Genomic DNA, 40,936 nt, shown 5'->3' on the forward strand with positions numbered 1-40,936 from the left:
TGGGTGGAGGTAGCCGTGGTGCCGTTGGGCAGGTGGCGTACGTAGGTGAAGTCCGCCGGGACCGGGCAGGCCTTGGCGGTGGCCGACTTGCGCAGGATCTTCTCGACCTTGGCGGGCGAGAGGGTCTTGCCGGAGCGGTCGTGCTTGCCGTACTTGCCGACGATCAGCGCGGCCACACCAGCGGCGTGCGGGGAGGCCATCGAGGTGCCCTGCAGGTACTGGTAGTAGGAGCACTCGCCGCTGGAGCAGTCCGAGACCGCCCACGGCACCAGGACCTCGCCGGTCGCCGGGTCGATCGCGCCCTCGGCCACGGCCAGGTCGTAGGGGTAGGCAGCCAGGACGGCGGCACCGAGGTCGCGTGTCCCGTCCGCGGTGTCGTACGCGTCGCCACCAGGCGCCGCGACGTCGACGAAGCCGTCGCCGTAGCTGGAGTAGTAGGACTTGCGCTCGGACGGACCGGTGGAGCTCACGGCGATGACGCCGTTGCCCTCGGTCGGCATCGAGGTGCACGACTCCGGGTCGAGCATCTCCCGGACGTACGCGGCCTCGCCGGGCTCGCTGGCGAAGTCGGGGCTGCTCGCGTCGGTCTGCGGCTTGGTGTAGTCGATCGCCTGGTTGCCCGCGGCCGCGACGAGGGTGACGCCGTGGGAGCGGGCGTAGTCGAGACCACGCTGCATCGCGGTGATGATCGTGAGCTGCTCGGCGCGGTCCTCGGCGGAGTCGGCCGGGTGGCTGGTGCAGTTGAACAGCCACGGGTCGACGTAGTAGCTCATGTTGACGACGTCGATGCCGTTGCTGCCGGCGTAGGTCAGCGCGTCGACCGACGGCTGCAGGAAGAAGTAGCCGGAGTCCTGTCCGACGCGAAGGTTGACGATGTCGGCCTGCGGGGCGACGCCGGTGACGCCGACGCCGTTGACCGGAGAGGCGATGGTCGAGGCGACGTGGGTTCCGTGACCGTTCTCGTCGACGTCGGCCGCGTCCTCACAGGAGGCGTCCGCCTCCTCCTCGCACGGGCCGTCGACCGCGTCGCCGTTGGCGTCGACCGGGATGTCGGTGGTGAAGTTGCGGCTCAGCTCCGCGTCGAAGTTGGGCGCGATGTCGGGGTGTGACCCGTCGACACCGGTGTCCATGATGCCGACGCGGACGCCCTTGCCGCGCTCGCTCTTGTTGGCCGCCGCGGCGTCGATCTGCTCCATGTCCCACTGCAGACCCGAGAGCGGCTCACCGGGTCCCTTGGGCTTCGGCTTCTTGGGTGCGGTGCCCTTGGCGCCGCTGCGGAACTCGGTCTCGACCTTCGAGACCTCCTGCTTGCGGGCCTTGCTCGCCGCGTCGGGGGTGGTGGCGCCCACGGCCCGGTCCTGGGCGGCGCCGACGAGCGCGCTCGAGGCGTTGGCCGCCTTGGCGAACCCCTCGCCCGCGGTGACCGTCGCGACGCCGATTGCACTGTTCTCCGAGACGATCTCGCCCCCGGCGGCCTTCACCGCGGCACGAGCGTCGGCGGCCGAGGATCCCTCGGCATATGCCACGACATAGCGGACCTCCTGGTCAGAGGTGGCGTTGCCTGAGCTCGCCATGACGAGGGTGCCGGTGACCCCTAGCGCGACCGCGGCCGCGCTTGTCAACAACCTACGCATGCTTTCTCCATTCCGGATTCGGTGATCGAGATTGTCGGATCACCGCTGCCCTGGCCCGAGTCGGCCCGACAGTGCGCCCCAGCATGCCTTAGTCGGCATCTGGCGAACAGGGTTTTGGAAGCAGGCTTCACCCAGTAATCGAGTTGTGAGTGAGTGCTCACTCATTTAGGCTCGTCGGTGTGGACGAACGACGTACGCGGGCCAAGCCGATTCCCGCAGCCGACCGGCGGGCCGAGATCATCGCGGTGACCGAGACGCTGCTGATCGAGCACGGCTCGGCGACCACCACCAGACTGATCGCCGAGGCGGCAGGAGTCGCCGAAGGCACGATCTTCAGGCACTTCCGCGACAAGCGGGAGCTCTACCGAGCAGTGGCCGAGAACGTCTTCGACCCCGTCCGGGCTGCGGAGTCCATCGCCGAGGGCGTGAGCGACAAGACCGACATCGAGGACAAGCTTCGTGCGGTCATCGACCTGATGGCGGCGGGTTCGCAGCGCGGCGTCCTCGTCATGATGGCGGTGCGCTCGGCCCTGGTCGAGGAGCCGGACCGTGACGGCACGCGTCCGATGGGGCCGCCCCAGTTCGTCGTCGAGGGCAACAAGGCTCTCATCGACAACCTGGCGCGGCTCGTCTTCGAGCCGCACGTGAACGAGCTGCGGCTGCCGCCGCGAAAGGCCGCGCTGGTGCTGCGCAGCCTCACGATCGGGGCCTGGCTCCCCGCTCTCAACCGACCGAACCAGCCGTTGAGCAGCGAGGACGTCATCGACGTGCTGCTCGGCGGCATCTTGACCAGAGAGACCCCCTGAATGCTTCTCCGACTGCTTCGGGACTACCTGCTCCCGTACAAGAGGTTCCTGGTCGTCATCGCGATCCTGCAGCTTCTCTCGACCTCGGCGTTCATGCTGCTGCCCAGCCTGAACGCGGACATCATCGACAAGGGTGTGGCCGAGGGAGACACCGACTACATCATCCGCACCGGAGCGATCATGCTCGGTGTGGCGCTGGTGCAGATCCTGTGCTCGATCGTCAGCGTCTACTTCGCCGCACGCAGCTCGATGAGCTTCGGCCGCGACCTGCGGGCGGCGATCTTCGCCAGGGTCGGCTCCTTCAGTGCCCGCGAGGTCGGCCGCTTCGGCGCCCCGTCGCTGATCACCCGGACCACGAACGACGTCCAGCAGGTCCAGATGCTCGCCGTGCTCACCTGCACGCTCGCGGTGATGGTGCCGATGATGATGGTCGGCGGCGTCGTGATGGCCATCCATGTGGACGCCGGGCTCTCCTGGCTGCTGGCCGTGGTGATCCCCGCGCTGCTCATCTCCATGGCCGTGGTGGTCCGCGGCATGGTGCCCAACTTCCGGAAGGTGCAGGAGCGCATCGACGCGGTCAACCGCATCCTGCGCGAGCAGATCACCGGCATCCGGGTGATCCGTGCCTTCGTGCGTGAGCCGCAGGAGACCGAGCGCTTCGCGAAGGCCAACGACGAGCTCACCGACGTCGCGCTGCGGGCCGGACGCTGGATGTCGACGATGTTCCCGCTGATGATGCTGGTCATCAACGTCGCCAGCGTCGCGGTGATCTGGTTCGGCGGCATCCGGGTCGACAACGGCGTGATGCAGGTCGGTCCGCTGACGGCCTTCCTGCAGTATCTGATGCAGATCCTGATGTCGATCATGATGGGCACCTTCATGCTCATGCAGGTCCCGCGCGCCTCGGTCTGCGCCGACCGCATCGCCGAGGTCCTCGACACCGAGAGCAGCGTGGTGCCGCCGGCCGCAGGCGTCACCGAGATCTCCCGGCGCGGGCACGTCGACATGGTCGGAGCCGGCTTCACCTACCCCGGCGCTGACCATCCCGTCCTCCACGACCTCACCTTCGAGGCCAGGCCCGGGCAGACCGTCGCGATCATCGGCTCCACCGGAGCCGGCAAGACGACGCTCCTGGGCCTCGTGCCACGGCTCTTCGACGCCACGGCCGGCGTCGTTCGTGTCGGTGGGATCGACGTACGCGACCTCGACCCGGCCACTCTGCGCAGCAGCCTCGGGCTGGTGCCCCAGAAGGCCTTCCTCTTCACCGGCACGGTCCGGTCCAACCTGCTTCATGGCAAGCCGGACGCCACCGACGAGGAGCTCTGGCACGCCCTCGAGGTCGCCCAGGCGCGCGACTTCGTGGAGCGGATGGCGCCCGAGGGCGGCACCGGTCTCGACGCCGAGATCGACCAGGGTGGCACCAACGTCTCCGGCGGTCAGCGACAGCGCCTCGCGATCGCTCGCGCGCTGGTGCGGAGACCCGACGTCTACCTCTTCGACGACTCGTTCTCGGCGCTCGACGTCGCCACCGATGCCCGGCTTCGCGCCGCGCTCGCCCCGGAGACCCGCAACGCCACCGTCATCCTCGTGGCCCAGCGTGTCTCCACCATCCGCGACGCCGACAAGATCCTCGTGCTCGAGGACGGCGCGATCGTCGGGGAGGGCACCCACGAGGAGCTGCTCGCCGCCAACGAGACCTACCAGGAGATCGTCTCCTCCCAGCTCAGTGCAGAGGAGGCCGCCGCATGAGCGACCAGAAGGCCGACGAGACCGGCCAGATGAAGCAGACCGAGCGAATCGTACGTCCGCAGGGCGGCCCCGGACCGATGGGCGGTGGCGGCGCGGTGGGGGACAAGGCGATGACCTTCGTGCCCTCGGCCAAGCGCCTGCTGCGCCGGATGGCGCCCTACAAGCTCCACGCCGTCGCCACCATCGCCCTGGCCGCGATCAGCGTCACGCTGATGTCGCTGGGCCCGTGGCTGCTGGGCAGGGCGACCGACATCATCTTCGGTGGCGTCTTCTCCCGGGAACTGCCGGCCGGCGTCACCCAGGAGGAGGCGGTCGAGGGGCTGCGTGCCCAGGGCGACGACAAGGTCGCCGACATGCTCTCCGGGATGGACTACGTCACGCCGGGGCAGGGCGTCGACTTCGACGCGCTGCGCAGCGCGCTGCTCGTGGTGCTCGTCGTCTACCTCGTCGCCTCCCTGCTCTCCTTCGCGCAGGGCTGGATCCTCAACTCAGTTGTCCAAGGCACCGTGAAGGGGCTGCGCGAGGACGTCGAGAAGAAGGTCCACAACGTCCCGCTGTCCTACTTCGACAAGCAGCCGCGCGGCGAGCTGCTCAGTCGGGTCACCAACGACATCGACAACATCAGCCAGACGCTGCAGCAGACCTTCAGCCAGGTGCTGACCGCGCTGTTCACGCTGGTCACGGTCTTGTTCATGATGTTCTGGATCAGCCCGATGCTGGCCCTGATCGCGCTGCTCGCGGTGCCGGTCTCGCTGGTGGTGACAAGCGCGGTGATGAAGCGGTCGCAGGGCCAGTTCGTGGCCCAGTGGCGCCACACCGGCAAGCTCAACGGTCACATCGAGGAGACCTTCTCCGGGCACGACCAGGTCTTGGTCTTCGGTCGTCAGGAAGAGGTCGAGAAGACCTTCGCCGAGGAGAACGACAAGCTCTTCGCCGCGTCGTTCAAGGCCCAGTTCATCAGCGGGATCCTGATGCCGCTGATGATGTTCGTCGGCAACCTGATGTTCGTGGTGGTCTGCGTGGTCGGGTCGCTGCGCGTCGCCAGTGGTTCGCTGAGCCTCGGCGAGCTGCAGGCCTTCATCCAGTACTCGCGCCAGTTCACCCAGCCGATCACCACGCTCGCCTCGATGATGAACCTGCTCCAGTCGGGCGTCGCCTCGGCCGAGCGTGTCTTCGAGCTCCTCGACGCCGAGGAGCAGTCCCCCGAGGTCGGGGCTCCGCGGACCGGTCCCGGGGCCGGCGAGGTCCGGTTCGAGCAGGTGAGTTTCTCCTACGACAAGGACAAGCCGCTGATCGAGGACCTGTCCCTGGTGGCTCGCCCCGGGCAGACCGTCGCGATCGTCGGTCCCACCGGCGCCGGCAAGACCACCCTGGTCAACCTGATCATGCGCTTCTACGAGCTCGACGCCGGCCGGATCACCCTCGACGGCGCCGACATCGCCTCGATCCCCAGATCCGACCTGCGCGAACGCACCGGCATGGTCCTCCAGGACACCTGGCTCTTCGAGGGCACGATCCGCGACAACATCCGCTACGGCAGGCCGTCCGCGACCGACGAGGAGCTTCTCGAGGCGGCCCGGGCGACGTACGTCGACCGGTTCGTGCACTCGCTCCCCGACGGCTACGACACCCTGGTCACCGACCAGGGCGGCAACCTCTCGGCGGGGGAGCGGCAGCTCGTCACCATCGCACGGGCCTTCCTCGCCGAGCCGTCGCTGCTGATCCTCGACGAGGCGACCTCCTCGGTCGACACCCGCACCGAGCTGCTCCTGCAGCACGCCATGGCCGCGCTCCGCTCGGACCGTACGTCCTTCGTGATCGCCCACCGGCTGTCCACGATCCGCGACGCGGATCTGATCCTGGTCATGCGCGACGGTGCGATCGTCGAGCAGGGCAATCACGTCGAGCTGCTCGAGGCCAAGGGTGCGTACGCCGACCTCTACCAGTCGCAGTTCAGCCACCCGCTCGTCGACGAGCCGGCCTGAGAAATAAACCCTTTGATCGCGGTGAGGCCCGGCGCCTACCGTTGAATCACACGGGAAAGGAGGTGATCCGATCAGATGAAGAACGATTGGATGCGTGAGGTGGCTGCTCGCTAGCAGCTTCCCCAACTATGGATGGGGGCTGGCAATTCATCAGCAGCCACCCGACCCGCAGACGTACCGGACTCATCCACCGGGTTGGCCTCTTGGCCCGTCTGCGGGTCGCCCCGTTTTGGGTCCCGGTGGTCGAGCTTGTCGAGACCTTGTCCCGCCCCGTCGGTCGAGCCGCCGGAGCCGCTAGGCGGAGGCGTGTCGAGACCAACGCATTCGCTTCGGTGGTCGAGCCTGTCGAGACCCCCCCACCCCCGGTGGTCGAGCCTGTCGAGACCCTGCCCCGGTGGTCGAGCCGCCGGAGCCGCTAGGCGGAGGCGTGTCGAGACCAACACAGTTCCCTGCCGAAACGTCCCACCCCGAGGCCGGTGTGGGCCGCCGACCCGGCTTCGAGGGTCTTCTCGAGGAACCCCGGAGTAAAGGACGGCCTTCGGCCGCCGGCTACGCCGGCCGCTTCGCGGTCCTTGACACCGGGCTCCCTCGAGAAAAAAAGTGGCTGGCTATCGGGGCGGCGGCCCGGGTGTGGCGCAGCGCATTCTTACTTGGGAACGGTGATGTTCGTGGGGTGGAAGGGTGGCCCTTCGGCCACTTAGCGTTCACAGGTCTGAAGTCGTTCTCTCACTGCAAAAAGGTTGCTTGACCTGCACAGATAGGTGTTCAAGAAGGCTTGGTCGGAGTAGAATCGGAGGCATTACGACACACCTTTGAGGGAGGTGACAGCCATGAGCATCGACCACTGGGGCACCAGTCCTGGAGACCTCGTCTCGTCGGCTCTTGCTGCCATCGAAACCTCCCTCGAAGAGCTCCTCGCGATGGACCCGGCCTACTGGCGCACCAGCCAGAAGAAGGAGTACCTGGCCCGGGTGGAGAAACTCCAAGCCCAGCAGGCCGCGTTGACGCTGCGGGTCCTCGCTGCCTCCGGTGACATCGCCGCCGAAGCCGGCGACAAGGACGCCTCCGCCTGGATGCGTGCCGAGCTACTGGTCGACAAAGGCACCGCACGGACGCAGATCAAGTTCGCCACTGCTGTGGCGAAGTACGAGCTGGTCTCTGCCGGCCTCGCTGCCGGTGTCCTCTCCGAGGCGAAGGCCATCGTGATCACCAAAGCCCTGGACACGATCCACGCGGACCCCGTCGCCACCGGCGAGGATCTGGTCCTGGCTGAGAAGCTGCTGGTCGACTACGCCATCCTCGCCACGGCCAACGAACTACAGATCGCCGGCAAGCGGGTCCTGGCCAAGATCGACCCCGCCCGGTTCGAAGAAGCCGAAGCCAAAGCCCTCCTCGCCGAGGAAGAACGAGCCCAGCAGAAGACCGCGCTGCGGGTGTGGGGCAACCACGATGGAACCGTCGGGTTCGATGGTGTGCTGCCTGTGTCGATCGGGATGAGGTTCAAGAAGCAGGTCGAGGCCTGGGCCCAACCCCGCAAGCAGCAGCTGGTCGACAAAGGCGCTCCGTTGCCGCCGTGGGAGCGGATGATGGGCCAGGGCTTCGCGCGGCTGATCGAGACCATCGACCCGAATGCGCTGCCCAGGCACGGCGGTGACGCGACCGTGGTCAACGTCGTGATCTCCCTCGAGGAGCTCCGCAAAGAGCTCGGCACCGCCACCTTGGGCTACGACGAGACCAACGGGACCACGATCACCGCAGCCGAGGCCCGCCGGATGGCGTGCAACGCCACCATCATCCCCTGGGTCCTCGGCGGCGACAGCGAGGTTCTCGACGCCGGCCGGGCCAGCAGGGTCTTCCTGCCGATCCAGCGCAAAGCACTCCGGTTGCAGCAGAAGTGCTGCCAGGCCGAGGGGTGTGACATGCCACCGGAATGGTGCGATGCCCACCATTTCAAAGCCTGGGCCGCCGGCGGAAGAACGGACCTGAAGGACGGGGTCTTGCTATGTCCGCATCACCATCGTCTGGCGCACAACCCTGCCTACGTTCACCAGCGGCTACCCGACGGCACCGTCCGGTTCACCCGCCGGCCCTAAACCGGCAAGCCGAGACCACCCCTGCCACGGCCATCGCGCCAAGACCCCGCCTACGCGCGGGCACCTACGCCTGCCCCGGGCCAGGGCGGCTCCGCATACGCCATCGATGTGGACCTGGGTGGCATCGCGTCAACGGTCCGGATCTCGTCGACCCGCGATTCGCAGGAGCGGAAAGGACTCTCGCGCCCTTCTGCCATCGACCACCGCGGCGACGACTCCTCGGACCCTGACCGCCCGTCGGGCCAGGTGTTCCCTCCGCGCGGCGGAGCTTCCCCACGCGTGCAGGCCGTTCCCCACTCCAACGCAGCTTCTCCACGCTCCGGAGGGTGGGGAATGGTGTGGAGGAGTGGGAACTCTCGTCCCCGCGAGTTGTCGCCGGTTCGGGCGGCCTTGTGATCGATTCACAAGGTCTCGCCCACTGGCGTAGGCACCGACGACCCGGCGCCTGCCCGCGGCAGCTCGCCGGCCACGACCCCAAGCCCGTGCTGAACTGAATCCGCTGCGCCAAACCCCGCCCCCGACCCGCCCCGCGTACGACTCGGCCTGACAGCACCCACAAGTTGGTTTTAGCAACTAAATCGAAGTACATTGGTTGCCGATGTTCAACCAAAGTGAGTGAAAGTCGAGCCAGCCCTTGTCAGAGTCCCAGCGTTCTTCGCAGGCTATCGCTGCGCCGGAGATGACCCATCGCCAGATCATGGAGGTCCTCTCGGGCCTGCTGATGGCGCTCTTCGTCGCCATGCTGTCCAGTACGTCGGTCGCCAATGCCCTGCCTCGGATCGTCACCGACCTCGGTGGCACGCAGAGCGGCTACACCTGGATCGTCGTCTCGAGCATGCTGGCTATGACTGCGTCGACGCCGATCTGGGGGAAGCTCGCCGACCTCTACAACAAGAAGATGCTGGTCCAGGTCGCGCTCGGCCTGTTCATCGTCGGCTCGGCGATCTGTGGTCTGGCGCCGTCGATGCCGGTGATCATCACCGGCCGCGTCATCGCGGGTCTCGGCATGGGTGGCATCGTCGCGCTGATCCAGGTGATCATCGCGATGATCGCCTCCCCGCGTGAGCGCGGTCGCTACTCCGGTTACATCGGCGCGGTCTTCGCCCTGGCCACGGTCATCGGCCCGCTCGTCGGCGGCGTGATCGTCGACTCCTCGTTCGGCTGGCCCGGCGTCTTCTACGTCGGTGTGCCGTTCGCGGTGATCGCCTTCATCCTGCTCCAGAAGACTCTGCACCTCCCGCACGTACGCCGCGAGGTCAGCATCGACTACCTCGGTGCCTTCCTGCTGGTCGCCGGCGTTTCGGCCCTGCTGATCTGGGTCACGCTGGGTGGTGCGTCCTTCGCGTGGACCTCGCTGGCGTCGTACGCCCTGGTCGGAGGAAGCGTCGTCCTGCTCGCCCTCGCGATCCTGGTCGAGGGTCGGTTCGCGAAGGAGCCGATCATCCCGCTGCGGCTCTTCCGTGACCGGACGATGGTGCTCGCCACGATCGCCTCGTTCTTCGTCGGCGCCGGAATGTTCGGGGCGACGGTCTATCTGCAGCAGTACTTCCAGACCGCTCGCGGGATGACGCCGACCCACGCCGGCCTGATGTCGATCTGCATGGTGCTCGGGCTCTCCTCGGCGGGGATGGTCACCGGGCGGCTGATCAGCTCCACCGGTCGCTGGAAGCGCTACCTGCTCTTCGGCGGCATCATGCTTCCGATCGGCCTCTACCTGCTCAGCACGATCGATGAGCACACCAACCTGGCCCTGGTCGGCGCGTTCATGGCCGTGGTCGGCCTCGGGGTCGGCGCCACCAACCAGAACCTCGTGCTCGCGGTGCAGAACAACCTCGAAAACCGGGACATGGGTGCCGGCTCATCGGTCGTCGCCTTCTTCCGCTCGATGGGTGGCTCGATCGGCATCGCCGCGCTCGGCGCCGTGCTCTCCCACCGGGTCGAGGACGTCATCACCGACGGGATCCCCGAGCTGGTGGCCAGCGGAAGGGTCACTCCCGAGGAGCTGCAGAACCTGCAGGGCGGCGGCCTCGCCGATCCGGCGAGCATGCCGGTTGCGGTGCAGGCGCTCTACGAGCACGCCTTCGCCGTCGCCACGGCCGACCTCTTCCTGGTGGCCATCCCGTGCGCACTGCTCGCCCTGGTCGCTATCGTGGGCATCAGGGAGGTCCCGCTGAAGACGACCGTGGACGACCTCTCCGACGAGCCCGACGAGAAGGCCCTCGCTGAGGCCGAGACTGAGGTCGAGGGAGCTGTACGGAGATGACCGCTGCTGACGAGCCCGTCGATGACGATCACATCGACGCCACCCGGATCGAGGCGCTGGTGCGCCTCGAGTCCGAGCTCGGCGTGTTCCTGCGCCGGGGGAAGCGGGCGATGAGTGCCCGCGGACGGATGCTTCACCCCGACCTGCCCCCGGGCGGCTACATGCTGCTGACCTGGCTGGCCGAGCACGGACCGGTGCGCGCATCTGCGCTCGTCGACGGCCTCGGCATCGACAAGGGCGCGGTCAGCCGGATGGTGCAGACGATCATCGACCTCGGCCTGCTCGAGCGCCATCCTGATCCGGAGGACGGCCGGGCCAGCCTGGTCTCGGTGACCGCCAAGGCACGCGAGGGGCTCGACCGGGTGGCGCGGGAGCGCCGCGTACGTTTCAACGACCGGCTGGCCGACTGGAGTCCCGACGACATCGACCAACTCAGCGGTATGCTGTCTCGATACAACGAAGCCCTAGAGCGCCAGGGCTCCTAAGGCGCTCGACCAGGGTCTCTGCTGCAGGTCGACGTCGTTCGGGACACACCCTGCTAGGTTCGGTTTTTCTGACTGATTCAAGGATGTAGGCTTAACCCGTGAGCGAGCGTCAGCGAGTGAACCATCCAGACAACATGCGGCCATGTCCGTATCATGGCGCTTGCGCTACGGAGGTGGCCGCATGAGCGATCTCATCGACACCACCGAGATGTACCTTCGCACCATCTATGAGCTGGTCGAAGAGGGGATCGTTCCGCTGCGCGCCCGCATCGCCGAGCGACTGCACCAGTCCGGCCCCACGGTCTCTCAGACCGTCGCCCGGATGGAGCGGGACGGCCTGCTCACCGTCGAGGGCGACCGCCACCTGCAGCTCACCGACGAGGGCCTTCGCCTGGCCACTCGGGTGATGCGCAAGCACCGGCTCGCCGAGCGGCTCCTCACCGACGTCATCGGTCTCGACTGGGAGCTCGTCCACGAGGAGGCGTGCCGCTGGGAGCACGTCATGTCGGAGACCGTCGAGAGGCGACTGCTCGACCTGCTCGGTGACCCGACCGAGTCGCCCTACGGCAACCCGATCCCCGGTCTCGACGAGCTCGGGGGCAAGCCCGCCGACGAGGACTTCATGGCCGGCGTTCAGTCGCTCACTGCCGCGGCGAGCACCGAGCGCGCCACCGTCCTGGTGCGACGCATCTCCGAGGAGATGCAGAAGGACGAATCGCTGATGAGCGCCCTTCGCCGGGTCGGCGCGACCCCCGACCAGACCGTGGCGATCAAGGCGACCCCGGACGGGGTCCTGCTCGGCTCCGGTGGGGAGACCGCAGAGATCATCCCCGAGGCCGCGGACCACATCTTCGTCAAGGCCCTCTGAACCCTTCTGCTTCTGCAACGCAGGGTGAAATTCTCTTGACGTCAGCAGAATCTGGCACGTGACCCTGGACCGATTAGGTCCTAGATGCTTATGTTTGATGTGCAGGGCCTGCTGTTGGCCAGCTCATCGAGATGGGCAGCAGCGGTTGTCATGTCGAGACTTGCGGGGGTCTCCGGAGGGGAGAGCTCTATGGAGGTCGTTCATCTGTCCGCTCGCGGTCGCGAGCTGGACGAGACGTTCCGCCCAGTCGCCGTCCACCACACCGACACCGGCCTGACCCGTCACCTCGAACGGGGCGAGGAGATCGTGCTCACCGATCTCGGCGGTGACTTCCACAGCGCCAAGGTCCTGTTGATCGACGAGGGCCCGGTCTACCACTTCTTCATCGGAGCCAGGCTGTCCGTCGATGAGGCAGCCGGCCGGATGGGCAGTCTGCCGTTCCAGTCACGCTCGGCCTGAGCCGCTGGCTCTGCGCTGCGCCAAGGTGGTGAGGAACTCGCTCGTTCCGACCTCCAGCTTGTACGCAGCCTCCCCATCGCCCCTGGTGGCGCCGCGGTTGACGATGACGACCGGGATCCCGGCCTTCGCCGCCCGGCGTACGAACCGGTAGCCACTCATCACCGCCAGGCTCGATCCTGCGACGAGCAGCACGCCTTCCCCCGCGAGCGCGTCGACGGCCTCCATGCACCTGGCGACCCGGTCCTTCGGGACGTTCTCCCCGAAGAAGACGACGTCGGGCTTGAGGATGCCGCCGCAGATCTCACAGTCGGGCACGACGAAGTCCTGGGTCTCCTCGAGCGCGACGTCGCCGTCCGGTCGGGACTCCACATCCGCGTGCGCCTCCGCCCAACCCGCGTTGAACGCCTCCATCCGCTCCTGGAGGTCGCGGCGCGGGCTCACCGTGCGGCAGGACAGGCAGATCACGTCGGCCACCCGGCCGTGCAGCGTCACGAGCCGGCCGCTCCCGGCCAGCTCCGGTGAGGCCTGCTCGTGCAGTCCGTCGACGTTCTGGGTGATCAGCAGCTCGGGGTCGATCCGGGTCAGAACCCGGTGGCCGGCATTCGGCACCGCGCTGCCCATCCGCCGCCAACCGAGGTGGCTGCGCGCCCAGTAGCGCTGCCGCTCCTGCGGTCCCGAGATGAACTGCTGGTAGGTCATCGGCTGCCGCGCCGGACTGCCCGGGCTGCGATAGTCGGGGATGCCCGAGTCGGTCGAGACTCCCGCCCCTGTCAGCACCACGAGCGGGCGGTCCTGGAGGAGGGCCAGCGCTGCAGCGTACGAATCCTGCGTGGTCGCCCCGAGGGCGAGAGTCACGAGGCGTACCTGCCCTCGGCGCGAGCCTTGCGCTTCGCGGCCTCGACCTCACGGTTCTTCTTGGGGGCGTTGGTGACCAGGTCGTCGAGGAGATGCCGGGTGATGTGGGCGATCTCGGCGACGGCGTGGTCGAACGCCTCCTGGTTGGCGGCAGAAGGCTTGGTGGTGCCGCTCACCTTGCGTACGAACTGCAGGGCGGCAGCGGCGACCTCGTCGTTGGTGGCGGGCGGCTCGAAGTTGTGGAGCGGGCGGATGTTGCGGCACATGCCATCCACGGTACCTGGATCGCGGCGACGATCAGCGGGTTCGGCCGGGGGTCCGGGAAGAGGACGGGCCGCGAGGATGCGGGGGCATCGGCCCGCCGTTCGGTCCCGCGGCCTTGGGCTGCCTCACGTCATCGGCAGGTGGCGCCGGTCGCGGCACGACCCCGTCCTCGAGCAGCTGGCTCGCCATCAGCGCAGCCTGGGTGCGGTGGCTGACGCCGAGCTTGGCGAGGAGCCCGGTGATGTGGTTCTTCACGGTCTTCTCCGCCAGCACCAGGCGATCGGCGATCTGCCGGTTGGAGATGCCCTCGGCGAGCAGGACCAGGATCCGCCGCTGCTGCGGGGTCAGCTCGGCGACCACCTCGTGCATCCGGCGGCGCTCCTCGACGTTGTGCACCACCTTGGCTGCCGCCTCGGGGTCGAAGAGGGTGTGGCCGCTGGCCACCAGACGTACGCCCGAGACCAGGCTCGACCCCTCGATCTGCTTGAGCACATAACCGGCCGCGCCCGCCATGATCGCCTGGCTCATCACCTCGTCGTCGGCATCGGTGGCCAGGATCAGGCAACGGATGTCGCTCTTGATCGCCAGCGCCTCGCGGCACAGCGCCACGCCGGAGGAGTCGGGCAGGTAGGAGTCGAGGATGAGTACGTCGGGGCGGAGCGTCGCGATCAGCGGCCGTGCCTCGGCTGCGGTGTGGGCCTCGCCGACGACCTTGATGCCGGATTCGGGCTGCAGGACCGTACGCACGCCGACACGCACGACGTCGTGACCGTCGGCCAGTAGAACGCTGATCACCGCGTCACCCACAGGCTCGTCTCGCTCATCTCGTGGTCGGGGATGGTGCCTGGTCGTTCGTTTCAATGTTCATCCACAAAAGAAACCGCCTAAGCGTATCCCTCTTGATGCAACATTTGATCACTCACAGACCCGTGCCGTCTCGGATTTCGTTGCTTCTGGAAAGGTAGCGGTTATGACGAACCCTCGCGATCTCGACATCGTCCTGTTCGGCGCGACCGGATTCACGGGCGGGTTGGTGGCCGAATATCTCGCCGAGCACGCGCCCCAGGACCTGCGGTGGGCGCTCGCAGGCCGCTCCCTGTCGCGGCTCGAGGCCGTTCGGGACTCGCTCGGTTCCGCCGACGTCGAGCTGATCCAGGCTGACGTGAACGACTCCTCCTCGCTGGTCGCGCTGGCGGCTCGTGCGCGGGTCGTGATCACCACGGTCGGGCCCTACCTGGAGTTCGGTGAGCCCTTGGTCAAGGCCTGTGCGGAGGCCGGCACCGACTACGTCGACCTGACCGGAGAGCCGGAGTTCGTCGACCGGATGTTCGTGAACTACGACGCCGTCGCCCGCGCCAACGGCGCCCGGATCGTGCACGCCTGCGGGTTCGACTCGATCCCGCACGACCTCGGCGCCTTCTACACGGTGCGTGAGCTGGCCGCCGGCGGCGAGATCACCGACCCGCTGACGATGAAGGGCGTCGTACGCTCCAACGCCACCTTCTCCGGCGGCACCTTCCACTCGGCGCTGGGGCAGATGTCGCGGCCGCGGCAGATGGCAGCGGCGTCGCGCGAGCGTCGGGCGCTCGAGGAGCGGCCGGTGGGGCGCAGGTCTCGGGCTGCCAAGCCGTCGCTCGGCCGCGACAGCGAACTTGGGTACTGGCTGCTGCCGCTGCCGACCATCGACCCGTTCATCGTCGCCCGCTCCGGGGCGGCGCTGGAGGCGTACGGCCCCGCGTTCACCTACTCGCACTTCGCCGGCACCAAGACGTTGAGGTTCGCCGTCGGCGGCGCCGTCGGTGCCGGTGGCCTCGCGCTCGCGATGCAGGTGCCGCCGCTGCGGGCCAAGCTCGGCGAGCGGGTCAAGCAGGGCACCGGACCCTCCGAGGGTCGACGCGAGAAGTCGTGGTTCACCGTCGACTTCGTCGCCGAGTCCGGCGACCGGAAGATCCACACCAAGGTCGCCGGCGGTGACCCGGGCTACACCGAGACCGCGAAGATGCTCGCCGAGTCGGCGCTGTGCCTCGCCTTCGACACGCTCCCCGAGACCTCCGGATCGGTGACCACGGCGGTCGCGATGGGGGATGCGCTGCTCGCGCGTCTGCAGGCCGCTGGGATCCGGTTCGAGGTCGTCGACGCGTCGTAGGGCCCGGTGTTGCAGGGAAATATCTGGAATTGGTGCCCCAGGCAAGAGTCGAACTTGCGACCTTTCGCTTAGGAGGCGGCTGCTCTATCCACTGAGCTACTGGGGCGTTCGCGGATATCTTGCCATGATGACGAGTCATACTACGGTTTGGGGTTCGAAGCGGTCTCAGGTCAAACTTGGGATTCTCGCGTAGGTTGAGTCACCGTCGACTCAACCCGAATCCCCCCATAACAAGCGACGAGTGACGGTGATCTATGCCCAGCCCCTCCATGCCTCCCCGCCGTGGGGGTGAGGACGCTGGCTCGGGCGTGTCCGGATTCGAGTGGATGTACGGCGCCGACGAGGCTGCGAGCGAGGAGTCCGAAGGGACTCGGCCCGGCCGCGGCGCTCGGGCCGCCGACGTACCGATCGACCAGCCGTCTGCCGAGCCCGGTGGTGGACGACGGGCCGCACGTCCGCCGTCCGAGTTCGTGTCGCCACCGCCTCCTGCTCCGGCATCGTCCGGCGGTGGTCGCCGGGCTGCGCGCCCGGTCCGGCAGGAGCCGACTCAGGCCGAGACCCCTGCCGCTCGGCCGCCGCGCCCTGAACCGGTCCGCCCCGAGCCTGCGCGCCCCGAACCACCGCGCGCTGAGCCGGCGCGGCGGGAGCCGGCTCAACGAGAGGTGCCCCGGGCCGAGCGCTACCAGGCGATGGGCCGCGGGGGCTCGCGGGCCACACCGACGCCCGCCCCGCCTGCCCCGCCCGCCGCTGAGGAGTGGAACGACCCCGACGCGACGATGGTGGCCCCGCCGCTGCGGGAGACCCCGCGCCGCGCGCGTCACGTACCTCCGGCGCCGGCTCCCGTCCCCCCGGTTCCTTCCGTCGAGGAGACCGCGGTCGCGCCCGCGCAGGAGTGGTATCGCCAAGATCCCCAGCCGGCTCCGCCGACGCCCAAGGCCCCCGATCAGCAGCTCGCCCCGCCGGCTGCCCGCGAGTTCGACTGGAACGACCCCGGCGCGACCGCCGTCGCGCCGCGCCCGGCCCCGGTCGAGCACCCCCAGGGGCGCACGACCTCACGCGACGAGCTGCACGAGGCCCGCCACGAGCCCTACCCCGCGCCCGGACGCCGGGATGCAACGTACGCAGAGGGTTATGACGACGAGCCCTACGACGATTATCCGCCCCAGGATGGCTACGCGGAGCCGTACGCTCCCTATCCGGCCGACGAGCACGACGACCACGACAAGCCGCGGGTCAGCGTGTGGCAGGTGCTCAGCGCGACCTTGCTCGTGGTGGCGCTGGTCGTCGGGCTGTTCGCCGTCTACACCTACCGCGACCTGCGGTCGAACATCAGCACCGTCAGTCTCGGCGAAGCTGCCGCTGACGTCGGGCCCAAGGAACCGATCAACATCCTGGTGATGGGTTCGGACAGCCGTGACTGCAAGGGCTGTGGCCTGGACGGCGAGAGCGGTGGCGGCTCGGACACCAACATCCTGCTGCACCTCTCGGCCAACCGGGAGTTCGCCTACGGCGTCTCCATCCCGCGCGACACGATGGTGGACCGGCCCGCCTGCAAGACCGAAGACGGCGACGAGACCTCGCCTGCCGAGTATGTGCGGTGGAACGAGGCGTACGCGACGGCCGGTCCGACCTGCACGATCGATCAGCTGGAGTCTGTCGCCAGCGAGATGTGTGGCAAGAAGTGCGACATCACGGTCAACCATGTCGTTGTGGTGGACTTCGCAAGCTTCAAGGGCATGGTCGATGCGATCGACGGGGTCGACGTCTGCCTTCCTGAAGAGGTTGACGACAAGTTCACCGGCGCTCACTTCGACGCTGGAAAGCAGACGCTGACCGGCAAGCAGGCGCTCAACTACGTGCGGCTGCGGCATGGCCTTGGCGATGGCGGCGACCTCGATCGGTCCAAACGCCAGCAGGCTTTCATCGGGTCGATGGCGGCTAAGTTGCTCTCCGGCGACACCCTGTCCAGTCCTACAAAGGTGCTCAGCTTCCTGAATGCTGCGACCAAGGGTCTGACGATGGACGAGGCCCTCAAGGACAACCTCGACACGATGGCCCAGATCGGGGTCGGCTTCCAGAGCATCGGGATGGAGAACATCAAGTTCCTTACCATTCCGGTCGTCGCGGATCCCCAGAACCCCAAGGCAACTGTTGTCCTCGATGACGAGAAGGCGAAGAACGTCTTCAGGGCGATCGCCAACGACAAACCGCTGACCAAGAAGATCGCCGCTGGCGCCATGGATGCAGGCGAGGCCTCTGGCAAGAAGAGCAAGAAGTCGGACGACGCAGCGGCGGGTGACAACGCAACTGACGGCGCGACCGACGGCGAGACGGCCGGATCGGCGCCCAGTGACGAGCCCGATTCCACTGATTCGGCGGGCTCGGCTTCCGGCAGTGAGAGCGGTGGCGCCTCCGAGGAGGAGCTCGCTCAGATCGCCGAGGATGCGAAGGCGGCCCGCGAGCGAGCTGGGCTGTGCTGATGTCCGAACCCGTTGAGCCGACGGAGCAGAAGGAACCGGAGTGGAAGCGCAAGCAGCGGCTGGCGCGGATCTTCGGTGACGTACTCCCCGAGACGACCAAGGACGAGCGCGAGCCGTCGGCGGAGTCGGGGGAGTTGGCGTCGGACCGATGGCTGAAATCGCAGGTGCCGCCTCACCACGGTGGGTGAGACGGCACGTGCCGAAGCGGAGCCCGAGGCGATCCGTTCTGGTGCGAAGAGGTCAGCGTTCGCTGAGGCGGTCGCGGATCTGCTTGAGGATGTCGATCTCGGTCTCGCCCGGCTCGGGCTCCGGGAAGAAGCGCTCCTTGGCGTGGGTGTAGGGCTTCACGATCATGAAGTAGACCACCGCCGCCATGATGACGAAGGACGTCACCGCGGTGAACCAGGCGCCGAGGTGAATGCCATAGGGCGTCCAGTCGGAAAAGTCCGGCGTGCCGCCGATTCTTCCGATCAGGTCCATGATCACCGTGACGGTAGCCGTCACGACAGTGGCGAACGCGCCGCCCATGATGAACGCAACCGCTAGTTTGATCAGGTCGCCCTGGAGCAGGAACTTCTTGAAACCGGTCATGTCTTGCATTCTCCTGTTGCTCATTGTGTGAGGTGAAGGAGACCCCCGGATGTGGCGTGCTGCGGACGTCAGTACGCGAAGGTGAGGTAACCACCCACCCCTGCGGACGTGACGTCCTCGACGCTGTTCGCGGCGACTCCGACGATGACCAGACGCCCCGCCGAAGCGTTCGTGACGCCAAACCCGTCGGTCTTTCCCTGTGCTGAAGAATCATCGCGGGTCGCTTCGGCGGCTCGAGGGAGGCTGAGGATCAGCGTGTCGGTGGTGACCCGGGCGGTCTCGGCGGTGGCGGGATCGGTGGCGTAGAGGTCGACGGTGTCACCGACATGGAGCAGCCCGGCCATCTCGGCGTCGGGGAGCCGGACGGGCACGGCGACCAGGTCAGGCCGGCCTTCAGTCAACGACGGACCGACGAGGCGTACGTCGGTGACGGGCTCGCCTCGCCGCAGCGGGGCCGCGAGCCGCTCACCGAGCGGGGCTTCGGCCAGGTCTGCGGGCACGCTGCCGGGGTCGGTCGCGACGTCGGTCAGGTCGGCGGCGGTGAGAACCGTGCCGACCGGAAGATCTCGGGAGGCGACCGCCATCGTCGAGGTGTCGGGTGGGTCCGGTCGGGTGGCCGACAACCCGATCGCGACCGCCGAGGCGGTCAGCAGGAACGCCAGCAGGCGGCGATGAGCGAGGACCCCGCGGCGTACGCGGCGGGAGACGGACGTGATTCGAGTGAACATGCGGGCACGCTAAGTCGCCCCCGCGGTTCCCGCATCCCACTATCCACAGCCACAAGCTCCCTGTGAACAACCCTGTGGATAACCACTCGCCGAGACGTCACTTACGTCGTTCGAGGTGGCATCGCGGTGCCACCTCGGCCGACGCGCGTGACGCTTCGGCGTCAGTCGGAGGAGCTGGAGGCCGCGGCGGGCGCGGGCGAGGACGTCGACGAAGAGCTCGAGTCCGAGGAGTTCGAGTTCGTCGAGCCCGAGCGGGAGTCGGTGCGGTAGAAGCCGGAGCCCTTGAAGACGACCCCGGCGGCACTGAAGACCTTGCGCAGCTTGCCGCTGCACTCGGGGCACTCGGTCAGCGAAGCCTCGCTGAAGCTCTGGAACTGGTCGAAGGCGTGGCCGCACTCGGTGCAGGCGTACTGATAGGTGGGCACGTTTCTCCTAGAACAGAATCTGGCACTCGACAGGCGCGACTGCCAATATTAGCGAACGCCTAGGAGAAGCGCTGCATTCCCTCCGCGCTCGCGGCCGCTCCCACGGCCTGGTCGTGCGGTTCCACGGGCACCGAGACACCGATCTCCCACGGATAGAGGAGTACGCAGGTGAGCGTCCCGGCCGGCACCCGAGCGAGGATGCGGTCGTAGGAGCCGCCGCCCCGTCCCATCCGATGGCCCTGCGGGTCGACGGCCAGACCCGGGACCAGGACGACGTCGGCGCCGGTGATCGCGGAGACGCCCAACCGCTCTCCGCCGGGCTCCAGCAGCCCGCGAGGCGCCCGGACCAGCTCGCCGTCGTACGCGGCCCAGTCCAGGTCGTTGTCCGGCAGCAGGCAGGGGAGCAGGACACGTTTCCCGGCATCATCGAGCTCGTCGAGAAGCGGCCCGGTGCCCGGTTCGGTGCCGATCGAGACGTAGAGCGCGACGGTTGCGGCCCGGCGTACCTCTGGAATTTCGATGACCACCTGCGACAGCGAACGCGCGAGCGAACCGAGCCCGGGGAGCCCGATACGGCCCCGGGTGGTGAGCAGCTGGTCACGTAAGGCAGTCTTGCGCCCCATGAAGTCAGCGGGGGCTGGACCGTCAGAACCCGGAGGGGTGTGTGAACCCGACACAACGACAGCCTAGGCTTTCCTCTATGGGTAGCCCAGGTTTGGCCAAGGCAATGGCGAAGATGCGCGATGCCGGCGTGGAAGACGTCGCCGTGCAGACATTCGCACATTACTACCGCCAGCTCGAGCACGGCGAGACCGGCATGATCCCAGAGGATGCGATCGAGCCGGTCGACATCCCGTCGATCAGCGACGCCGAGGTCAGCGACGAGGAGGCGCACGCCGCCATCTCGACCACCGCGGTGATCAAGCTCAACGGCGGCCTCGGCACCTCGATGGGCATGGACCGCGCGAAGTCGCTGCTGTGCGTCCGCAAGGGCCTGAGCTTCCTGGACGTGATCGCCCGCCAGATCCTGCACATGCGCGAGAAGTACGACGTCCGTCTCCCGCTGCTGCTGATGAACTCCTTCCGCACCTCCGAGGACAGCCTGGCAGCGCTGGAGCGTTACCAGGACCTGCCGGTCGAGGGTCTGCCGCTGGAGTTTCTGCAGAACCGCGAGCCGCGGCTGCTCGTCGACGACCTGTCCCCGGTCGAGTGGCCCAAGGACCCCGAGCTCGAGTGGTGCCCGCCGGGCCACGGCGACATCTACACCGCGCTGCTCGACACCGGTCTCCTCGACCTGCTCATCGAGCAGGGCTACGAGCGGGTCTTCGTCTCCAACTCCGACAACCTCGGCGCCGTCCCCGACGAGAAGGTCGCCGGCTGGTTCGCGAAGAGCGGAGCGCCCTTCGCGATCGAGGCCGTACGCCGCACCCCGAGCGACCGCAAGGGCGGTCACTTCGCTCGCCGCAAGGCCGACGGCCGGCTCATCCTGCGTGAGACCGCGCAGACGCGCGACGAGGACAAGGTGGCGCTGCAGGACCTCAGTCGCCACAAGTACTGCTCGACCAACAACATCTGGTTCGACCTCAAGGCGCTCAAGAAGGTCCTGACCGAGCGTGACGGCATCCTCGGCCTGCCACTGATCCGCAACGAGAAGACCGTCGACCCCGCCGACCCGAAGACCCCGAAGGTCGTCCAGATCGAGACCGCCATGGGGGCCGCGATCGAGGTCTTCGAGGGCTCGCAGCTGATCGAGGTCACGCGCGACCGGTTCGTGCCGGTCAAGACGACCAACGACCTGCTCGTCCTCCGCTCCGACGTCTACGACATCGGCGACGACTTCGTGCTCGACCAGGTTGCCGACATGGTGCCGTTCATCGACCTGGACGGCGACTACTACAAATACGTCGCGAACTTCGACGAGCGCTTCCCCGAGGGCGCTCCGTCGCTGCGCAAGGCCGCCTCGCTGACCATCAACGGCGACTGGACCTTCGGCAAGGGCGTCCAGGTGATCGGCGCGGTCTCGCTCGACGGGGCCAACGCCGAACGGGTCGCGCCCGCCACAGTTCTCTCCGACTAGTGTTGGCGGGGTGACCCCCGCCGAGTACCGCGAGCGAATCCTGGCCGACCTCGAGCCGATGCCGGCCTACCCGCAGTCCCTGATGGACTGCCTCGGACTGGCGGTGGCCGAGGACATCCACGCCGAGGTCGCCCTGCCGAGCTTCGACAACTCCTCGATGGACGGCTACGCGGTCCGGTACGCGGATGTCGCGACGGCCTCGGCCGAGACCCCGGTGCGGTTGCCGGTGCTCGGCGAGATCGGTGCCGGACAGGCCTCACTGCTGGCGCTCCCACCCCGTGCGGCGGCGAAGATCATGACCGGCGCCCCGCTGCCGACGGGTGCCGACACGGTCGTGCCCTACGAGTGGACCGACCGTGGCGTCACCACGGTCGAGATCCGGCAGGCGCCGAAGCAGACCCAGCACGTCCGCTACGCGGGGGAGGACGTCGCCAAGGGTGACCTGCTCGTCTCCGCGGGCACGGTGCTCGGCCCGCGTCATCTGGGGTTGATCGCCTCCGTCGGCCGCGCCCAGGTGGCGGTGCGTCCTAGACCTCGCGTCGTCGTGCTCTCGACCGGCACCGAGCTGCGCGAGCCCGGCGAGACGCTGGGTCACGACTCGATCTACGACGGCAACTCCTTCCTTCTGGCGGGCGCGGCTCGCCGGGCCGGTGCGATCGCCTACCGCGTCGGGATCGTGCCGGACGAGCCGCGGGCGTTCATGACCGCGCTTTCCGACCAGCTCGTCCGCGCCGACCTCGTGGTCACCTCCGGTGGTGTCTCGATGGGCGACTACGACGTGGTCAAGGAGGCGCTGGCGCCGGAAGGTGTCTGGTTCGGCCCGGTCGACATGCAGCCGGGCAAGCCCCAGGGATTCGGCCGGATCGGTGACGAGCGCGTGCCGGTCATGTGCCTCCCTGGCAACCCGGTCTCCTCGTTCGTCTCCTTCGAGCTCTTCGTGCTTCCGGCGATCCGCCGACTGATGGGCATGACCCCCGAGGCCAGACCGTTACGCCGCGCCACCCTGACCCACGAGGTGCGCTCCCCGAAGGGCAAGGAGCAGTATCGCCGGGGTTGGTACGACGCCTCCAGCGCAACCGCCTCGCCCATCGGCGGACCGGGATCTCACCTGATCGGTGACCTCGCCGGCGCGAACTGCCTGATCGTCGTCCCGCCGGAGACGACCTCCCTGGACAAGGCCGCCGAGGTCGACGTGATCGAGCTGGACGTGGAGTTCTGATGGCTGACAGGTTGACCCACGTCGACGAGACCGGCGCCGCGCGGATGGTCGACGTCTCCGAGAAGGCGGTCACCGCCCGCGCCGCCACCGCGTCCGGACGTGTTCTGGTCTCGCCTGAGGTGATCGAGCTGCTCCGCGGCGACGGCGTACCCAAGGGTGACGCGCTCGCCGTCGCCCGCATCGCCGGCATCATGGGCGCCAAGAAGACCCCCGACCTGATCCCGCTGTGCCACCCGTTGGCGGTCTCGGGCGTCAAGGTCGAGCTGAGCGTCGCCGTCGACGCCGTCGAGATCACCGCGACCGTGAAGACCACCGACCGCACCGGTGTCGAGATGGAGGCGATGACCGCCGTCGCCGTCGCCGGACTGACCGTGGTCGACATGATCAAGGCCGTCGACAAACGAGCGGTCATCACCGATATCCGGGTCGAGACCAAGACCGGCGGAAAGTCAGGAACCTTCCAGCGATGAGCGAGCGTCAGCGAGCGAACATTGGCTCGATGAGCCTCAGCGCGACCGTCGTCGTCGCCTCCAACCGCGCCTCGGCCGGTGTCTACGAGGACACCACCGGACCCCTTCTGGTCGCCTTCCTGGAAGAGCTCGGCTTCGAGGTCGGCCCACCCGAGGTCGTACGCGACGGCGACCCGGTCGGCGAGGCGATCGCCCGCGCCGCTGAGGCGGGGGCCCGGGTCGTCCTCACCACCGGCGGCACCGGGCTGACCCCCACCGACCGCACCCCCGAAGTCACCCGTCCGCTGCTCGACCGCGAGATCCCCGGCATCGCCGAGGGCATCAGAGCGGCCGGAGTGGCCAAGGGGATCCCGACGGCGCTACTGTCCCGCGGTCTGGCCGGTCAGATCGGAGCGTGCGTGGTGGTGAACCTTCCCGGGTCCAGGGGCGGCGTGAAGGACGCGATCGACGTGCTGCGTCCGGTGCTGCCCCACGCCGTGGAGCAGTCGGTCGGCAGCGACCACTGATCGGCACCATCGATGAGCGAGCGTCAGCGAGCGAGCCATGGATCTTTCATCGGGCCAGATCCGTATTCTGGCGCTTGCGCTACGGAGGTGGCCCGATGACTGATTCCGGCTGGCCCGCCGTACTCTCCCACGGTGCGGTGACCGTACGCCCGCTCGATCGGACCGACGCCAAGGCGTGGACCGATGCGCGCCGCCGCTCGGCCGCCTGGCTGCACCAGTGGGACGCGACCGTGCCGCCGGGATCGACTGCTCGGCCGACGACCTTCGCGAGCCTCGTACGTCGTCTTCGGCGGCAGGCCAAGCGCGGGGTGACCTACCCGTTCGCGATCGAGGTAGACGGTGTTTTCGCTGGTCAGGTCACGGTCAACAACATCGTGCGCGGCTCGGCGCAGTTCGCCTCGATCGGCTACTGGATCGACCAGGACTTCGCCGGGCGAGGGGTGATGCCGCTGTCAGTGGCGCTGGTCATCGACCACTGTTTCACCACCGCCAAGCTGCACCGGATCGAGATCTGCATCCGGCCGGAGAACACCAACTCATTGCGCGTCGTGGAGAAGCTGGGCATCAACGAGATCGGCTATGCGCCTCGATTTCTGCATATCGACGGCGCCTGGAGAGATCACCGTATCTTCGCGATAACGGTTGAAGAATGTCACCAAGGAATGCTGGCCAGACTAGGTTTGTCACCTGAATGAGGCATTGACTTCGGCGTGTCCTGCTGAAATCACACAAGTCACACGCGACACACCACAGCACGTCCGCCTACGGGCTGGTAATGGCTCCTACGCTTCTTGACGTGGACCCGAGCGCACTCATCTTCGTCGCCCTCGCCGTGGCGTGGGCGGTGTACTTGGTGCCGAAAGCGCTCGAGCAGAACGCGACGGCCGAGGATGGGACCAAGAGCCGGGCGAGCGTCGCGATCTCCAAGTCCCGCAGGATCCTCGCACGCCGAGAGGCCACCAGCAAGGACTCCACCGACCTGGTGACCGAGAAGTCGTCGAAGAAGTCCGAGCCGGAGGTCGAGGCGGAGGTCGAGGTCGATGAGGCCGAGGAGCGCGCTCCGCGGCCCGTCCCGATGGCCGTACGCCGCCGCGCGGCTCGCGCCGCGGCCAAGCGCCGCAGCATCGTGCTCGGTGTGCTCGGCTTCGGTCTGGTCCTGGTCAGCGCTCTCGCCGGCTTCGGTGTCTTCGGGCCGGCGTGGATCACGATCCCGGCCGCGCTGGTCGCCGCCTGGCTGGTCACCTGCCGGGTCAGCGTCCGCCACCAGCGGGAGGTCTGGGCGCGGATCCCGTTCCCCGAGGACGTCCCCGAGCCGGGGCCGGCCGCCCCGCCTCGGGTCACCTTCGACATCGACCAGGACACCGGCGACCTGGTCGCCGTCGTCGAGCACGACGACACCGGCGAGCAGCTCCCGGCGGGCTCCTGGAAGCCGGTGGAGACACCGCTGCCGACGTACGTCTCCAAGGAGGCAGCACCGCGCCGCACCGTGCGCACCATCGACCTGGACGCCACCGGCGTGTGGAGCTCGGGTCGCAACGCCGCCGACTCCGAGCTCGTCCGCCAGGCCGAGGAGGCCGAGCGTGCCGCAGCCGAGGCAGCCGAGGCGGCGCGCGCCCGCGCCACCGGCACCTGAAGCCATCCTGATTCGGTAACACCCGCGACGAGGTGCTAACGTTTCTCATCGCTTGGGGCTGTGGCGCAGTTGGTAGCGCGTCTCGTTCGCAATGAGAAGGCCAGGGGTTCGAATCCCCTCAGCTCCACCAAGAAATACCAGGTCAGAGCGGGCATCCGGCATCCAGAACCAAGGATGAACAGATGCCCGCTCCGCGTTTACTCCGCGAATTCAGCCAAACCACCGCTCAGCTCGAGACGACATGGTCGAGGTGCCTCGGGCCGTCTCGGCCACTCGCGGCAGGCTCGGTGCCTTGGGGTGCATGGACACCAACCACAACGCCCACGACAACCCCGACGCCTACGACGCCCACGCCGCGACTGCGCCGTTCGGAGACGTGCTCACCCTCTCCGAACTCTGCGCCCACCTCCACGTCCCCATCCAGACCCTCTACGACCTGCGCTCCCAGGGCCGCGGGCCGCGGGGATTCCGAGTCGGCCGCGAACTTCGGTTCCGGGCGGGCGAGATCGAGGCTTGGCTGGCCAGCCTGGAGGAGGAGGACGCCCAACGTCATCGTCCCGACGCGGAGGCCGGCTGACGGGGGTGAGCGGTGATGACTCGACCGCGCATCGACATCGGCACCTACGGCACGATCACCACTCGCCGTAAGGGTGAGAAGACGATCGCTGAGACCCGGGTGCGCGATGCCGACGGCAGGGTCCGGCAGGTTCGGGTCAGCCGAGAGACAGCACCGCAGGCACGGCGTGAACTCAAGAAGCGACTGCTACGCCGCCCCGGATTCGGTCACGCCGGCGACCTGCGCCCCGACGCGCCGTTCACCACCCTCGTCGAACGCTGGGACGCTGACCTGGAGACCAAGGAGCTGGCCGACGGCACCAAGGACCACTACCGCGACCAAGTCCGCCTGTACATCATGCCCGCGTTCGAGCACTTCACCCTCGCCGAACTCACCACAGGCCGAGTGGAGGCGCTACTCAATGCCCAGGAGGCCGACTCGCCCTCCCGCGCCCGCAAGACCCGCACTGTGCTCAACCTGCTCTTCGGCTACGCACTGCGCCACGACGCGATCAACCGCAACCCCGTCCAGGGCACCTCACGGCTGCGAGCGGTGAAGAACAAGCCGAAGGCGCTCACCCTCGAACAGGTCAGCAAGATCCGCGAGGCCGCCGCCAACTGGCGCACCCAGCCCGGGCTGCCGGGCCCGAAACCCGACGGCCAGGTCCGAGACATCATCGAGATCCTGCTCGGCACCGCGATGCGCCCGGGCGAGGTGCTGGCCCTGCGCCCCTGCGACATCACCGACGGCCCGGCCGGGATGATCGCCGCGGTCACAGGCACCGTGGTGCAGCGTAAGAAGAAAGGCACCTTCCGCCAGGAACGCCCCAAGACCGACTCCTCGAACCGGCTCGTCCCGGTCCCGGAGTTCGCTGCTGCGGTGATCCGCCGCCGGCTGCGCGGCGTCCCAACTGAGCGCACCATCTTCGCCGGCCGCACCGGTGGCCCGCTGGTCCCGCCCAACGTACGCCGCACCTTCCGCGAGTTTCTGGTCGACGCGGGCTTGGGTGACTCCGGGATCAGCCTGCGCTGGTACCGCCGCACCGGAGCAACTGTCATCGCCCGTGGCATGGACAGTGATGCGGCAGCCACGTTCCTGGGCCACACCTCATCGGCGATCACCGAAGGCTTCTACATCGAGGTCGACACCACCATCGACCGGACCCCAGCCTCCCACATGGAGCGCACCTTCCGCTGGGAGAGCCCCGACGGCACCCTGCTCACCCTCCCGCCCGCCCCCGGGGAGGACGACGTCATCGCGCGGGTCGAGCAGGAGGTTGATGACGGTGACGCCGCCGCGTGATGCTGTTCGGGCGTGTCGACGCCGGTGGTGATGGCCGGGCCCGTCACCAGTGCCGCATCAGCGCTCGGATCTGATCGGGGTCCAACCCGTATTCGGCCAGCCGCCGGAACACCCGCAGCCTCTTCGCGCGGGTCGCGGTTCGGCGTCGGTAGTCCTGCCCCCATGCCTGAGCGTCGGCGAGGATCAGCTCCTCGATGGCTTGATCCTTGGTCCAGCCGATCAACGGCCACCACGCCTCGCAAATCTCCGGAGGCAGGCCGTCAACCAGATCGGGCCATACGTCGACCAGAAGTGCAGCGTCGAGGTGCTCGAAGAGCTGCGTTTCGTCGCCGTAGCGCAACAGCCAGGCATAACCAGCAGCCCGCTTGTCGCGGTCACCCAGGGAGAACACCTTGTGATCGCGACCGTGCCATACCCATAGCGGCGCGAAGCACCGCTCGGGCGACAACCGCCACAGCCGGTTCGGCACCAGGGCCGTGGATCGCCCGGGCCCAGCGACCTCGATCTGGTGGAAGATGATCCGCTCGTTTAGAGCGAGCTCGAAGTCGAGGCAGCGCAAGATCCGCTCCAGGACCGCCAGGGTGGGCGACTTCGTGCCACGTTCGTAGGCCGACAGCGATGGCTGTGACGTTCCGCTTCGGCGCGCGAGCGTCTCTTGGGTCAGCCCGCGAGCAACGCGAGCGGCCTTCAACAGCGAGCCCTCGTGGCCGATGGCCATACCAAAACATAACTCTTCGGATCTGGCACGCTCAAGAGGCGTCTTTGTGCGGTGCACCTACCTGGTGACAACCAGGAATGGGGGACTCGATGAGCGTTGCAGACCAGTTTGGACTCGACGATCCAGCGTCACCGCTGCTCGCCGAAGCGCGAGAAGGATGGGAACGATGGTGCGCCGTCGACCCGCGCCTGGCCGTGGTCGATGACCTCGCGGACCTCAGAGAATGGACCCGCAAGGCCGATGTCGCGGACAAGACGGCGGTGTTACGGACTCTGGCGACTCTCACCGCCAGCGACCGGTCAGCAGTCGCAGCCCTGGTGTGGCTCCTGATCCCTGGAGCGTGCAGGGTCGCAGAAGGGCTGAGCGACCTGTCGCTCGACATCGATGCACTGGTCGCCTCCGAGCTGTGGGTGCAGGCCTGTCAGGCGCATCGGTTACGAACGCCGTGGCTGGCCCGGGCACTCCTGAACGCGACCCGACGCGAGGTCACAGCCTCCCTCGGTGTCGGCAGCCGTGCCGACCGCCACTGGAAGCATGTGCTGCTCACTGACGAGCTTGCCATGCTCGCGAGCTTCGCCAACGATCGCGCAGACCTGGAGGGGGAGGTCGCGCCGGAGGTGGAGTTGTGTGAGTTCCTCGACCAGGCAATCCGCGACCACGCTGTCGAGGAGGAGGATGTGCGCCTACTCCACGAGCTCGCCGCCGCCGCCGAGACCGTTAGCGCACCGCCACGTCGCGGACGACTCGGCTTGACCACACCTGCGGCCGTCGAGCTGGTAGCCCGCGACCACCCACAGGCGGCCCGTACGCTGCGGCGACGCGCTGCGCGTTCGTTGGACCGGCTGAAGATCTATGCCGCGGTGTGGACCGACGACACCAGCTGGGAGCGTGGGTGTTCAGAGCAGAAGGGCCGGGAGATCGGTGCAGCCTGACCCGGCAGGTCGTGATGACACGATCCTGTGGAGTCTGCATGAGGTTTGGCGCCTGGCAGCGGTTCGATTCTCACCAGCGGCGGTTCGGCCGGCGTTGTCGGGAGTGCCAGTAGATCCAGTCTCGCTCTTCTTTGCCGAGATCTGGCGGCGGCAAGCTTCCCCGTTGCTTGAAGTGCCACATGACCGACCGTGCGCCGAGGGTCGTCATGCCGTCAGCCAGGAGTGCCTTGAAGGCGTCGAGTGATGCTCGGGTGACCCGGTAGTGGGTCTGGCCTGGGGCGTAGAAGCGCCTGTCGAGGCACCAGCAGATCTCGTTGGCCTTCCAGATGGGGACGTCCAACTCCTCTGCAACCCGTCGGGCCGATACGAGCAGTTTGGGCGGGTCGGGCGGCTCCCAGTGCTCGGGCCGCATCTTCACCACCAGCCTTTCCTGGACTCTCGCGGCATCGAGTTCACCCAGGCGAGCAGCGATCCGTACACGATCCGATAGTTCCTCGCGCCCTCGCCGATGAAGACGCGGTCAAGATCACCGAGCGAGACTGCCTGACGGATCGCATGCTCAGGGAGACTGAGCATCCACGCGGCCTCCTTGACAGTGATGAGGATCTTCTCATCGTACGGATCGCTCACGTCGCCAGAAAACAGCGCGTCTCCTGCTGGCCGGCCTCCTCGGCGTCGCTTACCGGCTGGCGAGTCGATGGTGAGGTCGACCTCGGGTTTGGCCTCCTTCTTCTTCCCAGGCCGCTCGCGTGCCGGTGTTGTTGCAGGCGCCTTGGACACCGGATCGGGTTGCGACCAGAAGTGGCCGGGCGGGTATGCCCCATGCTCGAGGTAATGGAGGCCGGCGGTTGTGAGCGTTGCATGCCATCGGGGTCCACGGCCCCTGATCTTGACGAGCCTTCGCCTCTCCAGAGCGCGTGCGGTCAGCCGCTGCGGGTTCGTCGCTTCGCCGGCACCGGGATCCCTCGCAAGCCAGTTGAGCACCGCCAACTGGGTGTCATTGAGTCGTGCTGTCACGTGCCCTGAGCCTAGGGCGATGATTCGGGGACCATCGAGCAGAACCGCGGGTAGACCGGCTCCGGGCGCGATCCGACTGCGAGGCCGCGAACGCAGGACTTCTGCACCGCACGCAGCGGATGCTGCTGCCGAGACAGCGTCGTCAAGACCTTCACCGTGGCGAGGGACCTGTGGGGAATCGGCAGACTTCCCAGAAGACGAGGCTCTCTTGGAGCGAGATAGGGTCCGAACGTGACGGGGTGGGTCACAGGCCGAATGCCGAGGGGCTAGCGTGCCCGGCTGACTCGCGTCGTGACTGAAGCGGGTCGTGTGGGGTGAGTTTGCGGATGCGGTAGGTCAGGGCGGCGATGGCATGGCTCTCGGGCAGAGCACGGCTGGCGAGGGCACGGTCGAGCAGTCCGCTGGCGTCGTGGCCGCGGCGATGGAGTGTGTCGAGCATGCGGGCGAGTTCGATGGCCTCGCCTCTGGTGTGGTCGTCCTGGGCTGGGGTTCCTGTCCGGTGGATGATCAGTTCGTGCCAGCGGCGGACCGAGTCGCTGTGGCGAACGGTGAGCTGCCGTAACAGGTGGCGTTGGAAACGAGCGGCGATCGGGTCGTTGACGGCTGGCCCGGTCGGGCGCGGATCGTCCTCCGGCACGTCGTGGGCAGCCCGCCACAGCGCCACGGTGTCGTGGAGGTCGCCGAGGACATCGGCATACCGGGCGATCCAGGCGGGACGCTTCCCGTTCTTCATCGCAGTCGGTGCGTCGGCGCCATGTGCGTGGTTGAGGAAGCCGTCTGCGGTCACCTCGACGTGCCGGGCGCGCGCGGCGAGGTAGGGACCCCACGACTCGTCGCGCGCGAGGCCAGCGGGAACTGACGGGAGCCAGGGGAGCGGGCCCACGCCCGCCGCCTCGATGGCTTCCTCCCAACCGCTTCCGAGCACCCGTTGTGCTCCGGTGGTGACCGCGTCGCCATAACGTACGGAGGCGTCGTGGAGCTGGGTGGACCAGCTGCGACCGCGGCGGAGCGTGGTGGTGGCCGAGACCGCAGCCCCGTCACGAGCCACCACCTCGTCGAGGACCTGGATCGCGGTCAGCTGCTCCTCTATCCCTGGCAGCGTGCACTGCTCCCGATCGGCATCGACCGGATCGACCGGTTCGAGCACCACATGGACATGGTTCTCAAGCCGGCCGCGGGTCAGCATCGTGTACAGCATCTGCCGGTCCTCGCGGCCATCGACGATCCCGTGGACGACGTCGGTGGTGAGGCCTTGGGCGGTGTGGACGGTCGAGGCGTAGCCGAGCTCGACATGGTCGGCCACATAGTCAGCGGGCAGCACCGCGGTCAGGCCGGTGGTGGCGTGGCGGACGGTCAATGTGCCACGGCGGACGCGGGTGATGGTCCAGCGGTCACCGTTCTTGACCCAGTCGGTGCCAGAAACCGCGAGACGCCGCTGGTTGTGGCGGGTGATGATCGTGTCGCCGACGGATGCCTGGTTGCCATCGGCCAGCTCGACCTGGGTCCGCGGGTCGACGCCGCCGAGACGCTGGGTGCGTGCCAGTTGGTTGAGGGTGGCGACCATGTCTCGTGTGGGCGCCAGCATGAGTGCGTCCAGGCCATGCTCTCGGTCGTGTTGCCAGGCGGCGAGGACCTCGGCCATCGTCGTGTCCTCGTCGCCGGTGTGGACGCGGTCGTGGTCGAGGTAGAACCCGATCGCGGCCCGGTCGCCGTCGCGAAGGTCGAGGGAGGCTGCGGCCTCGCCGGGATCGATGAAGCGTACGACCTCCTCGAGCCGGTCGGCACCGTGCCGGTGGGCGATATCCCGCAGCACACCACCGGCACCGACCGCTGAGAGTTGCTGGTCATCGCCCAAGAGCCGGATCATGGCACCGCGTGAGAGGCAGAAGGTGACCACGCGGTCGAGGGTCAGGGTGTCGGCCATCCCTGCCTCGTCGATCACGACCAGGGTCTCGGGCCCGATGCGGGTGCTCAGTCCGTTGCGATGGTCTCGACCGGCGTGGTTGTGGGTGAGGATCTCGTCGTCGATCTTGGCGAGGGTCTCGCACGGCAGGCCAGTGGCGTCCTGGAGTACCTTCGCGGCGGCCGCGGACGGGGCCAGCCCGATCGCGTCATAGCCGTTGGCCGTCCACACCGCAGCCAAGACCTCGACCGCGGTGGTCTTCCCCGACCCCGCAGGCGCTAGGGCGAGCCGGACCCGGTGGCCGCCGGCCAGCGCATGCACCAGCGCACGTTGCCCGTCATTGAGCCGCACCCCGGCGACCGTGCTGGCCGCCAGGACGATGTCGATCTCCTCCGGAGAGAACGCGAAGTCGCTACCCAACCCGGCCGCGTCGACCAGCAGCTGTTCGGCTTGAAGGATCCGCTGACTGGTGTAGTGATCAGCACCGGTGTGCCGGTAGACACTGGTTCCGTCTGAGCGCCGCAGGCCACCCGGCTCGCGAAGATCGGCCCTCAGAAGGACGGGATCATCATCGGGTGTGAGAGGCACCGACATCCCCACGGCCGCGACCACAACATCATCAACCAGGGCGGGTAAGTCGTCGGCGGCGACCCTGCCAGATCCCGCCATTCGTACTTGGCGTTCGGCCTCGGCCCGTAGGTGCCAGCTCTGCCAGGTCGCTCGACGGGTTTCGAGCTCGGTGATCACGGCGACCGCCATTGCCCGGATCAGATGCGCTTCCATGGGTCCGCCAGAGCGCGGACCGCGATCCGACCGAGACACGTCCAGCGCCGTACGGATCATCGCATCGAGGGTCGACTCGCTCCCCAGGAACTCCGATGCCTGGCGGCGCCAAAGTCGTCGCTGATCGGCCTCGGCGCGCGGTTCGTGCTTGGGGGCACGCGTCTCGAGATTGGCCTGCTGCACCAGCCGGAGCCGTTCCGGCTCGGTCGGCGGCCGACCGTGCTCGACGACGAACGCGGTCACCAGGTCGTTCTCGCGGCGGTCGATGTCCCTGGCTCGCCGCGACCACAATCGACACAGACGGGCGGAGACACCCACGGCCTCGCGGACCGGGCGCCGCTCTCGAGGATTCGCACGCTCAGTGAACGTGACACCGAGCGCTTCACCGAGCCGATACTCGAGCGCGGTGTTGTACGTCTCCGAGATCGCCACCGTGTGCTGAAACAACACACGCCCGTAGACCGTCAGCCATCGACCCGAGTGTTTCGCCTGCACCTTGTTCGCGACAGCCACATGAGTGTGGAGGTCCGGGTCGCCGGCACGCGAGTCCCGGTGACGGAACGCCGCCGCGATCAGACCCCGGGTCTCGACCTGCCGGACCCCATCGGTCCCTTCCCGGGTGAACAGCACGTCGTGCTCGACATAGGCCAACGCGTCGTGGACAGCGGCATCGTGGGCCTGCTCGATCGCCCGCGCAATCTCGGGTGGCGCGACCGCCCACAGCGCCGAAACCGACTTCACCGGACTGAAGGTCAGGTCGAACCCAGCCACTCCATCCGACCGTGTCCGCCGACCCAACGGCCGCCCAGCGACCGGATGCTCCCCGGCACCGAACAGGTGCCCCATCTGCCCGGCCGTCACCACATCGCCCGAGCCGATCCCGTCTCCGGCGAACGCGGCGAGCCCTGCCCCGACCCACTGGCCAGGTGCCTCGCCCTCGGCTTCGTAGTAGTCAGCCAACGCGGTGCTGCCGAGCTCGGTGGAGTCGCCAGCCGCCACCTGCCGGGTCAGGTACTCATACCCCGAGCCCGCGGCCAGCTTGTGGATCGTCATGGTCACACACCCCAGGGACGACGGAGGCCCGCGAGTGGCCCAGAGGAGCGGGAATGAAAGAGGTCTGCCCCGGCAGACGGGGATCTACCGGGATAGGCCAAGACTTGCGGCACTCCCACCGGGTTCGGCCTTTGCAACCGGGTAAGGAGCCGCGCGACAGCGTCCGCTGTCGAGCGTGTGTTCGTGGGCAACGTAACGGACAGTCCGGCGCCTCGGGGAACAACGGGAGTGACCATCGAGTGGTGAGGTTGCGGTGGCATCACCTTTGGAGCCGCTGCGGCGACGCGATTGGCGAAGCTTGGGGTAGTCCTTGGGCGAACTGGAGGACGACGATGCCGTTGAACATCGCTGCCCACGGGTCGATGTCTGTGACCTCTCCATCGATGATGCGAAAACCACTAGGTGCGTTCATCCAGGCATTGACCGAGATCACGCAGAATGTGCCGACCACACCGGCGATCGCCATCGGTATCACCATCAGCAGGTGTTGACGTGGCGGCATCCTGCCCCAACCATAGAGGTAGATCCCGAGGAAGATCGCCTCGACGAAGAACGAAAGGCCCTCGAGCGCGAACGGCAACCCGAGCACATCGCCGAATTCACCCATCAGCCCCGGCCACAACAAACCCATCTCGAAGCTCAGCACCGTGCCGGAGACCGCGCCGATCGCGAAGAGCACCGCCGACACTTTCGCCCAGCGCTGGGCGAGGCCGAGAGCTACCGCGTCCCCGCGCGCGATCCCGCGCCAGTGCGCGACGAAGATCATCGCTGGGAACGCGACCCCGAAACAAGCTAGGACGATGTGCCATCCCAGCGAGAGCGCCATCTGCTGGCGCGCGGGAAGGAGACCCTCAGGTTCCAGGGTCGTGGCCAATGGCAGCAGGTCCGTCAACACAGCTGTGCTCATGCCCCTTCAGGAGTGGCAGTTCGAGCCAGGCGCTCGTGGCGCGCTCGCGACGACCGATGACCTGAGCGCGTTGAGGATGGTGCTGTCTTCCAGGTGAGGAGAAGGGCCACGGCGAGCAGCAGCTCCGCGATGTCGCCTCCGAAGTACATCAGGTTCCCCGCAGCCTGCATCTCGGCGATGGGCTCCCTGACCTGGACAAGGAGGCCGGCGAAGATCAGTTGGGCCACTGTTGAGTGGATCGCGATAGAAACGGCGAGGACCACCAGTCTCAGGCGTACCGAGGCACGGCCCGGGGAGGGGTCGGGGCCTGCGATCGCCCAGGCGAACAGCAGTCCTGAGGCGAGGAGGTGGGCGTGGACGGCGATGTGGACGGCGTCGTGCTCAGTGCTCAGTGCGTACAGCGGGGTGAAGTAGAGGGCGATCAGGCCGCCACTGGTCAGCACCAGTGCCAAGAAGGGGTGGGAGAGCGCGCGGATGAAGCGCGTGTGCAGCAGCCGGCCTAGTCGTCGTGCTTGGCGGTGGGGGAGTTGGCGCAGTAACAGCGTGATGGGTGCTGCCAGCACAAGGGCCAAGGGAGCGATCATGGCCAGCAGCAGGTGCTGGGCCATGTGGCCGCCGAAGTCACGGTCGGCGTAGCCGTCGATTCCAGGGCTCAAAGCAAATATGATGAGGGCCGAGCCGAATAGGTAGAGCGCTATCCGGTGCATGGGCCAGCCACGGCGACCTCGTTCACGCAGACTCAACCATAGGTAGCCGATGGCCAAGGAAGCGACCAGCAACAGCGGAAACCAGACGCTCAGAACGCCTACGGTGTCGGTCCATATCCCGGTGTTGTGCCCCTCTGGCCCGTGGGCGAGTACGTCTGCCTGGGCGCGGGGCATCGCGGTGATGATGGAACTCACGGCGACCTCAGGAGCGGGTGGTGGTGGGGCGGTTCGGCGACTTCGTGGCGTCGGTGTAGCTGGCGCCGCGTTGCAGCAGCCATCCTGCGATCACCAGGAGCACCCCGAGAGCGAGGAAGGCCAGGTCCCACGCCATCTGGTTGTCTCCGCTGCGCACGTGGTGGATTCCAAGTATGTGATGGTCGATGATTCCTTCGACCAGGTTGAATACGCCCCATCCGACAAGGATCCAGCCCCACAGGGCTCGGGCGACCCACACCCTGCCTCGGGAGTGCTGGACACGGGAGTAGAGCAGGGCGATCCCGAGCAGGACCATGACCCAGGTGAAGGTGTGGAAGAGACCGTCCCACACGGTGTTCATCTGCAGGCCGTGCACGGTGGTTTCTGGGTAGTAGCGGATACCGACGTTGTCGGTGTTCGTGGAGGTCAACATGTGATGCCACTGCAGCAACTGGTGCAACAGGATCCCGTCAACGAACCCGCCAGCCCCAACGCCGAGGACGATTCCCGGTGTCATCAGGCTTCGCGGCTCGGTCATCGCGTTGGCAGACTGGGCATCGGTGGACACGGGACATCCCCTCCTAGGGTTCCTTTCGAGCCGCCCCAGTACCCCCTCAAAGGCCTCGAGATACGCACCTACGCGTGATGTCCGTGATCTCCGTCAGCGGGCCGAGCGGCGACCTTCGCGCCGGGCCGGCCTGTGGCACCACATCGATCCGACAAGAGACCCAGGATCACGCTCGGTGCGCTCGGGTGACTTGGGTTCGTCTCTCGACACCTGTACATTCTCCAAAAATCCATGGATAAAGGTCGTTGGAGGAGGGACTGTGCGCGCAGGGCATGAGGTTGCGGATGGGGTTGTCGTCCAGCTCGCCGAGGGCGAAAGGGACAAGATGACGATGGTGGTGCGAAACATCGAGAACCTTCTGGCAGCACTCGAACCCAGGTGTTCGATCGAGCTGGTCGCCCACGCTGCCGGGTTGTCCGCGGTGACTACCGGCTCTCCGGTCTCGGAAGAAGTTCTAGGTTTGATCTCTCGAGGGGTGCGCGTGGACGCATGCGGCAACACCATGCAGCGTCACGGAGTTGCTCGCGATCGGCTGCTGTCGGGCGTCAGTGTGGTGGAGTCGGGGATTGCGCATCTGGTGGTGCGCCAGCGCGAGGGCTGGGCCTATGTCCGCCCCTGAGCTGCGGCCGGGCTTCGCGGCTGTGTCGAACGGCGTGGTCGAAGACTTCGGCGGAGATCTGGTCTGCGGGGATGTGGCCCGAGACGAGACGGCTTTCTGGTGTGGGCGCAGGCTTCCCCGCACGTCTACAGCCCATGAGGCGTCCCGGTGACCGCCGCCGAGCGGCCACCTTCACCCGCGAGCGTGGCAGCGATTGAGCGGCGCCGGGCGCTTTTCGATGGGCTGGCCGTGGTGGGCAAAGCTCTGGGGAGCCCGCGGCGACTGGAGCTGATGGATCTGCTCGCGCAGGGCGAGCGAACGGTGGAGTCCTTGGCCCGGACTGCGGACATGGGGCTGACCAGTGTCTCGGCACACCTGCAAGTGCTCAAGCTGGCCAATCTGGTCGCGACCCGGCGCGAGGGAACCAAGGTGTACTACCGGCTGGCTGGAGATGACGTGGCGGATGTGTATGACCGGCTTCGTACGGTGGCTCTTCACCGCTCAGCCGACGTCGACCGAGCACGTGCCGCCTATCTGGGCCTTCCCGGCGACAGTGAGGTCGGGACGCTCTCACGAGAAGAACTGGTGGAGTTGATGCGCAACGAGCAGGTCACGCTTCTCGATGTCCGGCCCTGCGAGGAGTACCGGGCCGGGCACATCCCTGGCGCCGTCAGTGTGCCGCTGTCTGCCCTGCCCGACGATGCCAAGCTACTTCGGAAGGCACAGCAGGTCGTGACGTACTGCCGAGGCAGCTTCTGCGTGATGGCCCATGACGCGGTGCGCCTTCTCGCCGCCAGCGGAGTTGCCGCACGTCGGCTCGAGGACGGCATGCTGGAGTGGCGCACTCACGGGCACCCGGTCGAGACCGGCTTGGTCGAGAACCGTGAGGTTGAGAACGGCGAGGTGTCAGTGTGAACCGCGCTCGAGGCGGGACGGAGCTCGGTCAGGTCGGCGGATGGCGTCGCGCGTGGCGTGGGCCTCTGAACTGGTCGCGACGCAGGTGGCTAGTTGCTGCCGGCGCCGCGCTGGTCTTCACGGTTCTCGTGGCGATTCCAACTGACTTGGTCCCCAACCCGCTGTTCGGCAGGGAGATCGCGCCGACCTGGTGGTCCTGGCCGGCGCTCGCGACTTCCTCGCTTCTCGGGGGACTGCTCGTTGCAACCTATGTTGACGCTCCTAGCGCCATCGAGGATCAGGGACGTCGCCGGGGCTGGGTCGGCGGACTGCTGACGTACTTCGCCGTCGGCTGCCCGGTCTGCAACAAGCTGGTGCTGTTGCTGCTCGGGAGCGCGGGAGCCCTCACCTGGTTCGAGCCCGTCCAACCGTTCCTGCAGTTGCTCGCCGTGGTGCTCCTGCTGTGGGCCTTGCATGTGCGGCTCAAAGGAGAGCTGTCCTGCCCGGTCACCACCAACACCCTCAACACCGACCACGCCCCGTCCAACGACCACGCCCCGTCTATTGACACCGAGACCCCTGTCTCTGGAGGTAGTTCTCATGCCTGATGCGTCCGCGACCCGCAAGAGCCCCATCGTCCCGCTAGTAGTCGCCGCGGTAGCCCTTGTTGCGGTGGTCCTTACTCTCGTCACCTCCCGAGGCGAGGGGAGCGACGGGCCAACAGCGGCGGAGAGCGGGACAGGTGCGGCGGGCGCCCAGGCCGAGGGCCATGCTCTCGACGACGCTTGGGCGCAGCTGGTCAGGGGCGAGGAGGGCGACCCGATGGCGCTCGGCGATGTGGATGCACCGGTCGTGATGATCTCCTACTCCGAGTTCCAGTGCCCGTTCTGCGGCAAGTACGCCCGAGACACGGAGCCGATCCTCGTCGAGAAGTACGTCGACTCCGGGGTGCTGCGCATCGAGTGGCGAGATTTCCCCTACCTCGGGCCTGAGTCGACTACGGCTGCCCAGGCTGGCCGCGCGGCGGCTGCCCAGGGCAAGTTTTGGGAGTTCAGCAAGCTCATGTACGACAACCAGCTGCCGCCTAACAGCGGAAAGCTGACAGAGGACTACCTGGTCTCGATTGCCGACGACCTCGACCTGGACACCAACGAATTCCGCAAGGACATGGTCGCTCGCGGCACAAAGGATGCGATCAAGCAGGACCTCGCCGAAGGCCAGGCGATCGGGGTGACCGGGACGCCTGCCTTCATCATCAACGGCGTGCCGGTCATCGGCGCCCAGCCCACCGAAGTCTTCGAGCAGGCTATCGAGAAGGCCGCGGAGGAGACGGACGCAGACGGCTCATGACAGAAGTGAGCCTGATCGCGGCACTGGCAGCCGGCGTCCTCGCACTGCTCTCGCCGTGCAGCGCACTTCTGGTGCCGTCCTTTTTCGCCTATGCGTTCGGCACGACGCGGGCGTTGCTGGGACGCACCTCCGTCTTCTACCTCGGCCTGTGTGCCACCTTGGTCCCGCTTGGCACCGGCGCCGGCGCTGCCAGTACCTTCTTTTATGGACACCGCGCGACGCTGATCAGCGTCGCGGGCTGGCTGATCATCGGGTTCGGAGTCATGCAGCTCCTCGGCCGCGGGTTCACACTCCCGTTCGCGCAACGGCTCAACAACGCCGTGGCTCGACGCGGCGGCACCGGATGGGTCTCGACGGCCCTGCTCGGGGCTGTCTATGGACTGGCCGGATTCTGCTCCGGCCCTGTCCTGGGCGCCATTCTCACCGTCGCCGCTACGCAGGGTTCGCCCTGGCACGGCGGGGTCCTGCTGGCCGTCTACGCCTTAGGCATGGCGATGCCGGTATTCGTGCTCGCCTTGCTGTGGGATCGGTTTGACCTCGGTCACAAGAAGTGGCTGCGCGGCCGGTCGTGGCACTGGGGGATCTTCACCGTCCACACCACTAACCTGGCGTCGGGGTTGCTGTTCGTGGCGATAGGTGCGCTGTTCCTCCGCTACGACGGGACAGCCGGGCTGACTGGGGCACTCGGCTTCGGCGACCTAACCGACCTGGAGTTCATCGCCCAGCAGAAGATCTCTGAGTGGACCGAGCACATCCCAGCCTGGCTGGTCTTGACCATTGTGGCCGCCGCAGCAGGCTGGATCGCCTTCAGGAGAACGCGGCGGCCGCACGGGCACGATGGCGATTGCTGAAGGTCAGGCCTCGCTTCGGCGTGTTCCGTTCTGCGTAGGCAGCTTGGTCGCTGTCAACGGGTGCCAGTCCTGAAGATGGGCGATCGGCCGAACGTTGGCCTTCAGCCTCAGTCGGGGCATATTCGCAGCAACGACAGCGGGACGATCAGCAGCGCGACTTGTGGGAATTCCGGGAGGATACGAAGGTGGGCGGATCGGTCAGCCCACCTTCTTGCTGCTCTTCCTCACCGGCGCTCGCCGTCGTGTGCGGCCTGGGCGGGCTGCTTCGTCTCCAGCGCGGCGATCTCGGGGTGGTGGAGGTCGAAGGCCGGGGACTCCGAGCGGATCTTCGGGATGGAGGTGAAGTTGTGGCGCGGCGCGGGGCAGGCTGTTGCCCACTCCAGCGAGCGGCCCCAGCCCCAGGGGTCGTCCACGGTCACCAGCGGTGCCTTGCGGGAGATGTAGAGGTTGTAGAAGAAGGGCAGCATCGACAGGCTCAGCAGGAACGCGCCCATGGTTGAGACCTGGTTCAGGAAGGTGAATCCGTCGCTGGGCAGGTAGTCGGCGATGCGTCGCTGCATGCCGTCGACGCCGAGCCAGTGCTGGACCAGGAAGGTGGTGTGGAAGCCGACGAACAGCAGCCAGAAGTGGACCTTGCCGAGGCGCTCGTCGAGCATCCGGCCGGTCATCTTCGGCCACCAGAAGTAGAACCCGGCGAACATTGCGAACACGACGGTCCCGAAGACCGTGTAATGGAAGTGGGCGACCACGAAGTAGGAGTCGGAGACCTGGAAGTCGAGCGGCGGGCTCGCCAGGATGATGCCGGTCAGACCACCGAAGAGGAAGGTCGTCAGGAAGCCGATCGACCACAGCATCGGGGTGTCGAA

Annotated in this window: 41 protein-coding genes and 2 tRNA genes; 26 read left to right on the forward strand and 17 right to left on the reverse strand. The window is 67.4% G+C overall.

Annotated elements, in window-relative coordinates; all coding sequences use genetic code 11:
* Positions 1 to 1,634 (reverse strand): S8 family serine peptidase (locus H5T77_RS15690; RefSeq protein WP_292650770.1); only part of this gene is annotated, 1,634 nt, incomplete at its 3' end.
* Positions 1,635 to 1,813: 179 nt separating this feature from the next.
* Between H5T77_RS15690 and H5T77_RS15695 the strand changes: the two genes are divergently transcribed.
* The 8 genes from H5T77_RS15695 (at position 1,814) to H5T77_RS15730 (ending at position 12,342) form a co-directional block, all read left to right on the forward strand.
* A complete protein-coding gene (locus tag H5T77_RS15695) occupies positions 1,814 to 2,440 on the forward strand; it encodes a TetR/AcrR family transcriptional regulator (RefSeq protein WP_292650772.1) in 627 nt (208 codons plus the stop codon).
* Entirely contained in the window at positions 2,441 to 4,189 is a 1,749-nt protein-coding gene (locus H5T77_RS15700) for an ABC transporter ATP-binding protein (RefSeq protein WP_292650774.1), read from the forward strand.
* Complete coding sequence (locus H5T77_RS15705; RefSeq protein ID WP_292650776.1) at positions 4,186 to 6,174, forward strand: ABC transporter ATP-binding protein; 1,989 nt, start codon at positions 4,186 to 4,188, stop codon at positions 6,172 to 6,174. The genes H5T77_RS15700 and H5T77_RS15705 overlap by 4 nt, the downstream gene beginning before the upstream one ends.
* Before the next feature lie 830 nt (positions 6,175 to 7,004).
* The gene (locus H5T77_RS15710) at positions 7,005 to 8,267 is read left to right on the forward strand and encodes an HNH endonuclease signature motif containing protein (protein ID WP_292650778.1); all 1,263 of its coding nucleotides are present in this window, start codon (positions 7,005 to 7,007) and stop codon (positions 8,265 to 8,267) included.
* 679 nt (positions 8,268 to 8,946) lie between these two features.
* Positions 8,947 to 10,530, forward strand: a complete 1,584-nt coding sequence (locus H5T77_RS15715; RefSeq protein WP_292650780.1) for an MDR family MFS transporter — start codon at positions 8,947 to 8,949, stop codon at positions 10,528 to 10,530.
* Positions 10,527 to 11,015 (forward strand): MarR family winged helix-turn-helix transcriptional regulator, encoded by a 489-nt coding sequence (locus H5T77_RS15720; protein WP_292650781.1) that lies wholly within the window; start codon positions 10,527 to 10,529, stop codon positions 11,013 to 11,015. The genes H5T77_RS15715 and H5T77_RS15720 overlap by 4 nt, the downstream gene beginning before the upstream one ends.
* A gap of 181 nt (positions 11,016 to 11,196) precedes the next feature.
* Positions 11,197 to 11,883 (forward strand): metal-dependent transcriptional regulator, encoded by a 687-nt coding sequence (locus H5T77_RS15725; protein ID WP_292650783.1) that lies wholly within the window; start codon positions 11,197 to 11,199, stop codon positions 11,881 to 11,883.
* A 189-nt stretch (positions 11,884 to 12,072) separates the two neighbouring features.
* Entirely contained in the window at positions 12,073 to 12,342 is a 270-nt protein-coding gene (locus H5T77_RS15730) for a hypothetical protein (RefSeq protein ID WP_292650784.1), read from the forward strand.
* Here H5T77_RS15730 and H5T77_RS15735 read toward each other — a convergent pair.
* Genes H5T77_RS15735 through H5T77_RS15745 form a run of 3 tightly spaced genes read right to left on the reverse strand, consistent with a single transcriptional unit; the run spans position 12,328 to position 14,256 of the window.
* Positions 12,328 to 13,197 carry a Sir2 family NAD-dependent protein deacetylase gene (locus tag H5T77_RS15735; RefSeq protein WP_292650785.1) on the reverse strand — a complete coding sequence of 290 codons (870 nt, stop codon included), beginning with the start codon at positions 13,195 to 13,197 and terminating at the stop codon, positions 12,328 to 12,330. The two genes, H5T77_RS15730 and H5T77_RS15735, sit on opposite strands and share 15 nt — an antisense overlap.
* Entirely contained in the window at positions 13,194 to 13,463 is a 270-nt protein-coding gene (locus tag H5T77_RS15740) for a DUF2277 domain-containing protein (protein WP_292650787.1), read from the reverse strand. The genes H5T77_RS15735 and H5T77_RS15740 overlap by 4 nt, the downstream gene beginning before the upstream one ends.
* A 31-nt stretch (positions 13,464 to 13,494) precedes the next feature.
* Positions 13,495 to 14,256, reverse strand: coding sequence for a response regulator (locus tag H5T77_RS15745; protein ID WP_292650789.1), 762 nt, complete (start codon positions 14,254 to 14,256; stop codon positions 13,495 to 13,497).
* A gap of 175 nt (positions 14,257 to 14,431) precedes the next feature.
* Between H5T77_RS15745 and H5T77_RS15750 the strand changes: the two genes are divergently transcribed.
* A complete protein-coding gene (locus tag H5T77_RS15750; RefSeq protein WP_292650791.1) occupies positions 14,432 to 15,607 on the forward strand; it encodes a saccharopine dehydrogenase family protein in 1,176 nt (391 codons plus the stop codon).
* Positions 15,608 to 15,637: 30 nt separating this feature from the next.
* Here the strand turns inward: H5T77_RS15750 and H5T77_RS15755 are convergent.
* Positions 15,638 to 15,713, reverse strand: a tRNA-Arg gene (locus tag H5T77_RS15755).
* Between the two features lie 202 nt (positions 15,714 to 15,915).
* On the opposite strand from H5T77_RS15755, the gene H5T77_RS15760 reads away from it, so the two are divergent.
* A complete protein-coding gene (locus H5T77_RS15760) occupies positions 15,916 to 18,087 on the forward strand; it encodes an LCP family protein (RefSeq protein ID WP_292650792.1) in 2,172 nt (723 codons plus the stop codon).
* Positions 18,087 to 18,275: a hypothetical protein gene (locus H5T77_RS15765; protein WP_292650794.1), complete on the forward strand. Its 189-nt coding sequence runs from the start codon at positions 18,087 to 18,089 to the stop codon at positions 18,273 to 18,275. Before H5T77_RS15760 ends, H5T77_RS15765 begins: the two co-directional genes overlap by 1 nt.
* 52 nt (positions 18,276 to 18,327) lie before the next feature.
* Here the strand turns inward: H5T77_RS15765 and H5T77_RS15770 are convergent, their stop codons facing one another.
* The 4 genes from H5T77_RS15770 to H5T77_RS15785 form a co-directional block, all read right to left on the reverse strand.
* On the reverse strand, positions 18,328 to 18,678 hold the full coding sequence (locus tag H5T77_RS15770; RefSeq protein ID WP_292650796.1) for an MscL family protein: 351 nt from the start codon (positions 18,676 to 18,678) through the stop codon (positions 18,328 to 18,330).
* Positions 18,679 to 18,746: 68 nt separating this feature from the next.
* A complete protein-coding gene (locus H5T77_RS15775) occupies positions 18,747 to 19,406 on the reverse strand; it encodes an SAF domain-containing protein (RefSeq protein WP_292650798.1) in 660 nt (219 codons plus the stop codon).
* Between the two features lie 161 nt (positions 19,407 to 19,567).
* Positions 19,568 to 19,831 (reverse strand): FmdB family zinc ribbon protein, encoded by a 264-nt coding sequence (locus tag H5T77_RS15780; protein ID WP_292650800.1) that lies wholly within the window; start codon positions 19,829 to 19,831, stop codon positions 19,568 to 19,570.
* 59 nt (positions 19,832 to 19,890) lie between these two features.
* Positions 19,891 to 20,454 (reverse strand): 5-formyltetrahydrofolate cyclo-ligase, encoded by a 564-nt coding sequence (locus H5T77_RS15785; RefSeq protein WP_292650802.1) that lies wholly within the window; start codon positions 20,452 to 20,454, stop codon positions 19,891 to 19,893.
* A 77-nt stretch (positions 20,455 to 20,531) separates the two neighbouring features.
* On the opposite strand from H5T77_RS15785, the gene H5T77_RS15790 reads away from it, so the two are divergent.
* From H5T77_RS15790 to H5T77_RS15830, 9 genes are all read left to right on the forward strand, one after another.
* Entirely contained in the window at positions 20,532 to 21,908 is a 1,377-nt protein-coding gene (locus tag H5T77_RS15790) for a UTP--glucose-1-phosphate uridylyltransferase (RefSeq protein WP_292650803.1), read from the forward strand.
* 10 nt (positions 21,909 to 21,918) lie between these two features.
* A complete protein-coding gene (gene glp / locus H5T77_RS15795; RefSeq protein ID WP_292650805.1) occupies positions 21,919 to 23,127 on the forward strand; it encodes a molybdotransferase-like divisome protein Glp in 1,209 nt (402 codons plus the stop codon).
* Positions 23,127 to 23,597 carry a cyclic pyranopterin monophosphate synthase MoaC gene (moaC, locus tag H5T77_RS15800; protein ID WP_292650807.1) on the forward strand — a complete coding sequence of 157 codons (471 nt, stop codon included), beginning with the start codon at positions 23,127 to 23,129 and terminating at the stop codon, positions 23,595 to 23,597. Before glp ends, moaC begins: the two co-directional genes overlap by 1 nt.
* 29 nt (positions 23,598 to 23,626) lie before the next feature.
* Entirely contained in the window at positions 23,627 to 24,103 is a 477-nt protein-coding gene (locus H5T77_RS15805) for a MogA/MoaB family molybdenum cofactor biosynthesis protein (protein ID WP_292650808.1), read from the forward strand.
* A gap of 137 nt (positions 24,104 to 24,240) precedes the next feature.
* Entirely contained in the window at positions 24,241 to 24,798 is a 558-nt protein-coding gene (locus H5T77_RS15810; protein WP_366816632.1) for a GNAT family N-acetyltransferase, read from the forward strand.
* A gap of 101 nt (positions 24,799 to 24,899) precedes the next feature.
* Positions 24,900 to 25,736 carry a divisome protein SepX/GlpR gene (gene sepX, locus H5T77_RS15815; RefSeq protein WP_292650812.1) on the forward strand — a complete coding sequence of 279 codons (837 nt, stop codon included), beginning with the start codon at positions 24,900 to 24,902 and terminating at the stop codon, positions 25,734 to 25,736.
* A gap of 54 nt (positions 25,737 to 25,790) precedes the next feature.
* Positions 25,791 to 25,866 (forward strand) — tRNA-Ala (locus tag H5T77_RS15820).
* Between the two features lie 171 nt (positions 25,867 to 26,037).
* Complete coding sequence (locus H5T77_RS15825) at positions 26,038 to 26,313, forward strand: helix-turn-helix transcriptional regulator (protein WP_008362766.1); 276 nt, start codon at positions 26,038 to 26,040, stop codon at positions 26,311 to 26,313.
* A 15-nt stretch (positions 26,314 to 26,328) separates the two neighbouring features.
* Entirely contained in the window at positions 26,329 to 27,594 is a 1,266-nt protein-coding gene (locus tag H5T77_RS15830; protein WP_008362764.1) for a site-specific integrase, read from the forward strand.
* A gap of 43 nt (positions 27,595 to 27,637) precedes the next feature.
* On the opposite strand, the gene H5T77_RS15835 is transcribed toward H5T77_RS15830, so the two are convergent.
* Positions 27,638 to 28,312 carry a helix-turn-helix domain-containing protein gene (locus tag H5T77_RS15835; protein ID WP_008362762.1) on the reverse strand — a complete coding sequence of 225 codons (675 nt, stop codon included), beginning with the start codon at positions 28,310 to 28,312 and terminating at the stop codon, positions 27,638 to 27,640.
* 89 nt (positions 28,313 to 28,401) lie between these two features.
* Here H5T77_RS15835 and H5T77_RS15840 point away from each other — a divergent pair, with 89 nt between their 5' ends.
* Positions 28,402 to 29,244 (forward strand): hypothetical protein, encoded by an 843-nt coding sequence (locus H5T77_RS15840; RefSeq protein WP_141782168.1) that lies wholly within the window; start codon positions 28,402 to 28,404, stop codon positions 29,242 to 29,244.
* Positions 29,245 to 29,314: 70 nt separating this feature from the next.
* On the opposite strand, the gene H5T77_RS15845 is transcribed toward H5T77_RS15840, so the two are convergent.
* The 6 genes from H5T77_RS15845 to H5T77_RS15870 all read right to left on the reverse strand — a co-directional run bounded on the left by H5T77_RS15845 (position 29,315) and on the right by H5T77_RS15870 (position 36,377).
* Entirely contained in the window at positions 29,315 to 29,665 is a 351-nt protein-coding gene (locus H5T77_RS15845; protein WP_008362758.1) for a hypothetical protein, read from the reverse strand.
* Entirely contained in the window at positions 29,659 to 30,261 is a 603-nt protein-coding gene (locus H5T77_RS15850; RefSeq protein WP_008362755.1) for a hypothetical protein, read from the reverse strand. Before H5T77_RS15850 ends, H5T77_RS15845 begins: the two co-directional genes overlap by 7 nt.
* Before the next feature lie 244 nt (positions 30,262 to 30,505).
* Positions 30,506 to 34,000, reverse strand: a complete 3,495-nt coding sequence (mobF, locus tag H5T77_RS15855; protein WP_040756910.1) for a MobF family relaxase — start codon at positions 33,998 to 34,000, stop codon at positions 30,506 to 30,508.
* A 259-nt stretch (positions 34,001 to 34,259) separates the two neighbouring features.
* A complete protein-coding gene (locus tag H5T77_RS15860) occupies positions 34,260 to 34,907 on the reverse strand; it encodes a cytochrome ubiquinol oxidase subunit I (protein WP_141782167.1) in 648 nt (215 codons plus the stop codon).
* A complete protein-coding gene (locus H5T77_RS15865) occupies positions 34,904 to 35,788 on the reverse strand; it encodes a cytochrome c oxidase assembly protein (protein WP_141782924.1) in 885 nt (294 codons plus the stop codon). Before H5T77_RS15865 ends, H5T77_RS15860 begins: the two co-directional genes overlap by 4 nt.
* Before the next feature lie 28 nt (positions 35,789 to 35,816).
* Positions 35,817 to 36,377, reverse strand: coding sequence for a DUF2243 domain-containing protein (locus H5T77_RS15870; RefSeq protein ID WP_008362748.1), 561 nt, complete (start codon positions 36,375 to 36,377; stop codon positions 35,817 to 35,819).
* A 259-nt stretch (positions 36,378 to 36,636) separates the two neighbouring features.
* Here H5T77_RS15870 and H5T77_RS15875 point away from each other — a divergent pair, with 259 nt between their 5' ends.
* From H5T77_RS15875 to H5T77_RS15895, 5 genes are all read left to right on the forward strand, one after another.
* Positions 36,637 to 36,996, forward strand: coding sequence for a DsrE family protein (locus H5T77_RS15875; protein WP_008362746.1), 360 nt, complete (start codon positions 36,637 to 36,639; stop codon positions 36,994 to 36,996).
* Between the two features lie 147 nt (positions 36,997 to 37,143).
* A complete protein-coding gene (locus H5T77_RS15880) occupies positions 37,144 to 37,890 on the forward strand; it encodes an ArsR/SmtB family transcription factor (RefSeq protein ID WP_246088256.1) in 747 nt (248 codons plus the stop codon).
* 128 nt (positions 37,891 to 38,018) lie between these two features.
* Complete coding sequence (locus H5T77_RS15885) at positions 38,019 to 38,477, forward strand: hypothetical protein (protein ID WP_008362743.1); 459 nt, start codon at positions 38,019 to 38,021, stop codon at positions 38,475 to 38,477.
* A complete protein-coding gene (locus tag H5T77_RS15890) occupies positions 38,470 to 39,219 on the forward strand; it encodes a DsbA family protein (RefSeq protein WP_008362742.1) in 750 nt (249 codons plus the stop codon). Before H5T77_RS15885 ends, H5T77_RS15890 begins: the two co-directional genes overlap by 8 nt.
* Entirely contained in the window at positions 39,216 to 40,070 is an 855-nt protein-coding gene (locus tag H5T77_RS15895) for a cytochrome c biogenesis CcdA family protein (protein ID WP_008362740.1), read from the forward strand. The genes H5T77_RS15890 and H5T77_RS15895 overlap by 4 nt, the downstream gene beginning before the upstream one ends.
* Positions 40,071 to 40,294: 224 nt before the next feature.
* Here the strand turns inward: H5T77_RS15895 and H5T77_RS15900 are convergent.
* Positions 40,295 to 40,936, reverse strand: a 642-nt coding sequence (locus tag H5T77_RS15900) for a cytochrome c oxidase subunit I (protein WP_292650827.1), incomplete at its 5' end; no start/stop codon positions are given.

Source organism: Nocardioides sp., from assembly GCF_014360585.1.
In the GTDB taxonomy this organism is placed as follows: Bacteria; Actinomycetota; Actinomycetes; order Propionibacteriales; family Nocardioidaceae; genus Nocardioides.

Bases quoted from the DNA above. Each gene is read 5' to 3' on its own strand.
- H5T77_RS15700 (WP_292650774.1), top strand. From the start codon at position 2,441: ATGCTTCTCCGACTGCTTCGGGACTACCTGCTCCCGTACAAGAGGTTC.
- H5T77_RS15705 (WP_292650776.1), top strand. From the start codon at position 4,186: ATGAGCGACCAGAAGGCCGACGAGACCGGCCAGATGAAGCAGACCGAG.
- H5T77_RS15710 (WP_292650778.1), top strand. From the start codon at position 7,005: ATGAGCATCGACCACTGGGGCACCAGTCCTGGAGACCTCGTCTCGTCG.
- H5T77_RS15715 (WP_292650780.1), top strand. From the start codon at position 8,947: ATGACCCATCGCCAGATCATGGAGGTCCTCTCGGGCCTGCTGATGGCG.
- H5T77_RS15720 (WP_292650781.1), top strand. From the start codon at position 10,527: ATGACCGCTGCTGACGAGCCCGTCGATGACGATCACATCGACGCCACC.
- H5T77_RS15725 (WP_292650783.1), top strand. From the start codon at position 11,197: ATGAGCGATCTCATCGACACCACCGAGATGTACCTTCGCACCATCTAT.
- H5T77_RS15730 (WP_292650784.1), top strand. From the start codon at position 12,073: ATGGAGGTCGTTCATCTGTCCGCTCGCGGTCGCGAGCTGGACGAGACG.
- H5T77_RS15740 (WP_292650787.1), bottom strand. From the start codon at position 13,463: ATGTGCCGCAACATCCGCCCGCTCCACAACTTCGAGCCGCCCGCCACC.
- H5T77_RS15750 (WP_292650791.1), top strand. From the start codon at position 14,432: ATGACGAACCCTCGCGATCTCGACATCGTCCTGTTCGGCGCGACCGGA.
- H5T77_RS15765 (WP_292650794.1), top strand. From the start codon at position 18,087: ATGTCCGAACCCGTTGAGCCGACGGAGCAGAAGGAACCGGAGTGGAAG.
- H5T77_RS15770 (WP_292650796.1), bottom strand. From the start codon at position 18,678: ATGACCGGTTTCAAGAAGTTCCTGCTCCAGGGCGACCTGATCAAACTA.
- H5T77_RS15775 (WP_292650798.1), bottom strand. From the start codon at position 19,406: ATGTTCACTCGAATCACGTCCGTCTCCCGCCGCGTACGCCGCGGGGTC.
- H5T77_RS15785 (WP_292650802.1), bottom strand. From the start codon at position 20,454: ATGGGGCGCAAGACTGCCTTACGTGACCAGCTGCTCACCACCCGGGGC.
- H5T77_RS15790 (WP_292650803.1), top strand. From the start codon at position 20,532: ATGGGTAGCCCAGGTTTGGCCAAGGCAATGGCGAAGATGCGCGATGCC.
- moaC (WP_292650807.1), top strand. From the start codon at position 23,127: ATGGCTGACAGGTTGACCCACGTCGACGAGACCGGCGCCGCGCGGATG.
- H5T77_RS15805 (WP_292650808.1), top strand. From the start codon at position 23,627: ATGAGCCTCAGCGCGACCGTCGTCGTCGCCTCCAACCGCGCCTCGGCC.
- H5T77_RS15825 (WP_008362766.1), top strand. From the start codon at position 26,038: ATGGACACCAACCACAACGCCCACGACAACCCCGACGCCTACGACGCC.
- H5T77_RS15830 (WP_008362764.1), top strand. From the start codon at position 26,329: ATGACTCGACCGCGCATCGACATCGGCACCTACGGCACGATCACCACT.
- H5T77_RS15835 (WP_008362762.1), bottom strand. From the start codon at position 28,312: ATGGCCATCGGCCACGAGGGCTCGCTGTTGAAGGCCGCTCGCGTTGCT.
- H5T77_RS15840 (WP_141782168.1), top strand. From the start codon at position 28,402: ATGAGCGTTGCAGACCAGTTTGGACTCGACGATCCAGCGTCACCGCTG.
- mobF (WP_040756910.1), bottom strand. From the start codon at position 34,000: ATGACGATCCACAAGCTGGCCGCGGGCTCGGGGTATGAGTACCTGACC.
- H5T77_RS15860 (WP_141782167.1), bottom strand. From the start codon at position 34,907: ATGAGCACAGCTGTGTTGACGGACCTGCTGCCATTGGCCACGACCCTG.
- H5T77_RS15865 (WP_141782924.1), bottom strand. From the start codon at position 35,788: ATGCCCCGCGCCCAGGCAGACGTACTCGCCCACGGGCCAGAGGGGCAC.
- H5T77_RS15890 (WP_008362742.1), top strand. From the start codon at position 38,470: ATGCCTGATGCGTCCGCGACCCGCAAGAGCCCCATCGTCCCGCTAGTA.
- H5T77_RS15895 (WP_008362740.1), top strand. From the start codon at position 39,216: ATGACAGAAGTGAGCCTGATCGCGGCACTGGCAGCCGGCGTCCTCGCA.